The organism is Burkholderia sp. AU39826, assembly GCF_020419965.1.
Taxonomy (GTDB): Bacteria; Pseudomonadota; Gammaproteobacteria; order Burkholderiales; family Burkholderiaceae; genus Burkholderia; species Burkholderia semiarida.
The window spans coordinates 1-56,749 of record NZ_JAIZQG010000027.1; the positions used below are offsets into that span (position 1 = coordinate 1).

52 protein-coding genes, 2 tRNA genes and 1 pseudogene (1 of these 55 cut by a window edge) are annotated in these 56,749 nt (G+C 67.6%); 20 read left to right on the plus strand and 35 right to left on the minus strand.

What is annotated here, in order from left to right:
• A partial coding sequence (locus LGM42_RS29430; protein ID WP_226234103.1) for a M48 family metallopeptidase occupies positions 1-921 on the plus strand: 921 nt, incomplete at its 5' end.
• A gap of 3 nt (positions 922-924) precedes the next feature.
• On the opposite strand, the gene LGM42_RS29435 is transcribed toward LGM42_RS29430, so the two are convergent.
• Entirely contained in the window at positions 925-1,869 is a 945-nt protein-coding gene (locus LGM42_RS29435) for an AraC family transcriptional regulator (protein WP_059573626.1), read from the minus strand.
• A gap of 227 nt (positions 1,870-2,096) precedes the next feature.
• On the opposite strand from LGM42_RS29435, the gene LGM42_RS29440 reads away from it, so the two are divergent.
• A complete protein-coding gene (locus tag LGM42_RS29440) occupies positions 2,097-3,149 on the plus strand; it encodes an NAD(P)-dependent alcohol dehydrogenase (RefSeq protein ID WP_059573625.1) in 1,053 nt (350 codons plus the stop codon).
• Positions 3,150-3,254: 105 nt separating this feature from the next.
• Here LGM42_RS29440 and LGM42_RS29445 read toward each other — a convergent pair whose 3' ends face one another.
• The 5 genes from LGM42_RS29445 to gatC form a co-directional block, all read right to left on the minus strand.
• Complete coding sequence (locus tag LGM42_RS29445; RefSeq protein ID WP_059573624.1) at positions 3,255-4,028, minus strand: exodeoxyribonuclease III; 774 nt, start codon at positions 4,026-4,028, stop codon at positions 3,255-3,257.
• A gap of 41 nt (positions 4,029-4,069) precedes the next feature.
• Positions 4,070-4,909 carry a polyphosphate kinase 2 family protein gene (locus LGM42_RS29450; RefSeq protein WP_226234104.1) on the minus strand — a complete coding sequence of 280 codons (840 nt, stop codon included), beginning with the start codon at positions 4,907-4,909 and terminating at the stop codon, positions 4,070-4,072.
• A 117-nt stretch (positions 4,910-5,026) separates the two neighbouring features.
• The gene (gene gatB, locus LGM42_RS29455) at positions 5,027-6,502 is read right to left on the minus strand and encodes an Asp-tRNA(Asn)/Glu-tRNA(Gln) amidotransferase subunit GatB (RefSeq protein WP_060312261.1); all 1,476 of its coding nucleotides are present in this window, start codon (positions 6,500-6,502) and stop codon (positions 5,027-5,029) included.
• A 4-nt stretch (positions 6,503-6,506) separates the two neighbouring features.
• On the minus strand, positions 6,507-7,997 hold the full coding sequence (gene gatA, locus LGM42_RS29460) for an Asp-tRNA(Asn)/Glu-tRNA(Gln) amidotransferase subunit GatA (protein WP_011546474.1): 1,491 nt from the start codon (positions 7,995-7,997) through the stop codon (positions 6,507-6,509).
• Positions 7,998-8,066: 69 nt separating this feature from the next.
• Entirely contained in the window at positions 8,067-8,366 is a 300-nt protein-coding gene (gene gatC, locus LGM42_RS29465; protein WP_059573621.1) for an Asp-tRNA(Asn)/Glu-tRNA(Gln) amidotransferase subunit GatC, read from the minus strand.
• Between the two features lie 366 nt (positions 8,367-8,732).
• Here gatC and LGM42_RS29470 point away from each other — a divergent pair, with 366 nt between their 5' ends.
• The 5 genes from LGM42_RS29470 (at position 8,733) to rodA (ending at position 15,003) form a co-directional block, all read left to right on the plus strand.
• Entirely contained in the window at positions 8,733-9,776 is a 1,044-nt protein-coding gene (locus tag LGM42_RS29470; RefSeq protein WP_004189550.1) for a rod shape-determining protein, read from the plus strand.
• A gap of 127 nt (positions 9,777-9,903) precedes the next feature.
• The gene (gene mreC, locus LGM42_RS29475; RefSeq protein ID WP_104011808.1) at positions 9,904-10,962 is read left to right on the plus strand and encodes a rod shape-determining protein MreC; all 1,059 of its coding nucleotides are present in this window, start codon (positions 9,904-9,906) and stop codon (positions 10,960-10,962) included.
• On the plus strand, positions 10,959-11,471 hold the full coding sequence (gene mreD / locus LGM42_RS29480; RefSeq protein WP_006477476.1) for a rod shape-determining protein MreD: 513 nt from the start codon (positions 10,959-10,961) through the stop codon (positions 11,469-11,471). The genes mreC and mreD overlap by 4 nt, the downstream gene beginning before the upstream one ends.
• Positions 11,472-11,572: 101 nt before the next feature.
• A complete protein-coding gene (gene mrdA, locus LGM42_RS29485) occupies positions 11,573-13,843 on the plus strand; it encodes a penicillin-binding protein 2 (RefSeq protein ID WP_226234105.1) in 2,271 nt (756 codons plus the stop codon).
• 11 nt (positions 13,844-13,854) lie between these two features.
• Complete coding sequence (gene rodA / locus LGM42_RS29490; protein ID WP_059573618.1) at positions 13,855-15,003, plus strand: rod shape-determining protein RodA; 1,149 nt, start codon at positions 13,855-13,857, stop codon at positions 15,001-15,003.
• An 85-nt stretch (positions 15,004-15,088) separates the two neighbouring features.
• Here the strand turns inward: rodA and LGM42_RS29495 are convergent, their stop codons facing one another.
• The 14 genes from LGM42_RS29495 to def all read right to left on the minus strand — a co-directional run bounded on the left by LGM42_RS29495 (position 15,089) and on the right by def (position 27,917).
• Positions 15,089-15,835 carry a tetratricopeptide repeat protein gene (locus LGM42_RS29495; RefSeq protein WP_226234106.1) on the minus strand — a complete coding sequence of 249 codons (747 nt, stop codon included), beginning with the start codon at positions 15,833-15,835 and terminating at the stop codon, positions 15,089-15,091.
• Entirely contained in the window at positions 15,832-16,617 is a 786-nt protein-coding gene (locus LGM42_RS29500; RefSeq protein ID WP_226234107.1) for an HpcH/HpaI aldolase family protein, read from the minus strand. Before LGM42_RS29500 ends, LGM42_RS29495 begins: the two co-directional genes overlap by 4 nt.
• A gap of 343 nt (positions 16,618-16,960) precedes the next feature.
• Positions 16,961-17,413 (minus strand): 6-carboxytetrahydropterin synthase QueD, encoded by a 453-nt coding sequence (gene queD / locus LGM42_RS29505; RefSeq protein WP_059573615.1) that lies wholly within the window; start codon positions 17,411-17,413, stop codon positions 16,961-16,963.
• An 18-nt stretch (positions 17,414-17,431) separates the two neighbouring features.
• A complete protein-coding gene (gene queE / locus LGM42_RS29510) occupies positions 17,432-18,064 on the minus strand; it encodes a 7-carboxy-7-deazaguanine synthase (protein ID WP_226234108.1) in 633 nt (210 codons plus the stop codon).
• 76 nt (positions 18,065-18,140) lie between these two features.
• Positions 18,141-18,875: a 7-cyano-7-deazaguanine synthase QueC gene (gene queC / locus LGM42_RS29515; protein ID WP_226234109.1), complete on the minus strand. Its 735-nt coding sequence runs from the start codon at positions 18,873-18,875 to the stop codon at positions 18,141-18,143.
• Between the two features lie 350 nt (positions 18,876-19,225).
• Positions 19,226-19,301 (minus strand) — tRNA-Phe (locus tag LGM42_RS29520).
• 60 nt (positions 19,302-19,361) lie between these two features.
• Complete coding sequence (gene esaR / locus LGM42_RS29525) at positions 19,362-20,063, minus strand: response regulator transcription factor EsaR (protein ID WP_226234110.1); 702 nt, start codon at positions 20,061-20,063, stop codon at positions 19,362-19,364.
• Positions 20,064-22,478 (minus strand): sensor histidine kinase EsaS, encoded by a 2,415-nt coding sequence (esaS, locus tag LGM42_RS29530; protein WP_059573612.1) that lies wholly within the window; start codon positions 22,476-22,478, stop codon positions 20,064-20,066.
• A complete protein-coding gene (locus LGM42_RS29535) occupies positions 22,468-23,058 on the minus strand; it encodes a DUF4390 domain-containing protein (RefSeq protein WP_060312271.1) in 591 nt (196 codons plus the stop codon). The genes esaS and LGM42_RS29535 overlap by 11 nt, the downstream gene beginning before the upstream one ends.
• A complete protein-coding gene (gene rsmB, locus LGM42_RS29540) occupies positions 23,055-24,446 on the minus strand; it encodes a 16S rRNA (cytosine(967)-C(5))-methyltransferase RsmB (protein WP_059573649.1) in 1,392 nt (463 codons plus the stop codon). Before rsmB ends, LGM42_RS29535 begins: the two co-directional genes overlap by 4 nt.
• 220 nt (positions 24,447-24,666) lie before the next feature.
• Positions 24,667-25,524: a zinc metalloprotease HtpX gene (gene htpX, locus LGM42_RS29545; protein WP_006485774.1), complete on the minus strand. Its 858-nt coding sequence runs from the start codon at positions 25,522-25,524 to the stop codon at positions 24,667-24,669.
• Positions 25,525-25,624: 100 nt separating this feature from the next.
• A complete protein-coding gene (locus tag LGM42_RS29550; RefSeq protein WP_060312273.1) occupies positions 25,625-26,266 on the minus strand; it encodes a LysE family translocator in 642 nt (213 codons plus the stop codon).
• A 120-nt stretch (positions 26,267-26,386) separates the two neighbouring features.
• Positions 26,387-27,379: a methionyl-tRNA formyltransferase gene (gene fmt / locus LGM42_RS29555; protein WP_060010902.1), complete on the minus strand. Its 993-nt coding sequence runs from the start codon at positions 27,377-27,379 to the stop codon at positions 26,387-26,389.
• A 34-nt stretch (positions 27,380-27,413) separates the two neighbouring features.
• The gene (def, locus tag LGM42_RS29560; RefSeq protein WP_059573609.1) at positions 27,414-27,917 is read right to left on the minus strand and encodes a peptide deformylase; all 504 of its coding nucleotides are present in this window, start codon (positions 27,915-27,917) and stop codon (positions 27,414-27,416) included.
• On the opposite strand from def, the gene LGM42_RS29565 reads away from it, so the two are divergent.
• The 4 genes from LGM42_RS29565 to LGM42_RS29580 all read left to right on the plus strand — a co-directional run bounded on the left by LGM42_RS29565 (position 27,916) and on the right by LGM42_RS29580 (position 32,645).
• Positions 27,916-28,110 (plus strand): hypothetical protein, encoded by a 195-nt coding sequence (locus LGM42_RS29565; RefSeq protein ID WP_226234111.1) that lies wholly within the window; start codon positions 27,916-27,918, stop codon positions 28,108-28,110. The two genes, def and LGM42_RS29565, sit on opposite strands and share 2 nt — an antisense overlap.
• Positions 28,111-28,123: 13 nt before the next feature.
• The gene (gene dprA, locus LGM42_RS29570) at positions 28,124-29,437 is read left to right on the plus strand and encodes a DNA-processing protein DprA (protein ID WP_226234112.1); all 1,314 of its coding nucleotides are present in this window, start codon (positions 28,124-28,126) and stop codon (positions 29,435-29,437) included.
• Between the two features lie 36 nt (positions 29,438-29,473).
• On the plus strand, positions 29,474-29,854 hold the full coding sequence (locus LGM42_RS29575) for a thioredoxin family protein (protein WP_060312278.1): 381 nt from the start codon (positions 29,474-29,476) through the stop codon (positions 29,852-29,854).
• 193 nt (positions 29,855-30,047) lie between these two features.
• The gene (locus LGM42_RS29580) at positions 30,048-32,645 is read left to right on the plus strand and encodes a DNA topoisomerase III (protein WP_059573606.1); all 2,598 of its coding nucleotides are present in this window, start codon (positions 30,048-30,050) and stop codon (positions 32,643-32,645) included.
• Positions 32,646-32,772: 127 nt separating this feature from the next.
• Here the strand turns inward: LGM42_RS29580 and LGM42_RS29585 are convergent, their stop codons facing one another.
• Positions 32,773-33,822, minus strand: coding sequence for a LysR family transcriptional regulator (locus tag LGM42_RS29585; RefSeq protein WP_059573605.1), 1,050 nt, complete (start codon positions 33,820-33,822; stop codon positions 32,773-32,775).
• Between the two features lie 426 nt (positions 33,823-34,248).
• Between LGM42_RS29585 and LGM42_RS29590 the strand changes: the two genes are divergently transcribed.
• The gene (locus LGM42_RS29590) at positions 34,249-35,262 is read left to right on the plus strand and encodes a D-2-hydroxyacid dehydrogenase family protein (protein ID WP_059573604.1); all 1,014 of its coding nucleotides are present in this window, start codon (positions 34,249-34,251) and stop codon (positions 35,260-35,262) included.
• A gap of 48 nt (positions 35,263-35,310) precedes the next feature.
• Here the strand turns inward: LGM42_RS29590 and LGM42_RS29595 are convergent, their stop codons facing one another.
• Complete coding sequence (locus LGM42_RS29595; RefSeq protein ID WP_059573647.1) at positions 35,311-36,177, minus strand: patatin-like phospholipase family protein; 867 nt, start codon at positions 36,175-36,177, stop codon at positions 35,311-35,313.
• Between the two features lie 8 nt (positions 36,178-36,185).
• Complete coding sequence (locus LGM42_RS29600) at positions 36,186-36,590, minus strand: PaaI family thioesterase (RefSeq protein WP_027785770.1); 405 nt, start codon at positions 36,588-36,590, stop codon at positions 36,186-36,188.
• Positions 36,591-36,780: 190 nt separating this feature from the next.
• Between LGM42_RS29600 and LGM42_RS29605 the strand changes: the two genes are divergently transcribed.
• Positions 36,781-36,856 (plus strand) — tRNA-Lys (locus LGM42_RS29605).
• Between the two features lie 186 nt (positions 36,857-37,042).
• A complete protein-coding gene (locus LGM42_RS29610) occupies positions 37,043-38,095 on the plus strand; it encodes a DUF3592 domain-containing protein (RefSeq protein WP_226234113.1) in 1,053 nt (350 codons plus the stop codon).
• Positions 38,096-38,131: 36 nt separating this feature from the next.
• On the opposite strand, the gene LGM42_RS29615 is transcribed toward LGM42_RS29610, so the two are convergent.
• Positions 38,132-38,746 (minus strand): CGNR zinc finger domain-containing protein, encoded by a 615-nt coding sequence (locus LGM42_RS29615; RefSeq protein WP_226234114.1) that lies wholly within the window; start codon positions 38,744-38,746, stop codon positions 38,132-38,134.
• A gap of 81 nt (positions 38,747-38,827) precedes the next feature.
• Between LGM42_RS29615 and LGM42_RS29620 the strand changes: the two genes are divergently transcribed.
• Complete coding sequence (locus LGM42_RS29620) at positions 38,828-39,643, plus strand: alpha/beta fold hydrolase (RefSeq protein WP_060312283.1); 816 nt, start codon at positions 38,828-38,830, stop codon at positions 39,641-39,643.
• Positions 39,644-39,668: 25 nt separating this feature from the next.
• Here LGM42_RS29620 and LGM42_RS29625 read toward each other — a convergent pair whose 3' ends face one another.
• The 5 genes from LGM42_RS29625 to phnA all read right to left on the minus strand — a co-directional run bounded on the left by LGM42_RS29625 (position 39,669) and on the right by phnA (position 44,803).
• On the minus strand, positions 39,669-40,427 hold the full coding sequence (locus LGM42_RS29625; protein WP_226234115.1) for an amino acid ABC transporter ATP-binding protein: 759 nt from the start codon (positions 40,425-40,427) through the stop codon (positions 39,669-39,671).
• Complete coding sequence (locus LGM42_RS29630; RefSeq protein ID WP_059573598.1) at positions 40,424-41,104, minus strand: amino acid ABC transporter permease; 681 nt, start codon at positions 41,102-41,104, stop codon at positions 40,424-40,426. Before LGM42_RS29630 ends, LGM42_RS29625 begins: the two co-directional genes overlap by 4 nt.
• Before the next feature lie 14 nt (positions 41,105-41,118).
• Positions 41,119-41,901: an amino acid ABC transporter substrate-binding protein gene (locus LGM42_RS29635; protein WP_059573597.1), complete on the minus strand. Its 783-nt coding sequence runs from the start codon at positions 41,899-41,901 to the stop codon at positions 41,119-41,121.
• 180 nt (positions 41,902-42,081) lie between these two features.
• Positions 42,082-43,536, minus strand: a complete 1,455-nt coding sequence (phnY, locus tag LGM42_RS29640) for a phosphonoacetaldehyde dehydrogenase (RefSeq protein WP_226234116.1) — start codon at positions 43,534-43,536, stop codon at positions 42,082-42,084.
• 28 nt (positions 43,537-43,564) lie between these two features.
• The gene (gene phnA, locus LGM42_RS29645; protein WP_226234117.1) at positions 43,565-44,803 is read right to left on the minus strand and encodes a phosphonoacetate hydrolase; all 1,239 of its coding nucleotides are present in this window, start codon (positions 44,801-44,803) and stop codon (positions 43,565-43,567) included.
• Positions 44,804-44,944: 141 nt separating this feature from the next.
• Between phnA and LGM42_RS29650 the strand changes: the two are divergent.
• From LGM42_RS29650 to LGM42_RS29660, 3 genes and pseudogenes are all read left to right on the plus strand, one after another.
• Positions 44,945-45,166: pseudogene (locus tag LGM42_RS29650) on the plus strand (2-aminoethylphosphonate--pyruvate transaminase); the annotation flags it as partial.
• Positions 45,167-45,256: 90 nt separating this feature from the next.
• Positions 45,257-46,645, plus strand: a complete 1,389-nt coding sequence (locus tag LGM42_RS29655) for an FAD-dependent oxidoreductase (RefSeq protein WP_226234118.1) — start codon at positions 45,257-45,259, stop codon at positions 46,643-46,645.
• Positions 46,646-47,336: 691 nt separating this feature from the next.
• Positions 47,337-47,702, plus strand: coding sequence for a hypothetical protein (locus LGM42_RS29660; RefSeq protein WP_226234119.1), 366 nt, complete (start codon positions 47,337-47,339; stop codon positions 47,700-47,702).
• Between the two features lie 141 nt (positions 47,703-47,843).
• Here the strand turns inward: LGM42_RS29660 and LGM42_RS29665 are convergent, their stop codons facing one another.
• A complete protein-coding gene (locus LGM42_RS29665; RefSeq protein ID WP_226234120.1) occupies positions 47,844-48,569 on the minus strand; it encodes a phosphonate utilization associated transcriptional regulator in 726 nt (241 codons plus the stop codon).
• A 291-nt stretch (positions 48,570-48,860) separates the two neighbouring features.
• Entirely contained in the window at positions 48,861-50,501 is a 1,641-nt protein-coding gene (locus tag LGM42_RS29670) for an L-lactate permease (RefSeq protein WP_226094322.1), read from the minus strand.
• Positions 50,502-50,919: 418 nt separating this feature from the next.
• Here LGM42_RS29670 and LGM42_RS29675 point away from each other — a divergent pair, with 418 nt between their 5' ends.
• On the plus strand, positions 50,920-51,237 hold the full coding sequence (locus LGM42_RS29675) for a DUF4148 domain-containing protein (protein ID WP_226234121.1): 318 nt from the start codon (positions 50,920-50,922) through the stop codon (positions 51,235-51,237).
• A 72-nt stretch (positions 51,238-51,309) separates the two neighbouring features.
• Here LGM42_RS29675 and gshA read toward each other — a convergent pair whose 3' ends face one another.
• From gshA to ada, 3 genes are all read right to left on the minus strand, one after another.
• Positions 51,310-52,923, minus strand: coding sequence for a glutamate--cysteine ligase (gene gshA, locus LGM42_RS29680; RefSeq protein WP_226234122.1), 1,614 nt, complete (start codon positions 52,921-52,923; stop codon positions 51,310-51,312).
• Between the two features lie 463 nt (positions 52,924-53,386).
• Positions 53,387-54,346, minus strand: a complete 960-nt coding sequence (locus LGM42_RS29685; RefSeq protein WP_226234123.1) for a DNA-3-methyladenine glycosylase family protein — start codon at positions 54,344-54,346, stop codon at positions 53,387-53,389.
• Positions 54,343-55,434, minus strand: coding sequence for a bifunctional DNA-binding transcriptional regulator/O6-methylguanine-DNA methyltransferase Ada (gene ada, locus LGM42_RS29690; RefSeq protein WP_226234124.1), 1,092 nt, complete (start codon positions 55,432-55,434; stop codon positions 54,343-54,345). The genes LGM42_RS29685 and ada overlap by 4 nt, the downstream gene beginning before the upstream one ends.
• 429 nt (positions 55,435-55,863) lie before the next feature.
• Here ada and LGM42_RS29695 point away from each other — a divergent pair, with 429 nt between their 5' ends.
• Positions 55,864-56,277 carry a VOC family protein gene (locus tag LGM42_RS29695; RefSeq protein WP_059573587.1) on the plus strand — a complete coding sequence of 138 codons (414 nt, stop codon included), beginning with the start codon at positions 55,864-55,866 and terminating at the stop codon, positions 56,275-56,277.
• A 21-nt stretch (positions 56,278-56,298) separates the two neighbouring features.
• Here LGM42_RS29695 and LGM42_RS29700 read toward each other — a convergent pair whose 3' ends face one another.
• A protein-coding gene (locus LGM42_RS29700; RefSeq protein WP_060966491.1) for a YaeQ family protein crosses the window boundary here: on the minus strand, positions 56,299-56,749 show its 3' portion. 104 nt of this gene lie beyond the right edge of the window; only the last 451 of its 555 coding nucleotides appear in the window; its start codon lies beyond the right edge, outside the window; its stop codon occupies positions 56,299-56,301.

The window sequence follows — 56,749 nt, forward strand, 5'->3', positions numbered from 1 at the left end:
GCGCAGCCCACGCCGCCCGCCGCCGCCACGTCTGCCGCGCCCGCCGCGCCGTCCGCCGCCGAAGGCGCGCAGCCGACCGGCGCCGCGGTGCCGGCGAAGGCCTATACGCCGACGCCGCAGCAGGTCCGCTACGGCAACGCGATCGCGTTCCGCACGCTGATCCCGTCGCCGCTGCTCGAACAGCTCACCGCGAACGAATACGCGCAGATCGTGCAGACGGCCGCCGACAGCAACCGCCTGCTGCCCGCGAACCAGCCGCGCGTGAAGCGCCTGCGTGCGATCGTCGCGAAGCTCGCGCCGTATTCGGTGAAGTGGAACGACCGCGTGAAAAGCTGGGCATGGGACGTCAATGCGATCCGTTCGCGCGACATTCGCCTGACCTGCCTGCCGGGCGGCAAGGTGCTCGTGTACGGCGGCATGCTCGAGCGTGTGCGCCTGAACGACGACGAGCTCGGCGTGCTGCTCGCGCACGGCATCGCGCATGCGCTGCGCGAACACGCGCGCAGCAACTTCGGCGCGACCTCGCAGACGTCGCTGCGCGCGGCCGCGTTGCCGCCGCTGTTCGGCGTCGGCGATCCGCTGCCGCAGGCGTTGAACCTCGGCGAGCGCCTGCAGTCGCTCCACTACGATCCGACCGACGAGACCGAAGCCGACGTGATCGGCGGCGACATCGCTGCCCGCGCGGGCTTCGATCCGCGCGCGGCGATCACGCTGTGGGACAAGCTCGCGGCCGCGACGCGCGCGAACAAGGCGACGGGTTTCATCTACACGCATCCGTACGGCGCCGCGCGCCGCCAGGATCTGCTGAACCGGCTGCCGGACCTGATGCCGCTGTACGCGAAAGCAACGGGCAAGCGCGTCGAATCGCTGCCCGACTACGCGGGCATCAGCGCGCAGCGGCGCAAGGTCGTGCGGCGCTGAGCGCTACGCGTGCGCGTCGGCCATCGCCGGGCGCACGCCGCTGTCACGCATCCAGCGCACCTCGTCGCCGGGGCTGCGGCCGAACAGCCGCTTGAACTCCCGGCTGAACTGCGATGCGCTCGCGTAGCCGACCCGCGCGGCCGCCGCGCCGGCGCCGAGCCCGTCGCGCACCATCATCAGCCGCGCCTGGTGCAACCGCGCGGTCTTCACGTACTGCATCGGCGACGTCGCCGTCACGTGCTTGAACTGCGCGTGGAACACCGCGAGGCTCATCCCGGCTTCGCGTGCGAGCGTCTCGACGTCGAGATCGGCCTTCAGCTCCGCGTGAATGCGCCGCAGCGCCTTCGCGATGCGGCCGAAATGATGCTGCTGCACGAGCGCCGCGCGCATCGCGTCGCCCTGCTCGCCCGTCAGCACGCGATACGCGATCTCGCGCATGATCGCCGGCCCGAGCACGCGCGTGTCGTGCGGCGACGCGAGCGCTTCGAGCAGCCGCACGACTGCATCGGCCAGCGGCGCATCGAGCGGCGTCGAGTACACGCCGAGCGGCTCGCTGACCGCCGCGCCGAGCGTCTCGTCGAGCAGGATCGCGAGCTCGGCGATCACCGCGAGATCGACGCGGATCGAGATCGCGAGAAACGGCTCGTCCGTGCTCGCGAACGTCTCGCATTCGAACGGCAGCGGCACCGACAGCACCAGGTATTGCTGCGCGTCGTACACGAACGAACGGTCGCCGAGATAGCCGAGCTTGCGCCCCTGGCACACGACGATGATGCTCGGCTCGTACAGCACCGGCATGCGCGGCACGGGATGCGTCACACGGATGAAGCGCACGCCGTCGAGCGCCGCAAGCGTGTCGCCCTCGTTCGGCGCGAGGCGCGTGTGCAGCTCGATCATGCGGCGCTGCAGGCGTTCGCCCGCGTCGGCCAAAAGGGGCTGGAAGCTCATCGGCGTGGTCCTGTCCGGCAAGAGAATCTGGCTCGCAATGTAGCACCTTGAACGTATTTTGACGGCCGTTCGCGGCCAATTCGAGAGGAATAGGCAAATCTTCCAGACCTTCGTGTATTTCGCCGCGGCGCCGCGCTCCTTACGATGAGGGCCTGTCTCGCCGCATCGCCACAGGGTGCGGCGGCAGTCTGTTTCGCCGGATGTTTTCCGGACAAGGAGCCCATTGCATGAGCACGACCTATGCCTACGCGGCGACCGATTCGCAATCGCCGCTCGCCCCGTTCGAATTCCAGCGTCGCGCGCTGCGCGACCTCGACGTCCAGATCGACGTCCTCTACTGCGGCGTCTGCCACTCGGATCTTCACCAGGCGCGCAACGAATGGCGCAACACGATCTACCCGGTCGTACCGGGCCATGAAATCGTCGGACGCGTGACCGCGACCGGCCCGCAGGTGTCGCGCTTCAAGGTCGGCGAACTGGTCGGCGTCGGCTGCCTCGTCGATTCGTGCCGCACCTGCGCGAGCTGCGAAGAAGGCCTCGAGCAGTATTGCGAGAACGGCTTCGTCGGCACCTACAACGGTCAGGACCGCGTCACGGGCGACATCACGTACGGCGGCTATTCGACGCAGCTCGTCGTCGACGAGGCGTTCGTGCTGCGCGTGCCGGACACGCTCGACCCGGCCGGCGCCGCGCCGCTCTTGTGCGCGGGGATCACGACCTACTCGCCGCTGCGGCAGTGGAACGTCGGCCCCGGCAAGAAGGTCGGCATCGTCGGCCTCGGCGGCCTCGGCCACATGGGCGTGAAGCTGGCGCGCGCGATGGGCGCGCACGTCGTGCTGTTCACGACGTCGCCGTCGAAGATCGACGACGGCAAGCGGCTCGGCGCGCACGAAGTAGTGATCTCGAAGGACGAAGCGCAGATGAACGCGCACCTGAACAGCTTCGACTTCATCCTGAACACGGTCGCCGCGCAGCACGACCTGAATCCGTTCCTGAACCTGCTGAAGCGCGACGGCACGATGACGCTCGTCGGCGCGCCGGAGCACGACCATCCGTCGCCGCAGGTGTTCAACCTGATCTTCAAGCGCCGCCGCCTCGCGGGTTCGCTGATCGGCGGGATCGCGGAAACGCAGGAAATGCTCGATTTCTGCGCGGAGCACGGGATCACGTCCGACATCGAGACGATTCCGATGCAGCAGATCAACGCCGCTTACGAGCGGATGCTGAAGAGCGACGTGAAGTATCGGTTCGTGATCGACATGGCGTCGCTCAAGCAGTAAGCGCCGCGGCAAACGAAACGGGCCGCCTGTCGGACAGGCGGCCCGTCTTGCGTCCGGCGACCGGACGAATGGCTCGGCGGCTGCGCGCAGGCGCAGCGCCGACCATCACTTCGTATAGTCGTAGTCGATCGTCAGCGGCGCATGGTCGCTGAACTTGATGTCCTTGAAGATCGACGTGCGTTTCGCGGTGCCGGCCACGCCCGGCGTCGCGATCTGGTAATCGATCCGCCACCCGACGTTCTTCGCGTACGCCTGGCCGCGGTTGCTCCACCACGTGTACTGCTCGGGACGCGGGTCGAGCGTGCGGAACACGTCGACGTAGCCGACGTCGTCGAACAGCTTCGTGAGCCACGCGCGCTCTTCCGGCAGGCAGCCCGAGTTCTTCTGGTTGCTCTTCCAGTTCTTGATGTCGATTTCCTTGTGGACGATGTTCACGTCGCCGCACAGGATCACCTCGCGCTTCTTCTTCAGTGCGGCGAGGTGCGGCATGAATTCGGCCATGAAGCGGTACTTCGCCTGCTGGCGCTCCTCGCCGCTCGAGCCGGACGGCACGTACACCGACACGACCGACAGCTTGCCGTAGCGCGCCTCGACGTAGCGCCCTTCGGGATCGAACTCGCTGCTGCCGAAGCCGATGATCACGTCGTCGGGCTCGCGGCGGCTGTACACGCCCGCGCCGCTGTAGCCCTTCTTCTCCGCGTGGTGGAAATAGCTCTTGAAGCCGTGCGGCTCGACGAATTCGGCCGGCAGGTCGTCGGCCGACACCTTGATTTCCTGCACGCACACGCAATCGGCGTTCTGTTCGCCGAGCCAGTCGAAGAAGCCCTTCTTCGCGGCGGAGCGGATGCCGTTCAGGTTGGCGGTAATCACTCGCATCATGTCGGGTTCCGTTCAGTTCGATGTTTTTACAGGGTGGCAGCTTAGCGGATCTTCACGCCTTCGAGCTCGGGCTTCGGCGGCGGGAATTCCAGCTTCATGTCGGTCATCGTGCGCAGCAGCAGCTCGGCGATCATCACGTTGCGGTGCGTCTTCGAGTTCGCCGGGATCACGTACCACGGCGCATGCTCGGCCGAGGTCGCGGCGAGCGCGTCGCGGTACGCGGACTGGTAGGCGTCCCAGTGCTTGCGCGCGTCGAGGTCGGCGATGTCGAATTTCCAGTGCTTGGTCGGATCGTCGATGCGCGCCTGGAGCCGCTCGCGCTGCTCGTCCTTCGAGATGTGCAGGAAGCACTTGACGATGGTCGTGCCGTTCTCGAACAGCATCGTCTCGAAATCGCGGATCTGCCGGTAGCGGCGCTCGCACTCCTTGTCGTCGATCGCGCCGAGCACGCGCGGCACGAGGACGTCCTCGTAGTGGCTGCGGTTGAAGATCGCGAGCTCGCCCGCGGCCGGCACCTGCGCATGCACGCGCCACAGGAAGTCGTGCGCGGCCTCGATCGGCGTCGGCGCCTTGAACGGCACGATGCGCAGGCCGAGCGGATCGACCTCGCGAAACACCGCGCGCACGGTGCCGTCCTTGCCGCTCGTATCCATCCCCTGCAGCACGAGCAGCACGCGCTTCTTCTGCTGCGTGTGCAGGCGCTCCTGCTGCACGTCGAGCTCGGTCGACACGGCCGACAGCCGTTCGCGGTCGGCCTCCTTCGATCCGGACGAAAACGGCTTCGCGGCCGGGTCGAACGCGTCGAGCGTGAATGCGGCGGCTTCCTTCTCGCGCGTGCTGTACGGCACGCGGAAATCGTCGAGCGACGGTTGTTTCGCCATTCGTTCCTCCGTTGGGCGGTGCGATGCATACGATAACGCATCCACCAAATGCGACGGGCCGCCCGAACGCGTTCGGTGCGGCCCGTCGTCAAGCGCGGGTCAGGCGCGCGCGCATGCTCAGCCGAGCTTCTTCTTCAGCAGTTCGTTGACCTGCTGCGGATTGGCCTTGCCCTTCGTCGCCTTCATCGCCTGGCCGATCAGCGCGTTGAACGCCTTTTCCTTGCCCGCGCGGAATTCCTCGACCGACTTCGCGTTCGCCGCGAGCACTTCGTCGATGATCGCTTCCAGCGCGCCGGTGTCGGAGATCTGCTTCAGCCCCTTCGCGTCGATGATGCGATCGGCCGCGCCTTCGTCGGTCGCCTTCTCGTCCCAGATCGTCGCGAAGATTTCCTTCGCGATCTTGTTCGAGATCGTGCCGTCGGCGATGCGCTGCAGCAACAGCGCGAGCTGCGCGGCCGACACCGGAATCGCGTCGATCTCGATGCTGTCGCGGTTCAGCTGCGACGACACGTCGCCCATCAGCCAGTTCGCGGCGATCTTCGCGTTCGCCGCGCCGGCCTTCGCGACCACCGCCTCGAAGTACGCGGCCATCGCCTTGCTCGACGTCAGCACGCCCGCGTCGTACGCGGACACGCCGTATTCGTCGACGAAGCGCTGCTGCATCGCGGCCGGCAGCTCGGGCATGCCGGACTGCACGCGCTCGATCCAGTCCTGGCCGATCACGAGCGGCATCAGGTCGGGATCGGGGAAGTAGCGGTAATCGTGCGCGTCTTCCTTGCTGCGCATCGAACGCGTCTCGCGCTTGTCCGGATCGTACAGGCGCGTTTCCTGCACGACTTCGCCGCCGTCCTCGATCAGCTCGATCTGACGGCGCACTTCGTAATTGATCGCTTCCTCGAGGAAACGGAACGAGTTCAGGTTCTTGATTTCCGCGCGCGTGCCGAACTTCTCCTGGCCGACCGGGCGCACCGACACGTTCGCATCGCAGCGGAACGAGCCTTCCTGCATGTTGCCGTCGCAGATGCCGAGCCACACGACGAGCGCGTGCAGCGCCTTCGCGTACGCGACGGCCTCGGCCGCGCTGCGCATTTCCGGCTCGGTGACGATCTCGAGCAGCGGCGTGCCCGCGCGGTTCAGGTCGATCCCGGTCATCCCGGCGAAGTCTTCATGCAGCGACTTGCCCGCGTCTTCCTCGAGGTGCGCGCGGGTCAGGTTGACCGTCTTCTCGTACGCGGGCTTGCCGGCCTTTTCGTTGGCGGGCACCTGGATCGTGATCCGGCCGCCCTGCACGACCGGAATCTCGTACTGGCTGATCTGATAGCCCTTCGGCAGATCGGGGTAGAAATAATTCTTGCGCGCGAAGATGCTGCGCGGCGCGATGGTCGAGCCGATCGCGAGGCCGAAGCGGATCGCGCGCTCGACCGCGCCGCGGTTCAGCACCGGCAGCACGCCCGGCAGCGCCAGATCGACCGGGCACGCCTGCGTGTTCGGCTCGGCGCCGAACTGCGTGGATGCGCCCGAGAAAATCTTCGAGACGGTCGACAGTTGCGCGTGCGTCTCGAGACCGATGACGACTTCCCACTGAGTAGCCATATGCTTACACCCCCGCCGGAACTTGCTTGTGCCAGTCGGTCGCGCGCTGGAACGCGTCGGCAACCTGCAGCATCCGGGCTTCGTTGAAATAGTTGCCGATGATCTGCAGGCCGACCGGGCGCTTCGCGTTCGCGCCCGCGCCGAAGCCGCACGGCACGCTCATGCCGGGCAGGCCCGCGAGGCTCACCGACAGCGTGTAGATATCCGCGAGATACATCTGCACCGGATCGTCGCCCTTCGCGCCGAGATCCCATGCGACCGTCGGCGACGCCGGGCCCATGATCACGTCGCAGGACTTGAACGCTTCCTGGAAATCGTTCGCGATGATGCGGCGGATCTTCTGCGCCTGCAGGTAGTACGCGTCGTAGTAGCCGTGCGACAGCACGTACGTGCCGACGAGAATCCGGCGCTTCACTTCCGGCCCGAAGCCTTCGGCGCGCGACTTCTTGTACATGTCGAGCAGGTCGCCGTACTGCGCGGCGCGGTGGCCGAAGCGCACGCCGTCGAAACGCGACAGGTTCGACGACGCCTCGGCCGGCGCGATCACGTAGTACACGGGGATCGACAGTTCCGTCTTCGGCAGCGACACCGGCACGAGCGTGGCGCCGAGCGCTTCATATTGCTTGAGCGCCGCATCGATCGTCGCGCGCACGTCGTCGGCGAGGCCGGCGCCGAAATACTCGTTCGGCAGGCCGATGCGCAGGCCGGCGAGCGGCTTGCCCGCGTCGTTGCCGGCCGCCCACGGCTGGCCGAGGTGACGCGTGAAATCTTCGTCGTCGCGCTCGAGGCTCGTCGAGTCGCGCTCGTCGAAGCCGGCCATCGCGTTCAGCAGCAGCGCGCAGTCGGACGCGCTCTGCGCCATCGGGCCGCCCTGGTCGAGCGACGACGCGAACGCGATCATCCCGTAGCGCGACACGCGGCCGTAGGTCGGCTTGATGCCCGTCACGCCCGCGAACGACGCGGGCTGGCGGATCGAGCCGCCGGTGTCGGTGCCGGTCGCGGCCGGCGCGAGGCGCGCGGCGACGGCGGCCGAGCTGCCGCCCGAGCTGCCGCCCGGCACCGCGTTCGTGTCCCACGGGTTCTTCACCGCGCCGAACGCCGAGTTCTCGTTCGACGAGCCCATCGCGAACTCGTCCATGTTGGTCTTGCCGAGCGTGACCATGCCGGCCGCCTGCAGGCGGGCGACGACGGTCGCGTCGAACGGGCTTTCGTAATTCGCGAGCATCTTCGAGCCGGCGGTCGAGCGCCAGCCGCGCGTGACGAACACGTCCTTGTGCGCGATCGGCAGGCCGGTGAGCGCGCCGCCCGCGCCGCGCGCGAGCTCCGCGTCGGCGGCTTTCGCCTGCGCGAGGGTGAGGTCGGCGTCGACGTGGACGAACGCGTTCAGGTCGCGCGCGGCGTCGATCCGTTTCAAATAGTGCTGCGCGAGCTCGACGGCCGAGCATTCCTTGGCGGCGAGCGCGGCGCGCAGTTCGGTCAGGCTTTTTGCGTGCATTGAGTGGTTTTCCTGGGAATTCTGGGTGGCGCGCGGCGCTGGACGGCCGGCGCGCTTGTCATCGAATGCTTACTCGATCACCTTCGGCACGAGATAGAGGCCGTCCTGGACGGCCGGCGCCGGACGCTGGTTGTCGTCGCGATTGACGAGCTCCGTCACGGCGTCGTCGCGCAGGCGCTGCGCGACTGCCTGGATCTGTTCGATCGGGTGGGCGAGCGGCGCGATGCCGGCGGTGTCGACCGCCTGCATCTGCTCGACGAGGCCGAAGAATTCGTTGAGCTGGCCGAGCATGTGCTCGGCGTCGGCGTCGGCCATTTCGAGTCGCGCCAGGTGCGCGATGCGTTTCACATCGGTCAGGGTCAGGGCCATGCGATCACCGGAAAAACAAGGCTGCGCAGTGCATCGAAGCAGCACTGCGGCGGGGGGTTGGAGGGTGCGATCCCACCCTCAAAAATCGGGGCCGAAGCGGCAAAAATACCGCCCGTTTCGATTCAAATACCGTGAAATTATAAGGTATCATTACGCGTTCGACCCAAACCCGGCAGCCTTTTCCCGCACCGTTTCGCCCTGTTTCGGCAAGCCGTGCGTGCTTCGTGCGATCCCCGGTAGACATCACTCGCAGCTTCGTGCGCCGCGGCGGCCGCTTCCGCCACGCTTCCCGAGGCTGTTATTTTTTCCGCTGCCGCCCTCAGCGCTCGCTATGCAGGGCCGGCCCAGAGCGAAACAGGATTCTGAATGTTCGGTTTTTTGCGCAGCTACTTCTCCAACGATCTCGCGATCGACCTCGGCACCGCAAACACCCTGATCTACATGCGCGGCAAGGGCATCGTGCTCGATGAGCCGTCCGTCGTGTCGATCCGCCAGGAAGGCGGCCCCAACGGCAAGAAGACGATCCAGGCGGTCGGCAAGGAAGCCAAGCAGATGCTCGGCAAGGTGCCGGGCAACATCGAGGCGATCCGCCCAATGAAGGACGGCGTGATCGCCGACTTCACCGTCACCGAGCAGATGATCAAGCAGTTCATCAAGACGGCGCACGAGTCGCGCATGTTCTCGCCGTCGCCGCGCATCATCATCTGCGTGCCGTGCGGCTCGACCCAGGTCGAGCGCCGCGCGATCAAGGAAGCGGCGCACGGCGCCGGCGCGTCGCAGGTCTACCTGATCGAGGAGCCGATGGCGGCCGCGATCGGCGCGGGCCTGCCGGTGTCCGAAGCCACCGGCTCGATGGTCGTCGACATCGGCGGCGGCACGACCGAAGTCGGCGTGATCTCGCTCGGCGGCATCGTCTACAAAGGCTCGGTGCGCGTCGGCGGCGACAAGTTCGACGAGGCGATCGTCAACTACATCCGCCGCAACTACGGGATGCTGATCGGCGAACAGACCGCCGAGGCGATCAAGAAGGAAATCGGCTCCGCGTTCCCGGGCTCCGAAGTCAAGGAAATGGAAGTGAAGGGCCGCAACCTGTCGGAAGGCATCCCGCGCAGCTTCACGATCTCCAGCAACGAAATCCTCGAAGCGCTGACCGATCCGCTGAACCAGATCGTGTCGTCGGTGAAGATCGCGCTCGAACAGACGCCGCCGGAACTCGGCGCCGACATCGCCGAGCGCGGGATGATGCTGACGGGCGGCGGCGCGCTACTGCGCGACCTCGATCGCCTGCTCGCGGAAGAAACCGGCCTGCCGGTGCTCGTCGCCGAAGATCCGCTGACCTGCGTCGTACGCGGTTCGGGCATGGCGCTCGAGCGCATGGACAAGCTGGGCAGCATCTTCTCGTACGAGTGATCGCCTAGGCAGTCCCGTTTGATATGACGCACCCGCGGCGTGGCCGGATCGCTCGTTCAGAACGAACCGCCGCGCCGTTTGCGCGTCTGAGCATTATTTAACCGATCACACGCGCCCGGCGCCGACCATGGAATACAGTCCGCCGCCCCTCTTCAAGCAAGGTCCGCCCGCGCTCGCGCGGCTCATCTTCTTCGTCGCCCTCGCCATCGCGCTCCTCGTGTCGGACGCGCGCTTCAGCACGCTCGAAATCGTGCGCGGCGTGCTCGGCACCGTGCTCTACCCGCTGCAACGCGCGGCGCTCGTGCCGCGCGACCTGTTCATGGGCGCGGCCGACATCGCCGTCACCGGCGCGTCGCTGCGCCACGAGAACGACGACCTCCGCAAACGCAACCTGCAACTGTCCACGCAGGCCAACCAGGCCGCGGTGCTTGCGCAGGAGAACATCCATCTGCGCGCGGTGCTCGAGCTGCGCCAGCACATCGCGACGCAATCGACGCCGGTCGAGATCCAGTACGACACGAGCGACCCGTTCACGCAGAAGATCGTGATCGGCCAAGGCTCGCAGCAAGGCATCCAGGACGGCTCGCCCGTCGTCAGCGAGGACGGCGTGGTCGGCCAGGTCACGCGCGTGTTCCCGCTGCAATCCGAAGTCACGCTGGTCACCGACCGCGATCTCGCGATTCCCGTGCAGGTGCTGCGCACCGGCCTGCGCAGCGTGATCTACGGCACGCCGAAGGGCGATTCGCTCGACCTGCGCTTCGTGCCGACGAGCGCGGATCTCGTCGCCGGCGACGAGCTCGTCACGAGCGGCCTCGACGGCGTCTATCCGCCCGGGCTGCCGGTCGCGAAGGTCGTGCGCGTCGACAAGCTCGCCGATACCGCGTTCGCGCGCGTGACCTGCGCACCGGTCGCGGCCGTGCGCGGCGCGCGCCAGATGCTCGTGCTGCATTACCGGAACGACATCCCGCCGCGCCCGGCCGAGCCCGATCCCGCCGCCGAGAAGAACGCGAAGGGCAAGAAGGGCGCGAAAGCCGCCGCAAAGGGCGAGAAGGCCGAGAAAACCGACAAGGCCGACGCGAACGCGAAGCCGGCCGCCGCGGCCCAGCCCGGCGCGAAGCCGGCGCCGGCCCAGCCCGCCGCCGCGCCCGCGAAGCCCGCCGCCGGGCAATCTGGAGCCCAGCGATGAACCGCCCGCAATACATCCTGCAGCCGGTCAATCCGTACTTCATCGTCTTCAGCCTCGCCGCCGCGTTCCTGCTGAACCTGATGCCGTGGGGCCGCCTGCCCGGCGTGCCCGACTTCGTCGCGCTGGTGCTGCTGTTCTGGAACATCCACCAGCCGCGCAAGGTCGGGATGGGTGTCGCGTTCGCGCTCGGCATCCTGATGGACGTGCACGACGCGGGGCTGCTCGGCGAGCATGCGCTCGCCTACACGCTGCTGTCGTACGGCGCGATCACGATCCACCGCCGCGTGCTGTGGATGCCGATCGGCGTGCAGGTGCTGTACGTCACGCCGCTGCTCGTCGCCGCGCAGCTTGTGCCGTTCGTGATCCGCCTGCTGATGGGCGCCGCGTTCCCCGGTTGGCGCTACCTCGTCGACGGTTTCGTCGAAGCCGCGCTGTGGCCGATCGCGAGCCATCTGCTGCTGATGCCGCAACGCCGCCCGGTCGACCCGGACGATACGCGCCCGATCTGAGCCGGACCGACCTTGAATACCCGCCGCCCCCACGCCCGCCGCGCGCCGCGCTCCGGGGCGGCACCTCGCCCTCGCCCGCGCGCGGGCCAGATTGCCAGTAAATGACCGAATTCAACGACACCCAACAGCAGCTCTCGAGGTTCCGCCTGCGCGTCGCGGCGGCGGGCGTGTTCGTGTTCGTCTGCTTCGGGCTGCTCGCGAGCCGTTTCTTCTATCTGCAGTTGATGCAGCACGGCAAATACGCGCTGCAGGCCGAGGAAAACCGCATCTCGGTCGCGCCGATCGTGCCGAACCGCGGGATCATCACCGACCGCAACGGCGTGATCCTCGCGAAGAACTACTCGGCGTACACGCTCGAGATCACGCCGTCGAAGCTCGACGACACACTCGACAACACGATCGACAAGCTGTCGGAGATCGTCCCGATCGACGCACGCGACCGCCGCCGCTTCAAGAAGCTGCAGGAAGACTCGAAGAACTTCGAGAGCCTGCCGATCCGCACGCGGCTCACCGACGCCGAAGTCGCACGCTTCACCGCGCAGCGTTTCCGCTTCCCCGGCGTCGACGTGCGCGCGCGGCTGTTCCGCCAGTACCCGCTCGGCATGACGGCCGCGCACGTGATCGGCTATATCGGCCGGATCTCGAAGCGCGACCAGGATCGCATCGACGCGATGAGCGACGACAACGACAGCGACCAGGAACACTACGATCCGCGTCGCGACGCGAACAACTACAAGGGCACCGACTACATCGGCAAGATCGGCGTCGAGCAGAGCTACGAAACCGAGCTGCACGGGCTCACGGGCTTCGAGGAAGTCGAGGTGACGGCCGGCGGCCGGCCGGTGCGCACGCTGTCGCGCACGCAGGCGACGCCCGGCAACAACCTCGTGCTGTCGCTGGACATCGGGCTGCAGCAGGTCGCCGAGCAGGCGTTCGCCGGCAAGCGCGGCGCGCTCGTCGCGATCGAGCCGAAGACGGGCGACGTGCTCGCGTTCGTGTCGTCGCCGAGCTTCGACCCGAACTCGTTCGTCGACGGCATCGACCAGCAGACCTGGGACGAGCTGAACAACTCGCCCGACAAGCCGCTCCTGAACCGCCCGCTGCACGGCACCTACCCGCCCGGCTCGACGTACAAGCCGTTCATGGCGCTCGCGGGCCTGACGCTCGGCAAGCGCACGCCGGGCTGGGGCTTCCAGGACCCGGGCTACTTCACGTTCGGCGGCCACACGTTCCGCAACGACGTGCGCTCGGGCCAGGGCTGGGTCGACATGAACAAGGCGATCATGGTGTCGAACGACACCTACTTCTACATGCTCGCGCGCGACCTCGGCGTGAACGCGATCGCGAACTTCATGAAGCCGTTCGGCTTCGGCCAGATCACCGGCATCGACATCCAGGGCGAGGCGCGTGGGATCCTGCCGTCGACCGACTGGAAGAAGAAGGCGTTCAAGAAGCCGGCGCAGCAGAAGTGGTTCGACGGCGAGACGATCAGCCTCGGGATCGGCCAGGGATACAACTCGTTCACGATCCTGCAGCTCGCGCACGCGACCGCGACGCTCGCGAACAACGGCGTCGTGATGAAGCCCCACCTCGTGAAGGAAGTCGAGGATCCGATCACGCGCGCGCGCCACCTGACGGTGCCGAAGGAAAGCGACGTGATTCCGCTCAAGGCAGCCGACATCGACGTCGTGAAACGCGGGATGGAGAACGTGATCGAGAACCCGTCCGGTACCGCGTACAAGGTGTTCCGCGGCGCGCAGTACCTCGCCGCCGGCAAGACCGGCACCGCGCAGGTGTTCTCGCTGCAGGGCTCGAACTACAAGGGCCACCTGCTCGCCGAGCACCTGCGCGACCACGCGCTGTTCATCGCGTATGCGCCGGTCGACCACCCGCAGATCGCCGTCGCGCTGGTCGTCGAAAACGGCGGCTGGGGCGCCCAGGCCGCCGGCCCGGTCGCGCGTCGCGTGCTCGACTACTACCTGGTCGAGCGCCAGAACCCGAAGAACGAAGCCGCGGCCGTGGCCGCCGCGGCGTCGGCCACCGAGCCGGTGAGCGCGCCCGTGGTCGGCGACACATCGAAGCCGGCCACGATCGCGGCCGGCTTCACCGCGCTGCCGCAGCCGGTGGTGCCGTCGGCAGCCAGCGCGGCCGACGCGGCGTCGGATGCCTCGGGCGCGGCAGGCGCCAGCGCCACGGCGCCGGCCGACGCGAGCGCCGCGGCGCCGATGGCCGCGAGCCTGCCGCCGATCCGGCGCCCGCACCGCCCGCGCCGGCCCGCCAGCGACGCGCAGCCTGCCGTCGCCGCGCCGCGGGACGACAACCATCGTGCGACGGCCCCCGCGAAAGCGGCGGACGCCGGCACCGCTCATTAACGGAGAAAGGCATGCAATTCGACAAGCGCGCCTGGCTCGACAAGATCAAGCAGATGTTCGCGGGCTTCGACCGCCCGCTCGCCCTCATCGTGTTCCTGCTGCTGTGCGTCGGCATCGTCACGCTGTACAGCGCGTCGATCGACGTGCCGGGCCGCGTCGAGGACCAGTTGCGCAACATCCTGCTGACCTTCGTGCTGATGTGGGTGATCGCGAACATCCCGCCGACCACGCTGATGCGCTTCGCGGTCCCGCTCTACACGTTCGGGGTCACGCTGCTGATCGCCGTCGCGCTGTTCGGGATGACCAAGAAGGGCGCGAAGCGCTGGCTGAACGTCGGCGTCGTGATCCAGCCGTCGGAAATCCTCAAGATCGCGACGCCGCTGATGCTCGCGTGGTACTACCAGCGCCGCGAAGGCGGGCTGCGCTGGTACGACTTCGTCGCGGCGTTCGGGATCCTGATGGTGCCGGTCGGGCTGATCGCGAAGCAGCCCGACCTCGGCACCGGCCTGCTCGTGTTCGCGGCCGGCTTCTTCGTGATCTATCTGGCCGGCCTGTCGTTCAAGCTGATCGTGCCGGTGCTCGTCGCGGGCGTGATCGCGGTCGGCTCGATCGCCGTGTTCGAGGAACGCATCTGCCAGCCCGAAGTGCAGTGGCCGCTGATGCACGACTACCAGAAGCACCGGGTGTGCACGCTGCTCGACCCGACGTCCGACCCGCTCGGCAAGGGCTTCCACACGATCCAGGCGGTGATCGCGATCGGCTCGGGCGGCGTGCTCGGCAAGGGCTACCTGAAAGGCACGCAGGCCCACCTCGAATTCATCCCGGAGAAGCACACCGACTTCATCTTCGCGGTGTTCTCGGAGGAATGGGGGCTCGCCGGCGGGCTCGTGCTGCTGGCGCTGTACATGGCGCTGATCGCGCGCGGCCTCTACATCGCCGCGCAGGGCGCGACACAGTTCGGCCGGCTGCTCGCGGGCTCGCTCACGCTCGCGTTCTTCGTCTACGCGTTCGTCAACATCGGGATGGTGAGCGGCGTGCTGCCGGTCGTCGGCGTGCCGCTGCCGTTCATGAGTTACGGCGGCACCGCGCTCACGACGCTCGGCATCGCGATCGGGATGATCATGAGCGTCGGCCGGCAGCGGCGGCTGATGAAGAGCTGATCGCGCGGCCGGCACCGTACCGCGCAGCACACGCAAACGGCGCCGCGACGCGCCGTTTTGCATCGGGCCCGCCGAATGCGGCCACTTACTGCGGCGGCGCGCGCGGCTTGTCTTGCCCCGCGCCGGCGCCCGATGCCGGCGCCTTCAGCCGCGCGCTCAGCTCCTTGAATTTCAGGCCGGCCGTCTCGTCGCCCTGCGCGGCGGCCGCCGCGTAATACGCCCGCGCGATGTTCAGGTTCTGCGTGACGCCGTCGCCGCCGCGCTCGTAGAACGATGCGGTCACGTACTGCGCGGTGGGCTCGCCGGCGTCGGCGGCCTGCTTGTACCACGTGAACGCCTGCCGGTTGTCGCGCGGCGTGCCGCGCCCGTCGAGAAACTGGTTCGCGAGCGACAGCGCGGCCTGCACGTGCCCCTGCTTCGCGGCCCGCAGGAACCAGCGGTGCGCTTCGGCCGGATTGCGCGCGACGAACTCGCCGTCGTCGAACATCCGGCCGTACACGTACTGCGCATGCGACATGTTCGCTTCCGCCGCGCGCTTCAGCCAGCGCAGCCCTTCGTCGACGTTCGCCGTCACGCCTTCGCCCGTCAGCAGCATCATCGCGTAATTGAACTGCGCGAGGCGATCGCCGCGCTCGGCCGCATCGTGGAACTGCACCAGCGCCGCGCGATAGTCGCCTGCGTTGTAGTCGGCGACCGCCGATTGCGTCTCGCGCGACCGATCGGGCTTCGCTTGCGGCGCGCCCTGCGCGGCGGCCGCCGCCCACACGGCCCACAGGCCGACCATCGCCCCGATTCGCGCGCGCCTGCGGCACGCACCGTCTGCGCCATTCATGACCGTACCTCCTGCAACGCCTGTCGCGTCGCGCGCAACAGCCAGCTCACGTCGGCCGACACCGTGATCATCCGATAGCCGGCCTCGCGGTACTGGCGCGCGGCCGCCGTATCGGCCGCGAAGATGCCGACCGCGACACCCGCCTGCTTGCCGGCCGCGAGCACGCGCGCCATCGCGGTTTCGACGTCCGGATGGCGGATATCGCCGAGATGCCCGAGGCTCGCCGCGAGGTCGGCCGGACCGACGAACAGGCAATCGACGCCCGGCGTCGCCGCGATCCGCTCGACTTCGTCGACGCCGCGCGCCGATTCGACCTGCACGACCACCGCGACTTGCGCATTCGCCGTCTGCAGGTAGTCGCGTCGCATGCCGAACGCCGCCGCGCGCACCATGCCCGCGACGCCGCGCAGCCCGTCGGGCGTTTCGGGCGATGGAAAGCGCGTGAGCCGCACCGCGTGCGCGGCGTCGTCGGGCGTCTCGATACACGGGAACATCAGCGTGCGCGCGCCGGCGTCGAGCGCGCGCTTCACGAGCCACGGCTCGCGCGCCGGCACGCGCACGACCGGCTCGCTCGGCAGGTGCGCGGCGGCGATCGCGCGCAGTTGCGACGCCACGTCGCGACTGTCGTTCGGCGCATGCTCCATGTCGATGCAGAGCCAGTCGTAACCGGCGTGCGCGAGCGCTTCCGCGCCCGAGTCGCTGCCGAGCGACAGCCACAGGCCGTACAGCGGCTCGTCACCGTCGCGCAGGCGTTGTTTGAGGGAATTGGTGAGCGTGCTCATCGATACGGCCTCCGGAGCGGAACGGCAATCGAACGGGACAAGCAACAGGCGAAGCGAAACGCCCGCCGCCGGGCAAGCGAAGCACGGCGGCGGATCGCGCGCCCGAGAACGTGAGTCGGCCCGGGACGGCCGATCTGACAGCGCGGGCCGCGCAATGGGTCACGCGAGCGTTTTTCGGCGCCGCACGACGATCATAGCGCGGCGGGGTGCGCGATGCGGGAACTGACGGGGGAAGCCGTACCGGCGCGGGACTGGCGGCGGCGAGACCGCGGGGGCGTGGGCGCGCGAAAGCGCATCGACGGGCAGCCCGCACCGCACGGCGGGGCTGCCGGGGCAGGCAGGATCAGCGGCCGGGCTGGCGCTCGACGTCGGCCCAGCAGTTCGGCGTTTCGTACAGCCGCACGCGCTCGAGGCGCAGGTTCACGCCGTAGTGCGCGTCGTACACGTTCGCGAGGATGTCGAACGCGATCGCCGCGAGATTCTCGACGGTCGGGATCCGGTCGATCACGACGGTCTTGTGGTCGGCCATCTGCTCGAGGAACGAGCGCACGACCTCGTCACGCGCATAGACCAGGAACGCGTGGTCCCACTTGCTGACGAGGTGCTCCATCGCGAGCGCCTTCACGTCGGCGAAATCCATCACCATGCCGCGGTCGGGCGCCCCTTCCGTATCGACGAGATCGCCGCGCAGCGTGATTTCGAGCACGTAGCGATGGCCGTGCAGGTTCCTGCACTGGCTGCGGTGATCGGGGATGCGGTGGCCCGCGTCGAATTCGAGTTTTCGGGTAATCAGCACGATGTCAAAAGCCGTGGCTCAGGGAATGTTCAGATATTTGTGGGTCTGCATCGACAGCCGCCACTGCGGATGACGCTTGCACCAGTCGATCGCGAGCTTCGTATTGAGATCGCGCGACGGGCCATCCATCGGCTGCACGAGAAAATACTCGAAATCGAGCTTCGCGTAGTCGGCGAGCCGCTGGTTGTCCTGCGGAACGACGACCTTCAGTTCGTTGCCCTTCGTGACGACGAGCGGCGCATCGGCCTTCGGGCTCACGCAGATCCAGTCGATCGATTCGAGCACCGGCAGCGAGCCGTTGGTCTCGATCGCGATCTCGAAGCCGGCCGCATGCAGCGCGTCGACGAGCGGCTGGTCGAGCTGCAGCATCGGCTCGCCGCCCGTGCAGACGACGAAGCGGTGCGCTTCGCCTTCCGGCCACAGGCCCGTGATCGTCGCGACGAGCGCGGCGGCATCCTTGAACTTGCCGCCGTTCTCGCCGTCGGTGCCGACGAAGTCGGTATCGCAGAAGCGGCACACGGCCTCCGCACGGTCCTCTTCGCGGCCCGACCACAGGTTGCAGCCGGCGAACCGGCAGAACACGGCCGGCCGGCCCGCGTTCGCGCCCTCGCCCTGCAACGTGTAGAAAATTTCCTTGACCGCGTAAGTCATCGTGCTTCGTCCGGCTCGCGCCGCTCGTTGTCGATCAGAATCCGTTGTCCATCAAGCGCTGCCCGCGCGAGCCGCGTCACAGCGGCGCTTCGGTCACCCGCTCGCCCTTCAGGTAGGCTTCGTAGCCGCGCTTGCGCAGCTTGCAGGCCGGGCATTCGCCGCAGCCGAAGCCCCAGTCGTGCAGTTCCGCGCGCTCGCCCACGTAGCACGTGTGCGTCTCGACGCGGATCAGTTCGACGAGCGCCTCGCCGCCGAGCTGTTCGGCGAGCTGCCAGGTCTGCGCCTTGTCGAGCCACATCAGCGGCGTCTCGAGCACGATACGCGTACCCATCCCGAGATTCAGCGCGACCTGCAGCGCCTTCATCGTGTCGTCGCGGCAGTCCGGATAGCCCGAAAAATCGGTCTCGCACATCCCGCCGACCAGCACACGCAGCCCGCGGCGATAGGCGATCGCCGCGGCGATCGTCATGAACATCAGGTTGCGGCCCGGCACGAACGTGTTCGGCAGGCCGTTGGCCGTCGTCTCGATTTCGATCGTGCGCGTCATCGCGGTATCGCTGATCGCGCCGAGCACCGACAGGTCGATCATGTGATCGTCGCCGAGCCGGTCCGACCACGCCGGAAACTTGCGCTTCAGCGCTTCGCGCACGCCTTCGCGACACTCGAGTTCGACGCGATGACGCTGGCCGTAATCGAAGCCGAGCGTCTCGACCGTCTGGTAGCGCTCGAGGGCCCATGCCACGCACGTGGCGGAGTCCTGCCCGCCGGAAAACAACACGAGCGCGCCGTCTTTAGCGTCTGTCCGAATCACCGTGATACTCCGTGAATGTGTAGGCTCGCGTCGCACTGCGCCCCGAGGCCGGCTGCCGCCGGGCGGCCGACGCGGCCGGCCTGCGCCGGCTCGACCAGTATAGGCAGCGCGGTTGGCCGCGAATGCGGCGGCGCGCTTATACCGCTCATCGCGCGGCATCGTTGCCGCGCGCCACGGCAGGCGCGCCGCGGGCAGCCTGCCATGCGCATGAAGCGATGCGCTAAGTCATTGAGCGGGCACGGATTTTATCATGCCCCGGCGAATGCTGCCGGGCCCGCCGCCCACGACACGCGATACCCACCACAAACGAAAAACCCCAAGAACCTTCCGATTCTTGGGGTTTTAAATGCTGGTGGCCTGGGACGGAATCGAACCATCGACACGCGGATTTTCAATCCGCTGCTCTACCAACTGAGCTACCGGGCCAACGAAGAATGAAAGTATATCGAGCTATTCGCCCCTGAGCAAGTGCTTTTGCGAAATATTTTACAGCGCGCCTTCGGACGGCTTCTTGCCGAGCTCGACGCCGAGCTGCTTGAGCTTGCGATACAGGTGCGTGCGCTCGAGGCCCGTCTTCTCCGCGACGCGCGTCATGCTGCCGTTCTCGCGCGCGAGGTGATATTCGAAGTACGCTCGCTCGAACGCATCGCGCGCCTCGCGCAGCGGGATGTCGAACGGGATCGCGGCCGTCTGGCCCGCGAGGCCGAGCGCCGACGCCATGTCGTCGCCGAGCGTCGGCAGCGCCGCCGCGGACGCGACCGCCGCCGGCCCCGCGGCCTGCCCGCCGCCCGCCTTCGCCGCCGCGTTCGCGGATACGGGCGCCGCGCCGCGTGCAAGACCATGCTCGACCGATTTCAGCAGCTTCTGCAGCGCGATCGGTTTCTCGAGGAAATCGAGCGCACCGATCTTCGTCGCCTCGACGGCCGTATCGATCGTCGCGTGCCCGGACATCATGATCACGGGCATCGTCAGCAGCCCCTGCGCCGCCCATTCCTTGAGCAGCGTGACGCCGTCGGTATCGGGCATCCAGATATCGAGCAGCACGAGATCGGGCGCCTGCTTCAGCCGGTATTCCCGCGCGGCCTGCGCGTTCTCCGCCGCCTCGACGACATGTCCTTCATCGCTGAGGATCTCCGAGAGCAATTCCCGGATGCCCATTTCATCATCTACCACCAGGATGGTTGCCATTTACGCTGCCTTTGTCTGCTCACTTGCTTTTGTCTTGGCGGGCGTCGCCCCGTCCTGCGCGCCCGGTTCGGCGCCTGGCGTATCGCTCGCCATCTGCAGGAAAAGAATCGACACCTGCGCACCCTCGACGGTCTCGCCGTGCATGCGATTGCGCAGATCGATCCGCGCGCCGTGCTCGTCAACGATTTTCTTGACCGTGGCCAGCCCGAGCCCCGTGCCCTTCGCCTTCGTCGTCACGTAAGGCTCGAACGCGCGGGTCAGGATGCGTGCCGGAAAACCGGGCCCGTTGTCGGACACGGTCAGACGTACCGCGACGCGCGTTTTGCCTTCGGCGTCGGGGTCGCCATATTCTACTGTCTTGGTTTCGATCAACACACGCGGATGCGCGGACTCCGCGACCGAATCCTGCGCATTCTGCAGCAGGTTGTGAATCACCTGGCGCAATTGCGTCGCGTCGCCGCGAATCACCGGCAGCGACGGCGCGAGCTCGGCGACGATCGGGCTCTTGCCTTCGCCGACGCCGTACAGCCCGAGCACCTCGCTCGCCAGGTCGTTCAACTGCAGGTTCGCGAGCACCGCCGGCGGCGTGCGCGCGTACTCGCGGAAATCGTCGACCATCCGCTTCATCGCGGCCACCTGGTTCACGATCATCGTCGCGCCGCGCTTGAGCACGTCCGCGTCGGACGGCGCGAGCTTGTCCGACAGCTTCATCTGCAGCCGCTCGGCCGACAGCTGGATCGGCGTCAGCGGATTCTTGATCTCGTGCGCGAGCCGCCGCGCGACCTCGCCCCACGCGACCGACCGTTGCGCGGAAATCACGTCGGAGATGTCGTCGAACACGACGACGTAACCGGACGTCTGCGGATCGTCGGCCTGCCCCTCGACCGTCGACACGAGCCGCGTGCCGCGCACGAGCAGCGTCAGCGGATCGGTTTCGCCCGGCACCTCGATCGCGAACTGCTGCTGCCAGTGACCGCGATCGCCGCTGCCGCCGTCGGACGCCGCTTCGCGATCGGCGAACGCCTTGCGCACCATCGCGCCGAACCCGGCGGCCACGCCGATCCGGTCGAGCGTCGTGCCGATCAGCGTGTTGAACGGCTGCCGGAAGATCCGCTCGGCGCCGCGATTGGCCGTCGTCAACCGGAACTGGCGGTCGAGCACGAACACGCCGGCCGTCAGGTTCGCGAGGATGCTCTCGAGATACGTCTTCGAATGCTCGAGCGCGATGCGGTTCTTCTCGACCGCGAGCCGCGCCTCGGACAACTGGCGCGTCATCGCGTTGAACGACTGCGTGAGGAAGCCGAGCTCGTCGCGCGTCTTGATCTCGCGCTTCGGCGTGTAGTCGCCTTCCGTGATCTCCTTCGTGCCCTGCGCGAGCAGGAACAGCGGCCGCGCGAGCTGCTGGCCGAGCGCGAGCGCCAGCATCATCGCGATGAAGGTCGCGAGGAACAGCGCGAGCGTCAGCGTGCCGATGTACATCTTGCGCAGGCCGGTGCGGCCAAGCGACTTTTCCTGGTACTCGCGGTACGCGCGCTGCACGGCGTCCGCGTTGTGCGCGAGCCCGGGCGGCACCGGCTGCGTGAGCTGCAGGAACCGCTCCGCCGGCTGCAGCAGCGACGTCGTCGCATCGGGAATCGGCCGCACGACGCGCAGCCGCAGCGCGCCCTTCGCGCCGTGCGCGCGCGGGTCGCCGTCGACTTCGCCCTCGATCGCCGCATACGCGCCGTGTTCGCGCGCCTGGCTCAGCATCAGCGGCGTCGGCAGGTCGTCCGGAATCAGCGCCGCGAAATTGCCCGACGCCTGCGCGACGATGTGCAGGTCGGGCGCCGCGCCGGAGCCGCCGCGGCTCGGCTCGACGATCGTCGCGTCCTGCACGCCGAACTGGTCGCGCAGCCGCAGCAGCGTGAGCGTCGTGCCGTTCGTGTTCGCATCGACGCTCGCGAGCTGGTCGGACATCAGCCGCGCCTTCGTCTGCAGATCGGACAGCGATGCATCGAGCATCCCGCGGCCGAGGTTCAGGCCGGCCGTCAGCGCCGTCTCGACGTTCACGTCGAACCACGACTCGATACTGCGCGACACGAACTGGTACGACACGATGTAGATGATCCCGCCCGGCACCACGCCGACGAGCGCGAAGAACACCGCGAGTTTCGCGAGCAGCCGCGTGCCGAACTTGCCCTTCCTCAGGCGCGCGACGATCATCCCGATCAGCCCGAGCACCACGAGCAGGAACACGAGCGCGACGACGATGTTGGTCGCGTACAGCCACGAGTAGTAGCGGTCGAAGAATTCGGTGTTCGCGCTCGCGGCCGCGAGCAGCACGAGCAGCAGCAGCGCGGTCAGCGCGACGGTCGAGACGATCACGCGGACGAGGAGGCTCTTCCCGCTGGCCGCGCGGCGTACTTTATTTAGCACGTTCGGTCACCGTGAAGTTGAAGCGCTTCCAGTCCGACCCGAGCGTCCAGTCGCGGTTGTTCACGGCATCGACCTGGAACGGCTTCGGCATCAGCGCCGTATCGAGCTGCATCCGCACCGATGCCGTGTAGGTTTCGCCCGCGCGCACCTGGTTGCGATCGATCACGTGCCACGACGTGATGTGCCGGACGACCGCGAGCGCATCCTTCAACGACGGGAAACCGAGCTGCAGGCCGCCCGTCGACACGCGATACTCGCGCGTGAGCGGCTGGAACGACAGGCGGATCGTCTGCGTGACGGACACCGGCTGCTCGTCGAACCAGTACCAGCGCGCGCGGCTCAGCTCGAAGTCGGTCGTGAAGTAGAGCGGGATGCCCTTGTTGACGGCATCCTCGAGGTTCGGATTCAGCTCGAAGTCGAAACGCGCGTCGAGGCTCCAGCCGCTTCCGTCGGCCTGGAGCGACGCGCGCTGCACGGCGATCGATTCGGCATGCGCCGGCCGGACGATGGCCACGCATAGCGTCAACGCAACCAGCAAGACGGCCGCGAGCCGAAAGGGAAAAAGGTGTTTGATCGTCACCGTTTCTGAAACCGCGCGTAGAAAAATCCGTCGTGATCGGTGTTCTGGTCGAGTGCGCCGGCGGCCGCCCGTCCGTGCGCGCCACCCGGCAGCAGCTGGCCGGGGGCGTCCAATCGTACCGCATCTTCACAGGCCGCTTCAAACCAGCGGGCCTGCAATTCGCCTTCTTCGGGGAAGATCGAACAGGTCACGTACAGCAGTTCGCCGCCCGGCTTCACGAGCGGCCACAACGCCGACAGGATGCGGCGCTGCTCCGCGACCAGCGCCGGGATATCGGCCTCGCGGCGCAGCCAGCGGATGTCGGGGTGCCGCCGCACGATGCCGGACGCCGAGCACGGCACGTCGGCCAGGATGCGATCGAACGGGCGCCCGTCGTACCACGCGTCCGGCGCGCCCGCGTCGCCGACGCGCACCTCCGCCGCGAGCGACAGCCGCACGAGATTCTCGCCGATGCGCGCCGCGCGCGTCGCGTCGCTTTCGAGCGCCACGACTTCCGCGTCCGCGAGTTCGAGAATATGGCCCGTCTTGCCGCCGGGCGCCGCGCATGCGTCGAGCACGCGCATGCCGTCGCGCGCGCCGAGCCATTCGGCCGCGAGTTGCGCGCCGGCGTCCTGCACCGACACCACGCCGTCGGCGAATCCCGGAATGCGATCCACCGGCAGCGCCGACGCAAGCCGCACCGCGTGCCGGCCGATCGCGGTCGCGTCGATCCCGCTCGCGCGCAGCGTGTCGAGATACGCGTCGACGCTCGCGCGGCGCGCATTCACGCGCAGCGTCAGCGGCCCCTGACGCTCGCCGGCCGCGAGAATCGCCTGCCACGCGTCGGGCCATGCGCGCTTCACCGCATCGACCCACCATGCGCGGTAGTTCCAGCGCGCGACCGGGTCGTCCTGCATCGCCGCGACGAGCGCGTCGCGCTCGCGCAGGAAACGGCGCAGCACCGCGTTGACCATCCCCTTCGCGAATGCAAATTCGCGCCGCGCACCGATGACGGTGACGGCCTGGTCGACCACCGTGAACGCCGGGTACGCGGCCTCGTCCGCCGGGTCGAGCAGCAGCGCGAATGCGCCGGCGAGCACCGCGTGTACGTGCGCGGGCGGCGCCTTGCTGACGAACCGGCCGATCAGCCAGTCCGCGCTGCCGAGGCGACGCATCGTCCGGTAGGCGACGTCCTGTGTCGCGCCGCGCGCGAGCGCCTGCGCACCGGACGGCATCTGCGCGAACACCGCCGACAGCGCCGCCGGCAATGCGGTGCCGCGCCGCACCGCATCGACCGCCTGCGCGGCCGCGTCGAGCGCGAAGCCGAGCGAATCGGGCGCCAGATGCAGCGCGGCCAGGCGCGCCGGGCGGCCGGAAGGAGTCGAAGCGGAAGAACGGGGTCGTGTCATCGGTGCGGAATCGGCAAACAGGCGCGGCAAACAAATGCGGCAAACGGCGGGATCGCAGCCGCCAGACGGCCTGGCGACCCCAAACCGCGCATTGTAGCGTGCGGCCATGCCGCCCCTTTGGCCCCTTTACGGCGCACGCAAATGAAACACCCCGCAGCGCGGAGCATGCGGGGTGGCGGGGCGGCCTCCGCGCGGCAACGGCCGCGCGGTATGCCGGAGGTCAATCGAAGCGGCCGGTGCGCGCCATCTCCATCAGGCGCGCGATGCGCTCCTCGGTGGCCGGGTGCGTCGAGAACAGGTTCTGCAGGCCGCCGCCGTGCAGCGGGTTCATGATCATCATCTGCGCGGTGGCCGGATGCGCCTCGGCCGCCTGGAACGGGATGCCCGCCGCATAGCGATGGATCTTGTCGAGCGCGGTGGCGAGCGACTGCGGATCGCCGGAAATCTGCGCGCCGCCGCGGTCGGCCTCGAACTCGCGCGCCCGCGAAATCGCCATCTGGATCAACGCGCCTGCGATCGGCGCAAGCAGCGCGACCGCGATACCCGCGATCGGGTTGGCTGGCCGGCCGTTCTCGTCGCGCCCGCCAAAGAACATCGCGAAATTCGCGAGTGCCGAGATCGCACCCGCCATCGTCGCCGTGATCGTCGAGATCAGGATGTCGCGGTGCTTCACGTGCGCGAGCTCGTGCGCCATCACGCCGCGCATCTCGCGCTCCGACAGCACGCGCAGGATGCCCGTCGTCGCGGCGACCGCCGCGTGCTCGGGGTTGCGGCCCGTCGCGAACGCGTTCGGCGCGTCCTCGTTGATCAGGTAGACGCGCGGCATCGGCAGGTTCGCGCGCGTGGCCAGCTCGCGCACCATCCGGTAGAACTGCGGCGCCGTGTTCTCGTCGACTTCCTGCGCGTTGTACATGCGCAGCACCATCTTGTCCGAGAACCAGTACGAGAAAAAATTCATGCCGAGCGCGAACAGCAGCGCGATCGTCATGCCGCGCGAGCCGCCGATCATCCCGCCGATCACGATGAACAGGGCCGTGATCGCGGCCATCAGCATCGCCGTTTTGACCCAATTGAACATACCCACTCCTTATCCGTCAGGGGACCCGCCGCGCTTCACAGCGCACGGCGGAAAATTGTAAGCGATTTGTTAGATAAGGTCTCGCCGGAAAAATTCAATCTCAGCGTTGCGAAGCGGCAAGACGCAGGCCGAGGCCGACGAAAGCGCTGCCGACCGTGCGATCGAGCCACTTCTTGACGCCCGGCTTGCCGGAAAAGCGCTGCGTGACGCTGCCCGCCACCCACGCGACCAGGCTCGTCCAGACCGTGCTCATCGCGACGAACACCGCGCCGAGGGTCAGGAACGCCCATGCCTTGTGCGGACTGTCGGCCGATACGAACTGCGGGAAGAACGACACGAAGAACAGCACGACTTTCGGATTGAGCACGTTGGTCCAGAAGCCCTGCATGAACAGCTGGCGCAGCGGCCTGGCGGCCGGGACCTGCGCGGCTTCCGCGCCCGACGGCCCGGCGGCCGGCTTCGCGATGACCATCCGCACGCCGAGATAGATCAGGTACGCGGCGCCGACCAGCTTGATCACCGTGAACGCGGTTGCCGATGCCGCCAGCAGCGCAGTGAGCCCGAATGCGCACGCAAGGGCGTGGACGCAGCAGCCGGCCGAAATGCCGAACGCCGACATCAGCCCCGCACCGCGCCCCTGTGCGACGCTGCGGCCGACGATGTAGGCCGTGTCGGGGCCGGGCGTGATGTTCAGCAGGAAAACCGCGAACACGAAGAAGCCGAAATGGGTGATGCCGAACATGAAGACCTCGAAACCGGAAAGCGCAGGGAAATTCTACGCGCGCCTGCCGCACCGCGCGACTCGGCCGTCCGGCCAGTTGCGCCGGGCCGGCAGACCGGGTCGAATGGCGCTCGGGCCGTGTCAGTCGGCGTCGGGCAGCGCGAAACGCTGGCCGGCGGCGAGCGGCGAACCGGCGAGGAATTCGCGTGCGGGCAGCCGCTTGCCGCCCGGCTTCTGCAACTGGGTCACGCGCAGCGCGCCGCTGCCGCATGCAACCACCACGCCTTCCGGCGCGGCTTCGACGATCGTGCCGGGCGCCGCGTCGGCAATCGTGCCGCGCGCCGCCATGGGCTCGGCCGCCCACAGCTTGATGGCCGCACCGTCGAGCGTCGCGACGCCGCCCGGGAACGGATCGAACGCCCGCACCTGCCGCGCGAGTACGTCGGCCGGCTTGCGCCAGTCGAGCGCCGCTTCGTGCTTGCCGATCTTTTCCGCGTAGGTCACGCCGTCGGCCGGCTGCGGCGTCGCCGGCAGCGTGCCGTCGCGCTCGAGCCGCACGAGCGCGTCGACGATCAGCCGCGCGCCGTCGGCGGCGAGACGGTCGTGCAGCGTCGCGGTCGTATCGTCGGGCGCGATCGCCGTGCGCGCCTCGTCGATCATCGCGCCGGTGTCGAGGCCGGCGTCCATCTGCATCAGCGTGACGCCCGTCTCGGCGTCGCCGGCCTCGATCGCGCGATGGATCGGCGCGGCGCCGCGCCAGCGCGGCAGCAGCGACGCGTGAATGTTGATGCAGCCGGCGCGCGGGATGTCGAGCACTTCCTGCGGCAGCAGCAGGCCGTACGCGGCCACCACCATCACGTCGTGCGGCGTCGCGCGCAGCAGCTCGATCGCGTCGGCCGCCTCCGCCGGGTACTTGCCCGCGCGGCGCAGCGACGGCGGCTGCGCGACGGTCATCCCGTGCTCGACGGCGTAGCGCTTCACGGCGCTCGCCTGGAGCTTCATCCCGCGGCCGGCCGGGCGATCGGGCTGGGTGAGCACGAGCGGCACCGGGAAACCGGCCTCGTGGATCGCGGCAAGGGCAGCCGCGGCGAATTCCGGCGTGCCGGCAAAAATCACGCGCAACGTATGGGTCATGACAGCGTTCGGGGTCGGGCTGGGCGGACGCGCATCACATCGCGCGTTCGAGTTTCTTCATCTTCGTCTTGATACGCGTCTGCTTGAGCGGCGACAGGTATTCGACGAACACGCGGCCCATCAGGTGATCCATCTCGTGCTGGACGCACACGGCGAGCAGCCCTTCGCAGTCGAGCTCGAATGCCTCGCCGTGCTCGTTGAGCGCGCGCACGCGCACGTGGTCGGGCCGCTCGACTTCGTCGTAAATGCCGGGCACCGACAGGCAGCCTTCTTCATAGGTCTGCTTCGCGTCGCTCGACCACACGATTTCCGGGTTGATGAACGCGCGCAGTTCGTTCTTCTCCTCGGAGACGTCGATCACGATCACGCGCTCGTGCACGTCGACCTGCGTGGCCGCCAGGCCGATACCGGGCGCCGCGTACATGGTCTCGGCCATGTCGGCGACGAGCTTGCGGATCCGGTCGTCGACCTTGTCGACGGGCTTCGCGACCTTGTGCAGCCGCTTGTCGGGGTAATGAAGAATATTGAGCAAAGCCATGGTGTTCGGTATTCGGTATTCGGTATTCGGTATTCGATGGGGCGGCGCGCCGCATCGGCCATCCGGCCGGCTGGCGCCGCCGCCGCGAGGCAATGAAGATGAGGCGGATGCGTGGCATATCAATGCCGCGAATCGCGCCTCCTGCAATCGGCCGGGCGCCTGCGCGCACGGCCCTGTCGAGTATTTCGGATGATGAAAATTTTATCATGGCGTCACGCGCTGCGCTGGCCGCCGCATTCGAGGGCCGTCTCATGCCGCCGCAAGCGCTGACGCCCGCCGCGCTGCGCGCCTGGCTGCAACTCGCGCATGCGCCCGGCCTCCCGCCCGCCGTGCTGCAGATTTTACTTGCCGCGTTCGGCTCGCCGGCGGCGTTGCTGCGCGCGTCCCACGAGGCGATCGCCACCGTGGCCAGCCCCGCCGCCGCGCAGGCCGTGCGCGCGAGCGAGCGCGACGATCTCGATACGCGCACCGACGCCGCACTCGCCTGGCTCGACGGGCCGGGCAACGTGCTCGTCACGCTGAGCGATCCGGCCTACCCGCCGCGGCTGCGCGATCTGCACGATCCGCCGCCGCTGCTATATGTAAAGGGGCGGCTCGATCTGCTGCACGCCCGCGGCCTCGCCGTGGTCGGCAGCCGCCACGCGACGCCGCAGGGGCTCGCCGACGCCACGCATTTCGCACGCGGGCTGTCCGACGCGGGCCTCACGATCGTCTCGGGCCTTGCGCTCGGCATCGACGGCGCCGCCCATCGTGGCGGGCTCGACGGCCGCTCGGGCACGGTCGCGGTGATCGCGACCGGCGCCGATCTCGTCTATCCGGCGCGGCACCGCGCGCTCGCCCACGAGATCGCCGCGCACGGCGCGATCGTGTCGGAATGGCCGCTCGGCACGCCGGCCCGCGCCGCGCATTTTCCCCAGCGCAATCGGCTGATCGCCGCGCTCGCGCTCGGCGTGCTCGTCGTCGAGGCCGCCCCGCGCTCGGGCTCGCTGATCACCGCGCGGCTCGCGAACGAATTGGGGCGCGATGTGTTCGCGATGCCCGGTTCGATCCACGCCCCGCTCGCGCAGGGCTGCCACGCGCTGATCCGCGACGGCGCGAAGCTCACCGCGGCGCCGTTCGACGTGCTCGAGGAATACGGGCTGGGCGAGCCGGCGGCGCAAGCACGAGCCGGCACGGTGCGGGCCGGCAACCCGGGCCCGAACGCCGGCGAAAGCGGCGAGCCCGAAACGGCCGGCGGCGCGCCGGCGAATCGCGCCGTCGCGGCCGCCGCGTCGCCCCGGATCGAAGCCGCGTCACCGATTACCCCATCGGAACAGGCGGTGCTCGCCGCCCTGGGATACGGCCCCGTGACGTACGAATGGCTGGCCGAGCACAGCGGCCTGTCCGACGACGTGCTGCATGGCGCGCTGCTCGCGCTGGAACTGGCCGGCCGCGTCGCGAGCGTCGCCGGCGGACGGTTCGCGCGGCTTGACGCGGCGCCCACCCCGTCCGCGCGGAGCGTGCTACATTCCCCGCCATAGGGGCGGCCCGGCCGCCGACGCTACCCAAGGAATGCCATGCCCGCGCTGAATCTCGACACCGACGCAGATCGGATCGCCGAGCGCCTCGCCGATCCCGGCACGTTGCTGGTCGCCTGCCTGTGCGCCGAGTGGTGCGGCACGTGCCGCGACTACCGGACCGCCTTCGACCAGCTCGCCGACGCGCATCCGGATGCCTGCTTCGCCTGGATCGACATCGAAACCCATGCCGACCGGCTCGACGATCTCGACGTCGAGAACTTCCCGACCATCCTGATCGAGGATGCCCACACCGCGCGCTTCTTCGGCACGGTACTCCCGCACGCGGCGATCGTGGAGCGCATGCTGTCCGACCTGAGCGCGGTGCCCGGTGCGCCGCACGCACCGAAATTGCGCGACGTCCTGACCGTCGAAGCCTGAATTCGCGGGCCGGCGCGGCAGGTTTCGCGCAGGTTCGCGCGCTCCGCCGCGCCGGACGCTTGCCGCCGTTGCGGCCCCCCTCTATGATGAGCCGCTTTTTACACGCCGAGCCGCCGTCGCTGCCGCGTGTGCTATAAAGCGGTCGTAAAAGGGACCCACGCCGGCGAACCCGGTCTACCAACACACACCTGTCATGTCCAAAGCACTGATCATTGCGGAAAAGCCTTCTGTCGCGAACGACATCGCACGCGCTTTGGGCGGCTTTACCAAGCATGACGAGTATTACGAGAGCGACGATTACGTCCTTTCGTCCGCTGTCGGCCACCTGCTGGAAATCGCCGCCCCGGAAGAGTACGAGGTCAAGCGCGGGAAATGGAGCTTCGCGCATCTGCCCGTCATTCCCCCGCATTTCGACCTGAACCCGATCGCAAAAAGCGAGTCGCGCCTCAAGGTGCTCACGAAGCTGATGAAGCGCAAGGACGTCGACCGCCTGATCAACGCATGTGACGCGGGGCGCGAAGGCGAGCTGATTTTCCGCCTGATCGCGCAGCACGCGAAGGCGAAGCAGCCGGTCCAGCGTCTGTGGCTGCAATCGATGACGCCGCAGGCGATCCGCGACGGTTTCGCGAATCTGCGCAGCGACTCGGACATGCAGCCGCTCGCCGACGCCGCACGCTGCCGCTCGGAAGCCGACTGGCTCGTCGGGATCAACGGCACGCGCGCGATGACCGCGTTCAACAGCAAGGGCGGCGGCTTCTTCCTGACCACCGTCGGCCGCGTTCAGACGCCAACGTTGTCGATCGTCGTCGAACGTGAAGAGAAAATCCGCCGCTTCGTCCCGCGCGACTACTGGGAAGTGAAGGCCGAATTCGCGTGCGCGGGCGGCTTCTACGAAGGCAAGTGGTTCGACCCGAAATTCAAGCGCGACGAATTCGATCCGGAAAAGCGCGACTCCCGCCTCTGGAGCCTGCCGGCCGCCGAAACGATCGTCGCCGCCTGCCGCGACCAGATCGGCACGGTGTCCGAGGAATCGAAGCCGTCGACGCAACTCTCGCCGCTGCTGTTCGACCTGACGAGCCTGCAGCGCGAGGCGAACAGCCGCTTCGGCTTCTCCGCGAAAAATACGCTCGGCCTCGCCCAGGCGCTGTACGAAAAGCACAAGGTGCTGACCTATCCGCGTACCGATGCGCGCGCGCTGCCGGAAGACTATCTTTCGACGGTCCAGTCCACGCTCGAGATGCTCAAGGAGAGCCACAACTATCTGCCGCATGCGAAGCAGGTGCTCGACAAGGGCTGGGTGAAGCCGAACAAGCGGATCTTCGACAACTCGAAGATCAGCGACCACTTTGCCATCATCCCGACGCTGCAGGCGCCGAAGTCGCTGTCCGAGCCTGAGCAGAAGCTGTACGACATGGTCGTGAAGCGCTTCCTCGCGGTGTTCTTCCCGGCGGCCGAATTCCGCGTGACGACGCGGATCACCGAAGTCGCGGGTCATCACTTCAAGACCGAAGGCAAGGTGCTCGTCGAGCCGGGCTGGCTGCAGGTGTACGGCCGCGATGCCGAAGGCGCCGACGCGAACCTCGTGCCGGTGCAGAAGGACGAGAAGGTGAAGACGGACGAAATCGCCGCCGTCGCGCTCGTGACGAAACCGCCCGCACGCTACTCTGAAGCGACGCTGCTGTCCGCGATGGAAGGCGCGGGCAAGCTGGTCGAGGACGACGAGCTGCGCGAGGCGATGGCCGCGAAGGGTCTCGGCACGCCGGCGACGCGCGCGGCGATCATCGAAGGCCTGCTCGGCGAGAAGTACCTGCTGCGCGAGGGCCGCGAACTGATCCCGACCGCGAAGGCGTTCCAGCTGATGACGCTGCTGCGCGGCCTCGGCGTGAAGGAACTCACCGCGCCCGAGCTCACCGGCGAATGGGAATACAAGCTGTCGCAGATGGAGCGCGGCAATCTCGGGCGCGACGCGTTCATGCAGGAAATCGCCCGCATGACGCAGCAGATCGTCAAGCGCGCGAAGGAATACGATTCCGACACGATCCCCGGCGACTACGCGACCCTTCAGACGCCGTGCCCGAACTGCGGCGGCCAGGTGAAGGAAAACTATCGCCGCTTCGCGTGCACGAAGTGCGACTTCTCGATCTCGAAGATCCCGGGCAGCCGGCAGTTCGAGATCCCGGAAGTCGAGGAATTGCTGCAGAAGAAGGAAATCGGGCCGCTGTCCGGGTTCCGCAGCAAGATGGGCCGCCCGTTCTCGGCGATCCTGAAGCTGTCGTTCGACGACGAGACGAAGAACTACAAGCTCGAGTTCGATTTCGGCCAGGACCAGGGCGGCGAGGAAGGCGAAGCGCCCGACTTCTCCGCGCAGGAACCGGTCGGCGCGTGCCCGAAGTGCAAGGGCCGCGTCTTCGAACACGGGATGAGCTACGTGTGCGAGCACTCGGTGGCGAACCCGAAGACTTGCGACTTCCGCTCGGGCAAGGTGATCCTGCAGCAGGAAATCACGCGCGAGCAGATGGGCAAGCTGCTGGCCGATGGCCGCACGGACCTGCTGCCGAACTTCAAGTCGTCGCGTACCGGCCGCAACTTCAAGGCGTTCCTCGTGAAGCAGCCGGACGGCAAGATCGGCTTCGAGTTCGAGAAGAAGGAGCCGAAGGCGGCCGCCGCGAAGAAGACGGCCAAATCGGCGACGAAGGATGCCGAAACCGTGACCGAAGGCGCCGAAGAGAAACCGGCGCCGGCCCGCAAGACCGCCGCGCGCAAGACGACGGCGCGCAAGACGGGTTCGTGACGGCCCGGCCGCCGCGCGCCGCTTGCGGCGTGTCCGGCTCCGGCGCGCACCCATAAAAAACGCGGATCGATCGATCCGCGTTTTTTCTTCGTGCCGGCCGTCTTGCTACCGGGCGGGCGCCGGGCCGTTACAGCGGCGACGGCATCGCCACGCGCGTGCGCGGCGAGCGCGCAAGACGCGGTTGCAGGTTCGGATCGGTCGTTTCGGGCTGCTCGGCACGCATCTCGACGCCGATCGGCGGCGGCGTCGCGCCCTGCGCGGCCCATTGCTCGCCCATCGTCGCGTCGGTCGAGTGACTGAAATGCTCGACGAGATGATCGATGAACGTACGCACCTTCGCCGGCAGATGGCGCCGGCTCGGGTAGGCGATGTTGATCTCGACCTGCGGCAGCCGGAAATCCGGCAGCAGCCGCACGAGCGCGCCGCGCGCGATGTCGCTGCCGATCAGGTAGCTCGGCAGGATCGCGACGCCCATCCCGAGCAACGCGAACTGGCGCAGCATCGCGGTGTTGTTCGCGACGATCACGTTGGTCGGGCGCACGCGCACTTCGCCGTCCGGCCCCGTGAACACGCGCTCGTCGCCCCAGTATTCGGTCGGCAGGCTCAGCGCCGGGTGTTCGGCGAGCTGTTCCGGATGCGTCGGCACGCCGTGCTTCTCCAGATAGCTGGGCGTCGCGCACACGGTCATGCAGCCGGTGGTCAGGCGCCGCGTGACGATGCTCGCGCTGCGCATCTGGCGCGTGACGACGATGCCGACGTCGAAGCCTTCCTCGACGAGATCGACCTGCCGGTCGACCAGCGTGAGATCCGGCACCACCTTCGGGAAATTCTCCGTGTACGACTGCAGCACGGGGGCGAGGTTGTGCAGGCCGAACACGACCGGCGCCACGATGCGCAGCGTGCCGACCGGCTCGTGATTGCGCGCGACGACCATCTGCTCGACGTCCTCGAGCTCGTCGAGGATCTGGCGGGCACGCTCCAGATAGACCTGACCCGACTCCGTCAGGGAGAGGCTGCGCGTGGTGCGGTTAAGCAAACGCGTGCCGAGCCGGCCTTCCAGATCGGCGACATGGCGCGTCGCGACCGCGTTGGAGATATCCATTGCGCTCGCGGCCCGCGCGAAACTGCCGAGATCTGCAACCTTGACGAACACGCGCATCGACTGCAAATGATCCATAAACGACTCCTGCCGCTGTTACAACTTCAAAAAGATGAAGCAAATGCGTAATTCTCCTACGACAGCGGAAATGATGCAGAGTTGCTCAACAACGGGCCGGTTGACGATAAAAATAGTCAAAAATCCTCGCCTTTCGCGGATAGTTGATCCAATTATTCTGCTGCGAGCAACAATTGGGTGAACCTCGTCGAGTAAGCGGCCGAATCAGGAAGGACGTGTTTGATGCGACACAACAGCGCACCCTTGCGCACGGCGCGCGAGCGGCGTGGGGGTGGCTGGCGCCCATTGCGGCGGAGCGTAACAACCTGTTAAAAAGACCCCACGAAGGCGGCCGGCGTAGCATCATGTCGGCCCCGGCCGGGCGGAACAGGGGCGCAAGATGCGCCGCCGCCCTGCCCGCTTTCAACGCGCGACACCCCGCTCACCATGAAAATTGCCATCCTCGACGACTACCAGGACGCCGTCCGCAAACTGAACTGCTTCGAGATGCTCGCCGGCCACGACGTAAAGGTCTTCAACAATACGGTGCGCGGCTTGGGACAGCTCGCCAGCCGTCTGGCGGAAGTCGAGGCGCTCGTGCTGATTCGTGAACGGACCCCGATTACCTCGCAGTTGCTCTCGAAGCTGCCGAACCTGCGCATGATCAGCCAGACCGGCCGCGTGTCGAGCCACATCGATCTCGACGCGTGTACCGACCGCGGCATCGCGGTGCTCGAAGGCACCGGTTCGCCCGTCGCGCCGGCCGAGCTGACCTGGGCGCTCGTGATGGCCGCCCAGCGCCGCATTCCGCAGTACGTCGCGAACCTGAAGCAGGGCGCCTGGCAGCAGTCGGGCCTGAAGACGTCGGCGCTGCCGCCGAACTTCGGCCTCGGCCAGGTGCTGCGCGGCCAGACGCTCGGCATCTGGGGCTACGGCAAGATCGGCCGGCTCGTCGCCGGTTACGGCAAGGCGTTCGGGATGAACGTGCTGATCTGGGGCCGCGAGCATTCGCTCGAGGCCGCGCGCGCCGACGGCTACACGGCCGCCGAGAGCCGCGAAGCGCTGTTCGAGCAGAGCGACGTGCTGTCGCTGCATCTGCGCCTGCACGACGACACGCGCGGGATCGTGAAGCAGGAAGACCTGATGCGGATGAAGCCGACGTCGCTGCTCGTCAACACGAGCCGCGCCGAGCTGCTCGAGGAAAACGCGCTCGTCAACGCGCTGTCGCACAACCGGCCGGGGATGGTCGCGATCGACGTGTTCGAAAGCGAGCCGATCCTGCAGGGCTACAGCCTGCTGCGGATGGAAAACGTGATCTGCACGCCGCACATCGGCTACGTCGAACGCGAAAGCTACGAACTGTATTTCAGTGCCGCATTCCGCAACATTCTCGCGTTCGACGACGGCGACATGTCGAGCGTCGCCAACCCCGAAGCGCTGACGCCGATCCGCAAGCGCTGATCGCGCGGGCCGCGCGCGTCGCGTGGCCCCGTTGCCCGATTCCCGCCGTCAGGCGGCCACGCGGCCGCCCGTCATCGCGTCGACGCGCGTGAGGAAGTGCTCGCCGTCGCGCCGCCCGAGATCGTACGCATGCCGCATCTGCGACGGGCTCGTGTAATCCCAGCTCGAAATCGGCACCTTGCTCGACGGCTGCACGTACAGCCGCCGCTGGTCGCCATGCGCGACCGTGAACATCTGCGGACGCGGATACAGCCGCGTGACGAGCACCAGCACGTCGCCCGGAGACGGATCGAGCGCATCGACCGGCACGTTGTCGACCATCCCGCCGTCGAGCACCGGCCGGCCGCCGCGCCGCAGCACCGGCGTGAACGGCGGCGTGCAGGACGACTGGAGGATCAGGTCGGCGAGTTCGTCGACGTGCGCGCAGGCCTGCGCGCGCACGAATTCGGGCCGAAAGCCGAGCGTGCGCCCGAGCGTCGGGTGCAGCGTCTTGCGCACGTACTTCTCGATGTTGTACGCGACGAGGCCGGCCGCGACCGCGCTGCGCGCACCGAGCCAGCGCGGCACGTGCGACACGCCGATGCGGATTTCCGGCGCCGCGGCGAGCTTCGCGAACGGCTCGCCGTAGATGTCGAGGAGCGCCTGACGATAGATCCGGTAATGCGGAAACACCGGCTCGCGCCCGAACAGGTTGCCCCAGTACGCATTCTTCCGGTTGTGGCGCAGCGCCTCCTCGTAATAGCGCATCACCCATGCGGCGTCGCGTGTATACAGCATGCAGGCGGTCGCCGCGCCGGCCGAGATGCCGGTGATCACGCGCGGGCGCAGGCCGAGGGCCGGCTGCGCGACGTCCCAGAAGCCGGCCTGCCACCAGCACCGATTGCCGCCGCCCGCAAAGACGATCTGGTCGAACATCGCGCCGCTCAGCTGACGAGCGCGTAGGTCGACGTCGCGTGGACGGCCATCTTGCCGTCCTCGTCGAACAGCTCGACTTCGCCGAACACGAGGTTGCGACCCATCCGCAGCACGCGCGCGGTGACGAGCACGTCGCCCTTGCGCACGGGACGCATGAAATTCGTGTTCAGCGACACCGTCGTCATCGGCCGGAATTCGCCGAGCGCAGCCGAGATCGCGACCACCATCGCGGTGTCGGCGGCCGCCGTGAACACCTGGCCGCAGATCACGCCGCCCGAATGGCGGAACTCGCCGGAAAACGGCAGGCGCAACGTGACGCTGTCGTCGCCGATCGACACGGGGACCAGACCCAGCGAGCGGACCCACGGGGCCAGCAGGCGATCCAGCAATTCGCGGACTGCGTTTTCGTCCATCTTCGAATGTCCAGAAAACGTTGCGCGACCGCCGCGCAACGCGTGTGGCGTCATCATACCGGGAGCGCGCAAACTGCGACCGCTCGTTACCGCGCCGGCAACCGCCGCCGGCGTGACGAAATATTTTCGGGAAATTCGCAGAAAGGGCTTGCCATGCCCCGAAAACCCCGGCATAATCTTTCTTCTGTTGGGGGCGTTAGCTCAGTTGGTAGAGCAGCGGACTCTTAATCCGTAGGTCGAGTGTTCGAGTCACTCACGCCCCACCAGGAATTTCAAAGGCCGGTTAGCGAAAGCTGACCGGCCTTTTCCGTTTTGGCGCGCCGTATTCGCAGCGCGCGCCTTTCGCGGTACGCCGCCGCACGCCCGTCGCGCATCGTTTCCGCTAGAATCGTCCGACAAATATCACACGACCGGCGCGGGGTTCGTCATTTGCCCGCCGGCACTGAGAGAACATGGGACGTCAGACATGGAAGCATGTGAACGAGACGCGACCATTCAGAGGGCATGGTTGCGCCGATATCGGCCTGTCCGTCGCGATGGGCCGCTCACCCGGACCGGCCCCGATCCGCGCGACGCCCGAACCGGATCGCGTCATGCCGGGTAAGGACGCGCTGGTCGCACTGATGATCGGTGTCGTGCTGTTCGTGCTGGCCGGCGTGCTCGCCGTCACGGCCGGCCGGGAACCCGACCGCCTGGTCCGCGCGCCGGGCACGGTCGTGCGCATCGTCCAGGACAGCGATGCAATGCGCGCGTACCGGCCGATCGTCGCGTATCTCGCGAACGACGGCCGGCGCCGCGAAGTCGCCGGCAATACTGCATCCGCGGTGCCCGCGTACGACATCGGCGAGAACGTCGACATCCTGCTCGACCCCGACCACCCGGAGCGCCCCGCGCTGATCGACGATTTTGCGCAACGCTGGCTTCCGGTGGCCGTGCCGGCGCTGCTCGCCGTCGCGTCGTTCGCCATCGGCGGCCTGCTGCTCGCGGGCGAGCGACGCCGCCGGCAGTCGGGCCCGGCGCCGCGCCACGTCGAACGCAAGCCGGCACGGCGCCGCTGGGATGTCGCGATCGCGCTGATTCCGATCGCGATCGGCACGGGTTTCCTCGCCGGCGCCGGCGCGGCCGGGCTGCGTCAGTGGCAAATCGTCCACCACTATGCGCGTTCGACCGGCCATGTGGTCGAGATCGCGAAAAACGGGCGGCCGTCGCGGTCGCGCACGTCGCTGTATTCGGCCATCGTCGCGTTCACGACCGACAGCGGGCGGCTGATCACATTCGCCCAGGGCTCCGCGGCGTCGCCGCCGGGCCTCCACAAAGGCGATGCGGTCGACGTGCTGTACGATCCCGTCACGCCCGAGCGTGCGCTCGTCGACCGCTTCTGGGATCGCTGGGGCCTCACGGCCATCCTGTTCGCGATCGGTGCGCCGTTCCTGGCGGCCGGGCTGTTCGCCGCCGCGACGTTATGGCCCGACCATCGGCCGCACGAAGCCGAATCCGCTCGATGACCCACGCGCGGTGCGGCAACCGCCGCGCCGCGCGCGTCACCGCTCCCTGAACGCCTCCACCTTCGCGCGGTTCCCGCACGTGCGCATGTCGCACCACCGCCGCCCGACGCCGCGGCCGCGATCGACGAAGAACCACGTACACCGGCCGCATTGCCGCACGCGCGCGAAATCGTCGCTGCGCATCAGATCCTCGAAACCGAGCGCAGCCGCATCGATCCAGCGCGACGCAGCGCGCGCGTCGGGTCGCCACGCGAAGCGGCCGCCAACCGCATCGAACGCACTCCGCCCGATCGCCTCGCGGATCGCCAGCGCAAGCCGGTCGGCAGCGCGCGCGCCCGCGCCGCCGCCGCCCGAGGCCGTCAGGTGCACGATCGCGGCGTACGCGTCGTCGCGAAAGCGGTGTAGCGCCGCCAGCTCCTCGGGGCCATCCTGGCGCGGATGACGCAGCAGCCGCGCCAGATCGTCGGGCGCCAGCAACCCCGCTTTCCCGGCCCACGCACGCACGGCCGGCCAGTCGACGAGCTTGTCCTCGTCGCGCGTCTTGCCCGTGTCGGCCACCGTGTTGAGGAAGTCGAGCGCCGGATGGCCGCCGACGAAATCGGCCGCGCGCCATTCGTGCCCGTGCCGCGCCGGGTCGGATCGAGTAACCATTTATTTTCACCTATCGGTTTCATATCCGGAAAATCCGGCGTAACCTGTTAACAACCAAAACAGGTTAGCACGGAGAAGCCGATGCTCGAACTTCCGAACCGCTTCGATTTCGAAGGCCACCGGATTGCATGGGGTACGCTCGGCGAAGGCCCGCCGCTCGTGCTCGTGCACGGCACGCCGTTTTCGTCGCAGGTATGGCGCCGGATCGCGCCGTGGCTCGCGCGGCGCCATCGCGTGTATTTCTACGACCTGCTCGGCTACGGCCAGTCCGACATGCCGGACGCGGACGTGTCGCTCGGCCGCCAGAACGCGCTGTTCGGCGCACTGCTGAACGAATGGACACTCGCGCGGCCGCGTGTGCTCGCGCACGACTACGGCGGCGCCACGGTGCTGCGCGCGCACTTTCTCGACGGCATCGCGTATGCGGATCTCACGCTCGTGAACCCGGTCGCGATCGCGCCGCAAGGGTCGCCGTTCGTGCGTCACGTCGCGCAGCACGAAGCCGCGTTCACCGGCCTGCCCGCGTACGCGCACCATGCGCTCGTGTCGGCCTATATCGGCCAGGCGGTCGCGCGACCGCTGAGCGACGAAGCACTGTCGATCTACCGTGCACCGTGGCTCACGCCGGCCGGCCAGGCCGCGTTCTATCGCCAGATCGCGCAGATGCGCCAGCGCTACATCGAGGAAGCGGAAGCCCGCTACGCGCCGCCGGACTTTCCGGTGCGCATCGTGTGGGGCGAGGACGACGCATGGATTCCGCTCGAGCAAGGGCAGGCGCTCGCCGATCGCATCGCGAACGGCAAGCTGATCCGCGTCCCGCACGCGGGCCATCTGGTTCAGGAAGATGCGCCGGAGGCGATCGTCGCCGCGGTGCTCGACGCGCACGCGCCACGCTGACCGCCAGCCACCTCGCGTCGCGTCGTCAGAACACCGGCACGCCTTGCGCGAGCGTCGCGACGAACTTCGCGGTACGCGGGTCGCGCGGCCGGCCGAACAGGTCGCGCGACGCGCCGGCTTCGACGATGCGGCCATCGGCGAGGAACACCGCATCATGCGCGATCGACGCGGCCAGGCGCAGGTCGTGCGTGGCCATCAGCATCGTCGTGCCTTCGCGCGCGAGCTGGCGCAGCACCTCGACCACTTCGACGGACAGCTCCGGATCGAGCGCCGATGTCGGCTCGTCGCACAACAGCACCTGCGGAGACGGCGCGAGCGCGCGCGCGATCGCCACGCGCTGCTGCTGTCCGCCCGATAGCGTGGCCGGCCATGCGTCGGCCTTGCCCGCGATGCCGACCTTGTCGAGCAGCGCGAGCGCCCGCTGGCGCGCCTGCTCGCGCGGCCAGCGCTGCACGGTCACGAGCCCCTCCATCACGTTCTGCACGACGCTCAGGTGCGGAAACAACTGGAAGTTCTGGAACACCATGCCGGTCTGCTTGCGCACCGCGAATACCGCGTCTCGCGACGGCCGGCGCCCCGGCACGAATGCGATGCGCGCATCGCCGACCGCGAGCGCGCCCGCCTCCGGCACTTCGAGCAGGTTCACGCAGCGCAGCAGCGTGCTCTTGCCGCTGCCGGACGGGCCGATCAGCGCCGTTACGCTCCCCGGCTGCAATGCGAGGTCGATTCCGCTCAACACGCGATGCGAGCCAAACGACTTGTCGATGCGCTCGAGATGGATCATCGCAACTCCGCGTGGAACAGCGCATGCCGGCCGAAGCGGGTTTCGAGGCGACGTTGCAGCGTGGACAGCACCGAGCTGAACAGCAGATAGATCAGCGCGGCTTCGGTATAGAGAATCAGCGGCTCGTAGGTCACGGCCGCGATGCGCTGCGCGGCCTGGAAGATCTCGGGCACCGTCAGCACGGCCGCAAGCGACGTGTCCTTCACGAGCGAAATGAACGAATTCGACAGCGCGGGCAGCGCGACGCGCGCGGCCTGCGGCAGGATCGCGCGGCGCAGCGCCTGCGCGCGCGTCATCGACATCGAGTACGCGGCCTCCCACTGCCCCTTGGGGATCGATTCGATCACGCCGCGAATCACTTCCGCGTTGTACGCGCCGACGTTCAGCGAGAAGCCGATCACGGCGGCCGTCAGCGGATCGAGCACGATGCCGACGCTCGGTAGCCCGTAGAAGATCACGAACAACTGCACGAGCAATGGCGAGCCGCGGAACAGCCAGATATAGAAACGCACGACGGCCTGCGCCCAGCGCGGCCCGAACAGCCGCGCGAGCGCCGCGCCGAACGCGAGCAACAGGCCGATCGCGAACGACGCGAGCGTGAGCGGAACCGTAAACACGAGCCCTGCAACGAGCAGGGGGCGCAGCGATTCCGCCATCAGGTGCAGCCAGGCCGGCATCGTTCAGCCTCGCGTCACGGCTGCGACACGTCGCGGCCGAAGTACTTCTGCGAGATCTTCGCGTAGGTGCCGTCCGCCTTGATGTCCGCGAGCGCCTTGTCGATCGCGGCCACCAGCGCGGGGCTGCCCTTGCGCAGCAGCACGCCGGACGCGTCGCCCGCGCCGCTCGTGTCGGTCGCCGCGATCTTCAGTTTCGCGTCGGGCTTGTGCTTGCGGAAATCGAGGTACGACAGCGAATCGTTGATCGTCGCATCGACGCGTCCGGACGTCAGCAGGTCGATCGATTCGTTGAAGCCCTGCACGGGCACGACGTCGGCGCCGTGCGCGGCCGCGAGCTTGCCGAAATTGCTGGTCAGCGTGTTCGCGGATTTCTTGCCCTTCAGGTCGTCGAACGAGCGGATCGTCGTGTTGTCCGCGCGCACGATCAGCACCGCATGCGACGTGATGTACGGCGTCGAGAAATCGTATTTCGCCTTGCGCGCGTCGGTGATCGACACTTCGTTCACGACCGCGTCGTAGCGGTTCACGTCGAGACCCGCGATCAGCCCGTCCCATTTGCCTTCGACGAACTGCGGCTTCACGCCGAGACGCTGCGCGATCGCGGTCGCGATGTCGACGTCGAAGCCCGTCAGCTTGCCCGTCTCGTCGTGGTACGTGAACGGCGCGTAGGTGCCTTCGGTACCGATGCGGAACACGCCGGCCGACTTGATCTGCGACAGGTCGTCGGCAGCCAGCGCGCTGGTGGCCGCGGCGGCCTGCAGCAGCGCGACGATCAGGATGGAGCGGAGGAATTTCATGGTGCGGACCCCGAATGATTGGAGAGAATCATCCCGCCGGCACGCCTGCGCCGTTCGAGAGGTCCGCGAATTCTACCGATGCGGGAAGGCCCGGCAAAAACGCAAATCGGCTAACGATATGAGCCGATCGAATAACGACCGCGCCAACCTCGATGCCGACGCGGGCCGCTTACACGTCGCTTACCATGGCAACGAATACGTCTTCGTGTTCGTGAAGCTCTTCATCGCTTCCTGCACACCCTCCTTGTATCCGAGCCCCGAATCCTTCACGCCGCCGAACGGCGTCAGCTCGAGCCGATAGCCGGGCACCTCGCGCACGTTCACGCTGCCGACTTCGAGTTCGGTGATGAAGCGCGTGATGTGGTCGAAGCGGTTCGTGCACACCGACGACGACAGCGCGTAGTCGGTGCTGTTCGACATCCGGATCGCTTCGTCGATGTCGCGAAAGCGCAGGATCGGCGACACCGGGCCGAAGGTTTCATGCTTCACCAGCGGCATGTCGGGCGTCACGCGGTCGACGACGGTCGGCGAATACAGTGCGCCGTCGCGCACGTTGCCGACCAGCAGCCGCGCACCGCGTGCGATCGCGTCGTTCACCTGCTGCTCGCAGAACCGCGCGGCCGCTTCGTCGATCACGGTGCCCATGTCGACCGACGGATCGGACGGGTTGCCGTACGACCATGCGCGCGTCTTCTCGACGACGAGTTCCGTGAAGCGATCGGCCACTGCCTCGTGCACGAGAATCCGCTTGATCGCCGTGCAGCGCTGCCCGGAATTCCTGTACGAGCCCGACACCGCGAGCGTGCTCGCCTCGTCGAGATCGGCGTCTTCCATCACGATGATCGGATCGTTGCCGCCGAGTTCGAGCACCGCGCGCCGATAGCCCATCCGCGCGGCGATCGATTTGCCGATCGACACGCCGCCGGTGAACGTGATCAGGTCGATCGCCGGGTTCGTGATCAATTCGTCCGCAATGTCCTTCGGGTCGCCGGTGATCACCTGCAGCATCTGCGGCGGCAAGCCGGCTTCGTACAGGATGTCCGCGAACAGGTAGCACGACAGCGGCACCTTCTCCGACGGCTTCACGACGATCCGGTTGTTGGTCGCGACCGACGGCACGACCTTGTGCGCGACCTGGTTCATCGGGTGGTTGAACGGCGTGATCGCCGAAATCACGCCGAGCAGCGGGTCGCGCTGCGTGTACACGCGGCGCTTCTTGCCGTGCGGCGTCAGATCGCACGAGAAGATCTGCCCGTCGTCCTTCAGCACTTCGCCGGCGCCGAACGTCAGCACGTCGGCCACGCGGCCCGCTTCGTACGTCGAATCCTTGATGCACAACCCGGCCTCGGCCGTGATCAGCGCCGCGATCTCCGCGGTGCGAGCACGCACGATGTCGGCCGCGCGGCGCAGGATCGCCGCGCGATCGTGGCGCGTGAGCGTCGGCCGGTACGCCCGCGCGACCGCGAATGCGCGGCGCACGTCGTCGAGCGTCGCCTTCGGCACGGTGCCGACCAGTGCGCCGTCGTACGGGTTGCGCACGTCGATCACCGCATCCCGCTGAATCCGCTCGCCGTCGATTCGCAGTGCCTCGCGACGAATCTCGCGCACCGCCGTCGATGCTGCAAAGGCGTTCATGCCTGTATTCCCCAAAGACGCGCGTGCATCACTGCAGATGGTTGAGCGCGATATCGATGATGTCGAAGTTGCGCAGCCGCGCGCGGCCCGCGACGTCGGTCGCGACCGGCTTGCTGAAGATCAGCGGCACGATCTGCTCGGAGATCCCGCCGTGCGAGCGCAACGGCACGTCGAGGCCGGACAGATCGTGCTTGATGCGGCGCGTGCCGAGCACGACGTCCTGCCTGGAGATCACGATCAGGTCGCCCATCCGCGCGGGCGGCAGCTCGAAGCGCGCGCAGCCTTCGGCGCCCGTCAGCACGACGTCGATGCCGTCGACCGCGGCGAGCCGCGCGCGCAGCGCTTCGGCATCGGCCGTTGCCGGCACATAGACGGTCGCGAACGAACCGAGCGCACCATGGTGCACGACGTACGGATCGGTGATCGGCAGGATCACGCGCGCCGCATCGTGGCCGAGCCATTCGTCGGACAGCTCCTGCAGGTAGACGACGTTCGGCTCGCCGGTCGTGTCGTCGTGCTTCGCGTTCATCCCGTGATCGGCGGTGATCGCGACGATCGCGCCGAGTTCGTCGAGGCGCTTCAGGTACGTGTCCATCATCGCGTAGAACGCGTTCGCGCCTTCCGTGCCGGGCGCGCACTTGTGCTGCACGTAGTCGGTGGTCGACAGGTACATCAGGTCGATCGGGCGCGTCTCGAGCAGCCGCACGCCGGCCGCGAACACGAATTCCGACAGCGCCGCGCTGTACACGCTCGGCACCGGCTTGCCGACCAGCTCGAGCACGTTGTCGATGCCGTTTTCCTCGACGCTCGCTTCGTCGGCCTTTTCCGACGAGAAGCAGATGCCCTTCAGCCCCTTGCCGAGCAGGCGGCGCAGCTTGTCCTTCGCGGTGACGACCGCGACGCGCGCGCCCTGTTCGGCGAAGGCCGCGAGCACGGTGGGCGCGACCAGGTACTTCGGATCGTTCATCAGCACCTCGGCGCCGGTGTCGCGATCGTAGAAGTAGTTGCCGCTGATCCCGTGGATCGCCGGCGGCACGCCGGTCACGATCGACAGGTTGTTCGGGTTCGTGAAGCTCGGCACCACGCATTCTCCCTTCAGTGCCGTGCCTGGCTTCAGCAGCGTGCGCAGGAACGGCGCGACGCCCGCCTCGGCGGCCTCTTCCAGATATTCATACGCGCAGCCATCGACGCAGACGACCACCACGGGCCGGCTCATCCAGTTGTAGCGGCGGCCGTTCACTTCCACGGAGACGGGCGTTTCAGTCATGACGTTCATTCCTTTCGGGGCGAAGCGGTGAGCCGTCGGCGCCCGTGCCGCGCCGAACGAGTGTTTCGATGCTTGACATTAAAATGGACGATTTGTAGATTGTCAACAACATGCAAAAAGCAGGAAGCAAGGCGATGGCGCCCGGACGATCCAAATGACGACTTCAAGCGGTGTTATCAGTAGGTCAAAAAGCGCGCCTACATTCCGTATCCGGGCAAGCGGACCGAAGTGCAGACGCTCCGCGTCGGCTGCATCGGTCGCGTCGGCGAAGCCGGGATTCCACGCGCTGTCGCGGCGATCGCCGACACGCTGAAGGCGATGGATGTGCGCCGCAGCCGCCTATCGGCCGAAGCGGCCGCATGACGATGTGACGCGACGTACCGACCGCATACACATGTGGCCGCCCGTTTTTCCGGCTGTGCGCCGCACGGCCCTTTATCGACGAATGCTCCGATGCGCCCCTTCTGGATCGAACAAGCGCTGTTCAACGACGGCGATCTCGCCCCCGCGCTGCAAGGTGCGACGCGGGCCGACGTGTGCATCGTCGGCGGCGGCTTCACGGGCCTCTGGACCGCGATCCAGGCGAAGCAGCACAACCCCGCACTCGACATCGCGATCCTCGAGGCCGACCTGTGCGGCGCCGGCGCGAGCGGCCGCAACGGCGGCTGCCTGCTCACGTGGTCGGCGAAATTCCTGACGCTGCGGCGCCTGTTCGGCGAAGCCGAGGCGATCCGGCTCGTGAGGGCGTCGGAAGCGGCCGTCCAGCACATCGCCGACTTCTGCCGCGCGCACGGCATCGATGCGGACCTGCGGCTCGACGGCACGCTGTACACCGCGACGTCGCGCGCGCAGGTCGGCACGCTCGCGCCAGTGCTCGACGCGCTCGCCGCGTGCGGCATCCACAGCTACGAGCCGCTGCCGCCCGCCGAAGTCGCGCGCCGCTCGGGCTCCGCACGCAATCTCGACGGCGTGTACTCGCCGATCGCCGCGACCGTGCATCCCGGCAAGCTCGTGCGCGGCCTGCGCCGCGTCGCGCTCGAGATGGGCATCCGGATATACGAGCGCACGCCGCTCGTCGACTTCACGCCAGGGCAGCCGGCCGTCGTGCAGACGCCGTCCGGCAGCGTGCACGCAGGCAAGCTGGTCTTCGCGATCAACGCGTGGATGGCGAGCCGCTTCCCGCAGTTCGAACGCACGATCGCGGTCGTGTCGAGCGATATGGTCATCACCGAGAAATGCCCGGCGTTGCTGGCGCAGACGGGGCTCGTGGACGGCGTGTCGGTGCTCGATTCGCGGATCTTCGTCTACTACTACCGCACGACGGCCGACGGGCGGCTGATGCTCGGCAAGGGCGGCAACACGTTCTCGTGGCGCAGCCGCATCGCGCCCGTGTTCGACCGGCGCTCGCCGTACGAGGCGCAGCTCACGCGGAGCCTGCGCGCATTTTTTCCGTCGCTTGCGGGCGTGCCGATCACCGCAAGCTGGAACGGGCCATCGGACCGCTCGGTAACGGGCTTCCCGTTCTTCGGCCGCCTCGACGACGCGCCGAACGTGTTCTACGGCTTCGGCTATTCGGGCAACGGCGTCGGGCCGACCTACATGGGCGGGCAGATCCTGTCGTCGCTCGTGCTCGGCCTCGACAACGCGTGGACGCGCAGCCCGCTCGTGCGCGGCCCGCTCGGCCAGTTTCCGCCGGAGCCGATTCGCTATGTCGGCGCGCATGTCGTGCGCAATGCGATCCGCCGCAAGGAGCGCGCGGAAGACGAGAACCGGCAGCCGTCGGTCGTCGATACGTGGCTCGCGAAGTTTGCAAGTGCGGCGGGGAAGGCGGACAAGGCGTAACGGGCGGGGCGAATGCGGCGAGGAACGGGAGAGGCCGGCGGCTCGCCGGCACCATCATGTCGCCAGCCTCTGTCGAATCCGCACATCGACCGAACAACAGGTGAGGAAATCCCGCTAATAGAAAAAGTCCGATTCCAGGAGCCGCTTTTGTTTCGAAACGCAAAATCCCCCATGAGGACAATCACGCATCGACAAGACATGTCCCAGCTAAAATAAAACTTATAAAACGGCGCGCCAATCCATACGCTTTATTTTTGTCATTTCATTACCTCGGTTTTATTATCAAAAACAGCATGATAGGATTCAAACAATCCGACAAATAGAATCCCGTTTTTTCTTTCATGCACTCATCAACAACCATTGAAATCTTGATTAGCGATTCCCGATCCGTCTCGAGAGGGTCGCAGTTCGGACATGTCGCGATTGCAGTCGATGGGGTCGTATATGGCCGAGCGCAGCCGGGATGGGACGTAGATAACATCCTGAACTACTTAAATCGCCAGCAGACCAAGATGCAACGCGATACGATCGGCTATCTCCTTCATACATCCAGGGATGAGAAAAGGATCATCGTTTCCGAGATAAAACGCCGGCTACACGAAAACAAACCATACTCTCTCATCGACAACAATTGCTCCTCGAACATAGCCGAAGTACTTGGCAAAGCGGGAATTCTGGCTCACGACCCGAGATGGCAACTCCCGAGTATCATAGCGCCTGCGGATTTGATGACCGGTCTGCGCCATTCGAAACGCCTGATTTGAATCCGACGGTATCCGAAAAAATGACACGCCTGCTGCTACTTGTCGCGCTCACGATGATGATCGGTGCGTGCTCGAAATATAAAGACGAGAAATGGGCGGCGCTTCGCGACATGCCGGCCTTCGCCGAGCCAAACGACGACAGAACGCATCCGATCTTCACGGTCAGGAAAGGCGAATCCTGCGTCCCGGTGGCGGATCGGGCTGCGAAGATTTACGCGTACACGCAAGTGCGCTGCGAATCCGGAACGGGTTGGGTACTCGACGACTTCTTTGATAAGCAGCGCGGCCAATGATCAGCGGCGAGCGATCATCGCATTCGGACGAATATCATCGATGTCCTGCGGAGAGCGCGCCTTCAGCGCTCTGCCATGCAAGCGGGCGATGCGCACCCACTCCGTGCCGCGTCACCGTGCGGTGACAGCTAACGCGGCAATTCACGCGCCCGCCTTCTCCCGCGCCGCCTTGCCCGTCGCGGGCAACCCCTGCTCATGCATGCGGCGCATCCGTGCGAGACCATGCGCGACGTGCTCGCGCACGAGCGCGACGGCCTTTTCCTCGTCGCCAGCCGCGAGCGCCTGCACGATCCTGTCGTGCTCGGCCGCCGACACCGCGATCGCATCCTCCTCGGCCTCGATCGCCGCCTGGCGCAGCAGGCCGAGCTGGCGCACGAGCCGCCGGTAGGTATCGACGAGATGCGTATTGCCGACGCCGACGACCATCGCGTCGTGGAACTGCACGTTCAGCTCGGTATAACGCGTGACGTCGTGCGCCTTCGCGGCGTCCTTCATCGACTGGACGATGCCCTTCAGCACCTTCAACGTATCGGGCGAGCTACGCTTCGCGAGCGCGCGCGCGACCGATTCGTCGAGCATCGCGCGCACTTCGTAGATCTCCTCGGCCTCGCGCAGCGGCACGACACGCACGGTCACGCCGCGGTTCTTCTCATTGCGCAGCAGCCCAGCCTGTTCGAGCGCGCGGAATGCTTCGCGCACCGGGCCGCGCGACACGTTCAGCTTGGTCGCGATATCGACTTCGTTGAGCTTTTCGCCGGGCGCGTATTCGCCAGACACGATCGCACGCTCGAGCATGTCCTGAACGATCATCGCGAGCGACTGGCTTTGCAGGAGTTCGATGGCGCTGAGCGCGTTCGGGGCGGTCATGGTCGGGCAGGCGGCGGAGCTGTCGGTGAAAACGGGGGCGCCGTATCGGCGAATGATCGTTGTATACCGTCGCCCCGGCATATTGTCCACAGTTTTCAGTCGCCAAAAGCCCATCCTGCGCGCCGGAGCGCAACCAATCTGCAACCGGCACGCCGCCGCCGTGCGGTACGCGGCGGGCGAACGCGCGCTGAGCCGCCGCGCGCTCGCCGTTTTCCGCACGCTACGTGGCGCTTTTCCCGCGCCTTCCCTCGTTGTTTTCCTCGTGCCTTCCTTCTGTCGCGGCACCGTGCGTCACTTCGGCAGCGCCGGAATCATCCACGTCAACACGTGCTGCTGCAGGAACACCAGCACGCCGAGCAGCAGCGTCAGGACCACGCTGTGCCAGAAGGTGCGTGCGAACACGACGCCCTCCTGCCCTTTCAGGTCCGTCGTCGACACGCCCGTCGCGATGTTCTGCGGCGAGATCATCTTGCCCATCACGCCGCCCGACGAGTTGGTCGCGGCCATCAGCACCGGATCGAGGCCGAGCTGCCGTGCGGCGACGACCTGCAGGTTGCCGAACAGCGCGTTGCCCGACGTGTCGCTGCCGGACAGGAACACGGCGATCCAGCCGAGCGACGCGGACACCAGCGGGAACAGCGCGCCCGTCGACGCGACGCCGGTGCCGAGCGTGTAGCTGATGCCCGAGTAGTTCAGCAGGTACGCGAGCCCGACGATCATCATCACCGTGACGATCGCGATCCACGTTTGCCGCCACGTCTTCACCACGCATTCGACGAACGCGCCGGGGCCGGTGCGCGTCAGCGCGGCCGTGATGATCGCCGACACGAGGATCGCGGTGCCGGTGCCGAGCGGCTGGAAATCCCAGATCGCCGCATACGGCTTGTGGTACAGCGACACGTACACGGCGTTGTGCAGGCCCGGCCACTTGATCTTCACGTCGCCGATCGCCGCGATGTTCGCGTGCACCCACACGATCACGACCACCGACACGACGAGCCACGGCAGCCAGCCGCCGAAGCCCGCGCGCGCGGCGCCGGCGGCGGCCGGCACGCTGCGCGCGAGCGCGTATTGCGGATCGGGCTGCGGCTTCCACACCTGCAGGAAGCCGATCGTCACGATCAGCGACGAGAGCGACGACAGCACGTCGGTGAGCTGATAGCCGAGGTAGTTCGACGTGACGAACTGCGCGAGCGCGAAACTGCCGCCGGACACGAGCAGCGCCGGCCACAGCTTCGAGATCGATCGCAGCCCGCCATACGCGCCGACCACGTAGAACGGCAGCAGCAGCGCGAAGAACGGCAACTGGCGGCCGACCATCTGCGCGAGCGTCGCGGGCGGCAGCGACGTGACCGCGCCGAGCACGGTGATCGGCACGCCGAGCGCGCCGAACGCGACCGGCGCCGTGTTGAACAGCAGCGTATAGGTGAGCGCTTCGAGCGCGGGGAAACCGAGCGCGATCAGGAGCGCGCTCGTGATCGCGACCGGCGTGCCGAAGCCGGAAATCCCTTCGAGCAGACAGCCGAACGAGAACGCGACGACGAGCAGCACGAGGCGGCGGTCGTCGGGCAGGTTGTCGAGCATCCACTGCCGGAACTGATCGAAACGGCCCGACTTCACCGCGATGTTGTACAGCAGCAGCGCGTTGAAGACGATCCACATCACCGGCACGACCGCGAGCGCCATGCCGGCGCCGACCGCGTTGAACGCGAGGCCGGCCGGCATCCCCCACGCGCCGATCGCGACCGCGAGGCCCGCGACGAGCCCCGCGAGCGACGCCTGCCACGCGGGGCGGCGCAGCACGCCGAGCGCGATCAGCGCGACCGCGATCGGGATCACGGCAACGAGAAACGACAGGAGCAGCGAGTGCGCGACGGGCGTCAACGGTTGCGCGAAGACGATGCCGGGCGGTAGGGCGTCGGTGGGATTCATCGTGTCTCCAGAGTCGACCCGAATTCGCATGTCGATGCGCCGGGTTCGGTACAAGGCGATGTCCTGCAGTCACGGCCGCGATCGGGCGCTTGCATGCGCAACGACGTTGCGCGGCCAACCGATCGGTCGCTTAAAAGAGGTTAGGAGGCGCGGCACGCTTGTACAAGGGGGAGAAGCCCGATGCGGCGGGCCGATGCGGGCGGCCCGCCGCACGATGGCCGGCAGATGGCGCGCCGCTGTCGCGTTCGACAGGAAACCCGTCGCGGCCGGCTCACCGGTGCGCGCAATGTTGCGCGACCGGAAAAGGTGACTGCCAGCCGCGACGATGTTTCGTTGGGCATCCGAAGCCTAGACTGGCTGCATCGTTTCCGGCCGCGCCGGCGATGGCGCGGCACCGGAGTCTCACGGAGCACACACGATGAAGACGATGAAACACGCGGCATGCGCTTTCGTGCTGATCGGCGCGGCGTTCGCCGCTCACGCGCAAGCCGCGTCGACGCTCACGCGCGCGCAGGTCCGCCAGGAACTCGTGGAGCTGCAGGCCGCCGGCTACCGGACGAGCCTCGCAAGCAGTCCCGACTTTCCGGGCAACATGCAGGCGATCATGCAGCGTGCCGCGCAGGCGCAAGGTGAAGGCGACGCTGCCGGTTACGGCGGCGCTGCCCGGGCCCGCACGGAATCGGGCAAGCCGGCGCTGCCGCACGTGTTCGATCGCGGCACGTACGCCCATCACTGATCGCCGATGGAACCGGATGGCCGTCGCATCGCGGCGTGGCGCAGCATTCTGCGCCGGCCGCGTGCGCGATCGTCACACGCTGAAGCGGTTCAGCGTATAGGCGCGATAGGCGGCGACGAATGCGTCGAACGATCCGGCCTCCTTCGCTTCGAGCTCGGCCTGCTCGGCGAGCGACTTCGCGGCGAGCGCCTGCTCGGTACGCAGCGTCTCGGCCGACGGCGGGCGCGCGCGGAAATGCGCGGCATGCGCTTCGCTCTGCGCGAGCGCGAACGCGAGGAACGACTGGCCGTTCTCGCGCATCGTGCGCAGCACGCGCGCGGACGGCGTGCGCTCCGGATCAGCGAGCTTCTCGCGCTGCGCGGCAATCGCGCGCGCATGCGCGTCGCCGCCGCGGATTTCGTCCAGACGTCGGCCGACGATCTCGATATCGGCCATCAGCTCGTCGGCCCACTGCTGCAGCGTGACCGACTGGCCGTCGCGCGTCAGCGTGAGCCCCGGCTTGCGGCCGTCCAGCGTCACGCTGCCGAAGTTCGCGTTCGCTTCCTTGTACGCGTCGCAATCAAGCGGCGCGCTTTCGTCGAGCGCGCACGCGAGCAGGAACGCATCGATGAAGCGCGCGGTCTCCAGCGCGATGCCGGTCGGTTCGAACGGATCGATGTCGAGGCAGCGCACTTCGATGTACTGCACGCCGCGCGACGCGAGCGCATGCAACGGCCGCTCGCCCGAATACGTGACGCGCTTCGGCCGGATCGTCGAATAGAACTCGTTCTCGATCTGCAGCACGTTCGTATTGATCTGGATCCACTCGCCGTCGCGATGCGTGCCGATCGCCTCGTACGCGGGATACGGCTCGCTGACGGCCTTCGACAGCGCGTCGAGATAGCCGGGCAGCGTGTTGTAGTCGACGTGCAGCGCGGCCTGGGCCGTCGTGTTCGAGTAGCCGAGATCGCTCATCCGCAGGCTCGTCGCATACGGCCGGTACAGCGTATCGGCGTCGAACGTGTCGAGCTTGTGCGGCTTGCCGCGCAGGAATTTCGTGTCGAGCACCGGCGACGCGCCGAACAGGTACATCAGCAGCCAGCTGCGGCGGCGGAAGTTGCGGATCTGCGCGAGATAGCGTTCCGACTGGTAATCGACGAGCGTCGCCGTCGATTCCTCTTCCGCATGCAGGCGCCGCCACACTTCCTCGTGCAGCGAGTAGTTGTAGTGGATGCCGGCGATGCACTGCATCGTACGGCCGTAGCGATACGCAAGCCCGCGCCGGTACACCGTCTTCAGGCGACCGATGTTCGACGTGCCGTAGTCGGCGATCGGGATCTGGTCGTCGGCCGGCAGCAGGCCCGGCATCGAGTCGTTCCACAGCAGCTCGTCACCGAGCGACGCATACACGTAGCGATGCAGATCGTCGAGGCGTTCGAGCGTGAGCGCGGCGTCGCGCTCCGCGGGCGTGATCAGTTCGATCAGCGCTTCGGAATAGTCGGTCGTCAGCGCCGGATGCGTGAGCGCCGAACCGAGCGCGCGCGGATGCGGCGTGAACGCGATCATCCCGTCGCGCGTCACGCGCAGGCTTTCCTTCTCGATGCCGCGCAGGCCGTCGGGCAGATGCTGCCGCGTCGGGCCCGAGCTCAGCGCGTCGAGGCGTTTCAGCAGCAGTTCGGACTGGCGGTAAGTCATGGTGTTCGACATGGAGACGCAAGTGCGTGACGGCCCCGCGCAGAACGCCGCGCGCGGCCGGCTGGATTGTTGGTCGCTTCGTTGGTAGCGGGCACTTTAACATCTCGCCGGAACCCGCGCTTGAGGTGGCGCCGGGTCCGGCGCACGGGCCTGAGCGGGCCACCGGACAGGCCGGACGCGCCGGTCCCGGCCTCCATCTCCGGTTCCGGACAATGCCGGCCGGCACGCCGGTCAGTGGAATTCGTCTGACGGAACGTGAACGGCGAACGGCAGGCGCGCGGGTGCAACCATGCCGCTGAATGGATCGGGAAGCGACGCGTGCGCGGGCGTCGCACGCGCAGCATCGGGGCGGCGCCGAATGCGTGGCATCGCCATGACGGGCCGCGTCACGCCTGCGCTCGCCGCATGCCGGCATCGCGTGCGCAACGGGTTGCGGCACTGCCTGCTGGCGGTCGCACCCGGCCGGCCGCCGCAGTTACCCGCCGCGCGCGCCGCCCGCCCGGTCAGCCACTTCGTTCCACAGATGCAGCGCCGCATACGCGCGCCATGGCCGCCAGCCTTCGGTGCGGCGCTTCTGGCTGGTGAGCCGGTCGAGCGCCGGGTCGCGCGCGGCGATCGACTGCATCAGCACCAGATCGGATGCCGGCCACGCATCGGGGTCGCGCCACGCGCGCATCGCGATGTATTCGACGGTCCACGGGCCGATGCCGGGCAGATCGAGCCACGCGCGGCGCAGCGTCGCGAGGTCGGCATGCGCGCGATCGACCGGCACGTCGCCGGCCGCCACCGCGCGCGCCACGCCGGTCAGCGCCGCCACGCGCTTGCCGGGCATCCCGATCTTGTCGAGATCGCACGCGGCCAGCGCGTCGGGCGTCGGGAAACGCCACGCGGGCGCGCCGTCGTCTTCATGAATCACGCGTTCGCCGGCCCGTTCGACGAGCCGGCCGACGATCGTCGTCGCGGCCTTCACGCTCACCTGCTGGCCGACGATCGCGCGCACGGCCAGCTCGAACCCCGACCATGCGCCCGGCACGCGCAAGCCCGGCGCGGCCTCGACGAGCGGCGCGAACCACGGATCGCGCGCGAGCCCGCCGCCGATCGCGGCCGGATCGGCGCCGAGGTCGAACATCGTCGCGACACGTGCGGCGAATGCGTCGTCGACGTGACGCGCGACCGCCCCTTCGACGGTCGCGATCAGGCAGTGCTTGCGCGGGTGCTTCGTGACGGTGAGCCGGCCGGCATCGCCGTGCAGATCGACGATGCGGCGATACGCGCTGCCGGCCACCTGCTCGACGCCCGGAATCGCGCGCCCGCTGAAGAAGCGCAGCACGCGCGCCCAGTCGTACGGCGCCTTGTAGCGCAGTTCCATCTGCGCGGACGGCGGCACCGGGCCGCCGTTCGCGACAGACGTGATCGTTATCGTGTCGATGCTCAAACCGCACTGCCCTCCGTCTCGGCTTCGGCTTCATCGTTGTGAACATGGCGCGCCTCCGCCGCGAGCAGCGTCGCCTTGCGGCGTACGCCCCAGCGATAGCCGGCGAGCGCGCCGCCCTTTTGCACGACGCGGTGGCACGGGATCGCAAGCGCAACCGGATTCGACGCGCACGCGGACGCGACCGCCCGTACCGCGCGCGGCGAGCCGAGCGCCTCGGCGATCTCCGAATAGCTGCGCGTTTCGCCGTACGGGATATGCGTCAGCGCTTCCCACACGCGCTGCTGGAACGCGGTCGGCGCGATGTCGAGCGGCAGGTCGAACGCGTGCCGCGTGCCGTCGAGATACGCGCGGATCTGCGCGACGAACGGCGCGAGCCGGGCCGACGATTCGACGAGTTCGGCCCGCGCGAACGCGCTCTTCAGCTCGACGACGAGCGACGCCGCGTCGTCGCCGAACGCGATCCGGCAGATGCCCTGTTCGGTCGCGGCGACGAGTACCGTGCCGAGCGACGTCGACGCGGTCGCGTAGTCGATCCGCAGGCCGGCGCCCTGGCGGCGAAACGCGGACGGCGCCATCCCGAGCTCGCGCGACACCGACGCATAGAGCCGCGACGGCGAGTTGAACCCCGCGTCGACGGCCGCCTGCGTGACCGGCTGGCCGTCTTGGAGCGCCTGCCGCAGCGCGGCGCCGCGCTGCGCGGCCTGGTACTGCCGCGGCGACACGCCGACCACGCGCTTGAAGAGCCGCTGCAGGTGGAACGGGCTCACGTGCACGGCGTCGCTCAACTGCTGCAGCGTGAGCCGCTCGGCGTGCGCGTCGAGCACCGCGCACGCGCGATTGACGATTTCCAGCTCGCGCGGCAGCCCTTCCGGCTGGCAACGCTTGCAGGGCCGGAAACCGGCCGCGCGCGCGGCCGCCGGATCGGTGAAAAAGGACACGTTCTCGCGGCGTGGCTGCCGCGACGCGCAGGTCGGGCGACAGAACACGCCGGTCGTGCTGACGCCATAGAAGAACGCGCCGTCCGCATGCGGATCGCGCGCGGTCACGGCGCCCCAGCGGGCATCGTCGGTCGGATAGGCGGTTTTCATCTGAACCTCGCACTCTCTAGTGTAGATGGTGCCTACTCTAGCCATCGGCACATGCCGTCGCGCCCTGGATCTTGCTCTGTGATTCGGGCCGGCGAATCGGGGCCACATCCATGGGGATAAATGCGACGAAACGCGCGCGGCGGCTGCTCGCGCGCCGTTTCCGTCATCGTCCCGTCACCGTTTTGCTGCAGTGCGGATGCGACAAATCGCCGTCCTGACGTTTTTTTGCAATCGGAATATTGCGTCGCACCATCGCCGTGTGTATAGTTGGAACTGTCTCCTCCATGTCTCCTCCTGATATGGATTAAGCCCGTTCCGCTCTGCGTGAACGGGCTTTTTTTCGTCCGTCGATTGTGCCGCGTTCCGGCCGGCAGCGCAGGCGCGATGCGTCTACACTCGATGCTCGTCGACTGCGAAGGAGTCCCGCCCATGAAGCCCACCATCCGCGGAATCGATCACATCGTGCTGCGCGTGACCGACATGGCGGCCATGACGCGCTTTTACTGCGACGCCGTCGGCTGCCATGTGGAGAAGGAACAGCCCGATCTGGGCCTCGTGCAACTGCGGGCCGGCGATGCGCTGATCGACCTGCTGACGGTCGGCGGCCCGATCGACCGCCCCGACAGCGGCCCGCCCGGCGCCGGGCGCAACCTCGACCACCTGTGCCTGCGCGTCGAGCCGTTCGATCCCGACGCACTGATCGCCCATTTCGCCGCGCATGGCGCGCGGCCCGGCGCGCCGGCCGAACGCTACGGCGCCGGCGGCTACGGGCCGTCGATCTACCTGTTCGATCCGGAAGGCAACATGGTCGAATTCAAGGGGCCGCCGGCCGCGCTCGGCTGAACGCGGCCGGCGCGCGAGCCGTTACGCGTCCGCGCGCGCCTTCAGCACCGTCCACTCGACCGCGACCGGATCGTGGTCCGCGCTCGAGATCCATGCGGCGCCGTCCTGCACCGTGCACTGCAGGCGCATCGTGCGCTCCGCGAGCCGCCCGAGCGCGGCCGCGACGCCGTCGGCGAGCGACAGCACCTGCACGTTGCGCAGCCGTTCGACCTTGCTGCGCACGCCCTGCCACCAGATATCCGACGTCTTGCCGCCGTACGCGATCACCGTGACCTGCCCGGCACGCCCGGCCGCTTTCGAGATGCGCCGTTCGTCGGGCTGACCGGCCTCGATCCACACGTCGATCGCGCCCGTCAGGTCCTTCTGCCACAAGTCGGGCTCGTCGACGTCCGACAGTCCCTTGCAGAATTCGAGCCGCTCGTGCGCGAACAGCGCGAACGCGACGATGCGCACCATCATCCGTTCGTCGGTT

Bases quoted from the DNA above. Each gene is read 5' to 3' on its own strand.
- LGM42_RS29435 (WP_059573626.1), bottom strand. From the start codon at position 1,869: ATGAGCTTCCAGCCCCTTTTGGCCGACGCGGGCGAACGCCTGCAGCGC.
- LGM42_RS29440 (WP_059573625.1), top strand. From the start codon at position 2,097: ATGAGCACGACCTATGCCTACGCGGCGACCGATTCGCAATCGCCGCTC.
- LGM42_RS29445 (WP_059573624.1), bottom strand. From the start codon at position 4,028: ATGATGCGAGTGATTACCGCCAACCTGAACGGCATCCGCTCCGCCGCG.
- LGM42_RS29450 (WP_226234104.1), bottom strand. From the start codon at position 4,909: ATGGCGAAACAACCGTCGCTCGACGATTTCCGCGTGCCGTACAGCACG.
- gatB (WP_060312261.1), bottom strand. From the start codon at position 6,502: ATGGCTACTCAGTGGGAAGTCGTCATCGGTCTCGAGACGCACGCGCAA.
- gatA (WP_011546474.1), bottom strand. From the start codon at position 7,997: ATGCACGCAAAAAGCCTGACCGAACTGCGCGCCGCGCTCGCCGCCAAG.
- gatC (WP_059573621.1), bottom strand. From the start codon at position 8,366: ATGGCCCTGACCCTGACCGATGTGAAACGCATCGCGCACCTGGCGCGA.
- LGM42_RS29470 (WP_004189550.1), top strand. From the start codon at position 8,733: ATGTTCGGTTTTTTGCGCAGCTACTTCTCCAACGATCTCGCGATCGAC.
- mreC (WP_104011808.1), top strand. From the start codon at position 9,904: ATGGAATACAGTCCGCCGCCCCTCTTCAAGCAAGGTCCGCCCGCGCTC.
- mreD (WP_006477476.1), top strand. From the start codon at position 10,959: ATGAACCGCCCGCAATACATCCTGCAGCCGGTCAATCCGTACTTCATC.
- mrdA (WP_226234105.1), top strand. From the start codon at position 11,573: ATGACCGAATTCAACGACACCCAACAGCAGCTCTCGAGGTTCCGCCTG.
- rodA (WP_059573618.1), top strand. From the start codon at position 13,855: ATGCAATTCGACAAGCGCGCCTGGCTCGACAAGATCAAGCAGATGTTC.
- LGM42_RS29495 (WP_226234106.1), bottom strand. From the start codon at position 15,835: ATGAATGGCGCAGACGGTGCGTGCCGCAGGCGCGCGCGAATCGGGGCG.
- LGM42_RS29500 (WP_226234107.1), bottom strand. From the start codon at position 16,617: ATGAGCACGCTCACCAATTCCCTCAAACAACGCCTGCGCGACGGTGAC.
- queE (WP_226234108.1), bottom strand. From the start codon at position 18,064: ATGACTTACGCGGTCAAGGAAATTTTCTACACGTTGCAGGGCGAGGGC.
- esaR (WP_226234110.1), bottom strand. From the start codon at position 20,063: ATGGCAACCATCCTGGTGGTAGATGATGAAATGGGCATCCGGGAATTG.
- rsmB (WP_059573649.1), bottom strand. From the start codon at position 24,446: ATGACACGACCCCGTTCTTCCGCTTCGACTCCTTCCGGCCGCCCGGCG.
- htpX (WP_006485774.1), bottom strand. From the start codon at position 25,524: ATGTTCAATTGGGTCAAAACGGCGATGCTGATGGCCGCGATCACGGCC.
- LGM42_RS29550 (WP_060312273.1), bottom strand. From the start codon at position 26,266: ATGTTCGGCATCACCCATTTCGGCTTCTTCGTGTTCGCGGTTTTCCTG.
- fmt (WP_060010902.1), bottom strand. From the start codon at position 27,379: ATGACCCATACGTTGCGCGTGATTTTTGCCGGCACGCCGGAATTCGCC.
- LGM42_RS29565 (WP_226234111.1), top strand. From the start codon at position 27,916: ATGGTGTTCGGTATTCGGTATTCGGTATTCGGTATTCGATGGGGCGGC.
- def (WP_059573609.1), bottom strand. From the start codon at position 27,917: ATGGCTTTGCTCAATATTCTTCATTACCCCGACAAGCGGCTGCACAAG.
- dprA (WP_226234112.1), top strand. From the start codon at position 28,124: ATGGCGTCACGCGCTGCGCTGGCCGCCGCATTCGAGGGCCGTCTCATG.
- LGM42_RS29575 (WP_060312278.1), top strand. From the start codon at position 29,474: ATGCCCGCGCTGAATCTCGACACCGACGCAGATCGGATCGCCGAGCGC.
- LGM42_RS29580 (WP_059573606.1), top strand. From the start codon at position 30,048: ATGTCCAAAGCACTGATCATTGCGGAAAAGCCTTCTGTCGCGAACGAC.
- LGM42_RS29585 (WP_059573605.1), bottom strand. From the start codon at position 33,822: ATGGATCATTTGCAGTCGATGCGCGTGTTCGTCAAGGTTGCAGATCTC.
- LGM42_RS29590 (WP_059573604.1), top strand. From the start codon at position 34,249: ATGAAAATTGCCATCCTCGACGACTACCAGGACGCCGTCCGCAAACTG.
- LGM42_RS29595 (WP_059573647.1), bottom strand. From the start codon at position 36,177: ATGTTCGACCAGATCGTCTTTGCGGGCGGCGGCAATCGGTGCTGGTGG.
- LGM42_RS29600 (WP_027785770.1), bottom strand. From the start codon at position 36,590: ATGGACGAAAACGCAGTCCGCGAATTGCTGGATCGCCTGCTGGCCCCG.
- LGM42_RS29610 (WP_226234113.1), top strand. From the start codon at position 37,043: ATGGGACGTCAGACATGGAAGCATGTGAACGAGACGCGACCATTCAGA.
- LGM42_RS29615 (WP_226234114.1), bottom strand. From the start codon at position 38,746: ATGGTTACTCGATCCGACCCGGCGCGGCACGGGCACGAATGGCGCGCG.
- LGM42_RS29620 (WP_060312283.1), top strand. From the start codon at position 38,828: ATGCTCGAACTTCCGAACCGCTTCGATTTCGAAGGCCACCGGATTGCA.
- LGM42_RS29625 (WP_226234115.1), bottom strand. From the start codon at position 40,427: ATGATCCATCTCGAGCGCATCGACAAGTCGTTTGGCTCGCATCGCGTG.
- LGM42_RS29630 (WP_059573598.1), bottom strand. From the start codon at position 41,104: ATGCCGGCCTGGCTGCACCTGATGGCGGAATCGCTGCGCCCCCTGCTC.
- LGM42_RS29635 (WP_059573597.1), bottom strand. From the start codon at position 41,901: ATGAAATTCCTCCGCTCCATCCTGATCGTCGCGCTGCTGCAGGCCGCC.
- phnY (WP_226234116.1), bottom strand. From the start codon at position 43,536: ATGAACGCCTTTGCAGCATCGACGGCGGTGCGCGAGATTCGTCGCGAG.
- phnA (WP_226234117.1), bottom strand. From the start codon at position 44,803: ATGACTGAAACGCCCGTCTCCGTGGAAGTGAACGGCCGCCGCTACAAC.
- LGM42_RS29655 (WP_226234118.1), top strand. From the start codon at position 45,257: ATGCGCCCCTTCTGGATCGAACAAGCGCTGTTCAACGACGGCGATCTC.
- LGM42_RS29660 (WP_226234119.1), top strand. From the start codon at position 47,337: ATGGCAACTCCCGAGTATCATAGCGCCTGCGGATTTGATGACCGGTCT.
- LGM42_RS29665 (WP_226234120.1), bottom strand. From the start codon at position 48,569: ATGACCGCCCCGAACGCGCTCAGCGCCATCGAACTCCTGCAAAGCCAG.
- LGM42_RS29670 (WP_226094322.1), bottom strand. From the start codon at position 50,501: ATGAATCCCACCGACGCCCTACCGCCCGGCATCGTCTTCGCGCAACCG.
- LGM42_RS29675 (WP_226234121.1), top strand. From the start codon at position 50,920: ATGAAGACGATGAAACACGCGGCATGCGCTTTCGTGCTGATCGGCGCG.
- gshA (WP_226234122.1), bottom strand. From the start codon at position 52,923: ATGTCGAACACCATGACTTACCGCCAGTCCGAACTGCTGCTGAAACGC.
- ada (WP_226234124.1), bottom strand. From the start codon at position 55,434: ATGAAAACCGCCTATCCGACCGACGATGCCCGCTGGGGCGCCGTGACC.
- LGM42_RS29695 (WP_059573587.1), top strand. From the start codon at position 55,864: ATGAAGCCCACCATCCGCGGAATCGATCACATCGTGCTGCGCGTGACC.